General features: G+C 71.7%; 57 protein-coding genes (2 of these 57 only partly in view). 31 read left to right on the forward strand and 26 right to left on the reverse strand.

Going from position 1 to position 55,934, the window contains the following annotated elements; translation table 11 throughout:
* From F4559_RS05035 to F4559_RS05060, 7 genes are all read right to left on the reverse strand, one after another.
* On the reverse strand, positions 1 to 128 hold the 5' portion of the coding sequence (locus F4559_RS05035; protein WP_184666408.1) for a hypothetical protein. Its footprint begins 79 nt before the window's first position; the window shows 128 of its 207 coding nt (coding positions 1-128); the start codon lies at positions 126 to 128; its stop codon lies beyond the left edge, outside the window.
* Positions 86 to 1,000: an ATP-binding protein gene (locus F4559_RS05040; protein WP_221447144.1), complete on the reverse strand. Its 915-nt coding sequence runs from the start codon at positions 998 to 1,000 to the stop codon at positions 86 to 88. Before F4559_RS05040 ends, F4559_RS05035 begins: the two co-directional genes overlap by 43 nt.
* Positions 973 to 1,317 (reverse strand): AlbA family DNA-binding domain-containing protein, encoded by a 345-nt coding sequence (locus tag F4559_RS34295; protein ID WP_221447145.1) that lies wholly within the window; start codon positions 1,315 to 1,317, stop codon positions 973 to 975. Before F4559_RS34295 ends, F4559_RS05040 begins: the two co-directional genes overlap by 28 nt.
* A gap of 42 nt (positions 1,318 to 1,359) precedes the next feature.
* On the reverse strand, positions 1,360 to 3,552 hold the full coding sequence (glgB, locus tag F4559_RS05045) for a 1,4-alpha-glucan branching protein GlgB (RefSeq protein ID WP_184666409.1): 2,193 nt from the start codon (positions 3,550 to 3,552) through the stop codon (positions 1,360 to 1,362).
* Position 3,553: 1 nt separating this feature from the next.
* Positions 3,554 to 4,888: a maltokinase N-terminal cap-like domain-containing protein gene (locus F4559_RS05050; RefSeq protein WP_184666410.1), complete on the reverse strand. Its 1,335-nt coding sequence runs from the start codon at positions 4,886 to 4,888 to the stop codon at positions 3,554 to 3,556.
* Between the two features lie 5 nt (positions 4,889 to 4,893).
* Positions 4,894 to 6,702: a maltose alpha-D-glucosyltransferase gene (gene treS, locus F4559_RS05055; protein ID WP_184666411.1), complete on the reverse strand. Its 1,809-nt coding sequence runs from the start codon at positions 6,700 to 6,702 to the stop codon at positions 4,894 to 4,896.
* An 87-nt stretch (positions 6,703 to 6,789) separates the two neighbouring features.
* A complete protein-coding gene (locus F4559_RS05060; RefSeq protein WP_184666412.1) occupies positions 6,790 to 8,769 on the reverse strand; it encodes an alpha-1,4-glucan--maltose-1-phosphate maltosyltransferase in 1,980 nt (659 codons plus the stop codon).
* Between the two features lie 419 nt (positions 8,770 to 9,188).
* Here F4559_RS05060 and glgP point away from each other — a divergent pair, with 419 nt between their 5' ends.
* Positions 9,189 to 11,693, forward strand: a complete 2,505-nt coding sequence (glgP, locus tag F4559_RS05065) for an alpha-glucan family phosphorylase (protein ID WP_184666413.1) — start codon at positions 9,189 to 9,191, stop codon at positions 11,691 to 11,693.
* Between the two features lie 424 nt (positions 11,694 to 12,117).
* Here glgP and F4559_RS05070 read toward each other — a convergent pair whose 3' ends face one another.
* The 4 genes from F4559_RS05070 to glgX form a co-directional block, all read right to left on the reverse strand.
* Complete coding sequence (locus tag F4559_RS05070) at positions 12,118 to 13,230, reverse strand: tetratricopeptide repeat protein (RefSeq protein WP_184666414.1); 1,113 nt, start codon at positions 13,228 to 13,230, stop codon at positions 12,118 to 12,120.
* A gap of 36 nt (positions 13,231 to 13,266) precedes the next feature.
* A complete protein-coding gene (locus F4559_RS05075; RefSeq protein ID WP_184666415.1) occupies positions 13,267 to 13,653 on the reverse strand; it encodes a rhodanese-like domain-containing protein in 387 nt (128 codons plus the stop codon).
* A complete protein-coding gene (locus F4559_RS05080; protein WP_184666416.1) occupies positions 13,650 to 14,228 on the reverse strand; it encodes a cysteine dioxygenase in 579 nt (192 codons plus the stop codon). Before F4559_RS05080 ends, F4559_RS05075 begins: the two co-directional genes overlap by 4 nt.
* A gap of 329 nt (positions 14,229 to 14,557) precedes the next feature.
* Positions 14,558 to 16,666: a glycogen debranching protein GlgX gene (glgX, locus tag F4559_RS05085; RefSeq protein WP_184666417.1), complete on the reverse strand. Its 2,109-nt coding sequence runs from the start codon at positions 16,664 to 16,666 to the stop codon at positions 14,558 to 14,560.
* A 147-nt stretch (positions 16,667 to 16,813) separates the two neighbouring features.
* On the opposite strand from glgX, the gene F4559_RS05090 reads away from it, so the two are divergent.
* From F4559_RS05090 to F4559_RS05105, 4 genes are read left to right on the forward strand one after another with little or no spacing between them, the layout of a single operon-like run.
* Entirely contained in the window at positions 16,814 to 17,596 is a 783-nt protein-coding gene (locus F4559_RS05090) for an ABC transporter ATP-binding protein (protein ID WP_246445535.1), read from the forward strand.
* A gap of 29 nt (positions 17,597 to 17,625) precedes the next feature.
* The gene (locus tag F4559_RS05095) at positions 17,626 to 18,405 is read left to right on the forward strand and encodes an enoyl-CoA hydratase/isomerase family protein (protein ID WP_184666419.1); all 780 of its coding nucleotides are present in this window, start codon (positions 17,626 to 17,628) and stop codon (positions 18,403 to 18,405) included.
* Positions 18,395 to 19,348, forward strand: a complete 954-nt coding sequence (locus F4559_RS05100; RefSeq protein WP_184666420.1) for a class I SAM-dependent methyltransferase — start codon at positions 18,395 to 18,397, stop codon at positions 19,346 to 19,348. The genes F4559_RS05095 and F4559_RS05100 overlap by 11 nt, the downstream gene beginning before the upstream one ends.
* Positions 19,349 to 20,500, forward strand: coding sequence for a THUMP-like domain-containing protein (locus tag F4559_RS05105; RefSeq protein ID WP_184666421.1), 1,152 nt, complete (start codon positions 19,349 to 19,351; stop codon positions 20,498 to 20,500).
* 61 nt (positions 20,501 to 20,561) lie between these two features.
* Here the strand turns inward: F4559_RS05105 and F4559_RS05110 are convergent, their stop codons facing one another.
* The gene (locus tag F4559_RS05110) at positions 20,562 to 21,275 is read right to left on the reverse strand and encodes an acyltransferase (protein ID WP_184666422.1); all 714 of its coding nucleotides are present in this window, start codon (positions 21,273 to 21,275) and stop codon (positions 20,562 to 20,564) included.
* Positions 21,272 to 21,718, reverse strand: a complete 447-nt coding sequence (locus F4559_RS34805; RefSeq protein WP_246445088.1) for a GNAT family N-acetyltransferase — start codon at positions 21,716 to 21,718, stop codon at positions 21,272 to 21,274. The genes F4559_RS05110 and F4559_RS34805 overlap by 4 nt, the downstream gene beginning before the upstream one ends.
* 63 nt (positions 21,719 to 21,781) lie before the next feature.
* Here F4559_RS34805 and F4559_RS05120 point away from each other — a divergent pair, with 63 nt between their 5' ends.
* Genes F4559_RS05120 through F4559_RS05130 form a run of 3 tightly spaced genes read left to right on the forward strand, consistent with a single transcriptional unit; the run spans position 21,782 to position 23,382 of the window.
* Positions 21,782 to 22,702: a nucleoside hydrolase gene (locus tag F4559_RS05120; protein ID WP_184666423.1), complete on the forward strand. Its 921-nt coding sequence runs from the start codon at positions 21,782 to 21,784 to the stop codon at positions 22,700 to 22,702.
* A 45-nt stretch (positions 22,703 to 22,747) separates the two neighbouring features.
* Positions 22,748 to 23,239 carry an RNA polymerase sigma factor gene (locus F4559_RS05125; protein ID WP_184666424.1) on the forward strand — a complete coding sequence of 164 codons (492 nt, stop codon included), beginning with the start codon at positions 22,748 to 22,750 and terminating at the stop codon, positions 23,237 to 23,239.
* A complete protein-coding gene (locus F4559_RS05130; protein ID WP_184666425.1) occupies positions 23,218 to 23,382 on the forward strand; it encodes a hypothetical protein in 165 nt (54 codons plus the stop codon). The genes F4559_RS05125 and F4559_RS05130 overlap by 22 nt, the downstream gene beginning before the upstream one ends.
* 48 nt (positions 23,383 to 23,430) lie before the next feature.
* On the opposite strand, the gene F4559_RS05135 is transcribed toward F4559_RS05130, so the two are convergent.
* Genes F4559_RS05135 through F4559_RS05150 form a run of 4 tightly spaced genes read right to left on the reverse strand, consistent with a single transcriptional unit; the run spans position 23,431 to position 27,506 of the window.
* A complete protein-coding gene (locus F4559_RS05135; RefSeq protein WP_184666426.1) occupies positions 23,431 to 24,000 on the reverse strand; it encodes a hypothetical protein in 570 nt (189 codons plus the stop codon).
* A gap of 40 nt (positions 24,001 to 24,040) precedes the next feature.
* A complete protein-coding gene (locus F4559_RS05140; protein ID WP_184666427.1) occupies positions 24,041 to 25,282 on the reverse strand; it encodes a glycosyltransferase family 4 protein in 1,242 nt (413 codons plus the stop codon).
* Positions 25,270 to 26,778, reverse strand: coding sequence for a 1,4-alpha-glucan branching protein domain-containing protein (locus tag F4559_RS05145; RefSeq protein WP_184666428.1), 1,509 nt, complete (start codon positions 26,776 to 26,778; stop codon positions 25,270 to 25,272). The genes F4559_RS05140 and F4559_RS05145 overlap by 13 nt, the downstream gene beginning before the upstream one ends.
* The gene (locus F4559_RS05150; RefSeq protein ID WP_184666429.1) at positions 26,775 to 27,506 is read right to left on the reverse strand and encodes a class I SAM-dependent methyltransferase; all 732 of its coding nucleotides are present in this window, start codon (positions 27,504 to 27,506) and stop codon (positions 26,775 to 26,777) included. Before F4559_RS05150 ends, F4559_RS05145 begins: the two co-directional genes overlap by 4 nt.
* A gap of 353 nt (positions 27,507 to 27,859) precedes the next feature.
* Here F4559_RS05150 and F4559_RS05155 point away from each other — a divergent pair, with 353 nt between their 5' ends.
* The gene (locus tag F4559_RS05155) at positions 27,860 to 28,165 is read left to right on the forward strand and encodes a hypothetical protein (RefSeq protein ID WP_184666430.1); all 306 of its coding nucleotides are present in this window, start codon (positions 27,860 to 27,862) and stop codon (positions 28,163 to 28,165) included.
* Between the two features lie 51 nt (positions 28,166 to 28,216).
* On the opposite strand, the gene F4559_RS05160 is transcribed toward F4559_RS05155, so the two are convergent.
* Together F4559_RS05160 and F4559_RS05165 are read right to left on the reverse strand one after the other, a co-directional pair.
* Positions 28,217 to 28,360 (reverse strand): hypothetical protein, encoded by a 144-nt coding sequence (locus F4559_RS05160; protein ID WP_184666431.1) that lies wholly within the window; start codon positions 28,358 to 28,360, stop codon positions 28,217 to 28,219.
* Between the two features lie 51 nt (positions 28,361 to 28,411).
* Complete coding sequence (locus F4559_RS05165; RefSeq protein ID WP_184666432.1) at positions 28,412 to 29,254, reverse strand: DegV family protein; 843 nt, start codon at positions 29,252 to 29,254, stop codon at positions 28,412 to 28,414.
* Positions 29,255 to 29,510: 256 nt separating this feature from the next.
* On the opposite strand from F4559_RS05165, the gene F4559_RS05170 reads away from it, so the two are divergent.
* The 8 genes from F4559_RS05170 to F4559_RS05205 all read left to right on the forward strand — a co-directional run bounded on the left by F4559_RS05170 (position 29,511) and on the right by F4559_RS05205 (position 37,034).
* Positions 29,511 to 30,296, forward strand: coding sequence for an electron transfer flavoprotein subunit beta/FixA family protein (locus F4559_RS05170; RefSeq protein WP_184666433.1), 786 nt, complete (start codon positions 29,511 to 29,513; stop codon positions 30,294 to 30,296).
* Positions 30,297 to 30,313: 17 nt separating this feature from the next.
* The gene (locus F4559_RS05175; protein WP_184666434.1) at positions 30,314 to 31,273 is read left to right on the forward strand and encodes an electron transfer flavoprotein subunit alpha/FixB family protein; all 960 of its coding nucleotides are present in this window, start codon (positions 30,314 to 30,316) and stop codon (positions 31,271 to 31,273) included.
* A gap of 143 nt (positions 31,274 to 31,416) precedes the next feature.
* Entirely contained in the window at positions 31,417 to 32,187 is a 771-nt protein-coding gene (locus F4559_RS05180) for a GNAT family N-acetyltransferase (RefSeq protein ID WP_184666435.1), read from the forward strand.
* Complete coding sequence (locus F4559_RS05185; protein WP_312865477.1) at positions 32,184 to 33,047, forward strand: lysophospholipid acyltransferase family protein; 864 nt, start codon at positions 32,184 to 32,186, stop codon at positions 33,045 to 33,047. The genes F4559_RS05180 and F4559_RS05185 overlap by 4 nt, the downstream gene beginning before the upstream one ends.
* 11 nt (positions 33,048 to 33,058) lie before the next feature.
* Positions 33,059 to 34,420, forward strand: a complete 1,362-nt coding sequence (locus F4559_RS05190) for an MFS transporter (protein WP_184666436.1) — start codon at positions 33,059 to 33,061, stop codon at positions 34,418 to 34,420.
* Positions 34,420 to 35,595 carry a cysteine desulfurase family protein gene (locus F4559_RS05195; protein ID WP_184666437.1) on the forward strand — a complete coding sequence of 392 codons (1,176 nt, stop codon included), beginning with the start codon at positions 34,420 to 34,422 and terminating at the stop codon, positions 35,593 to 35,595. Before F4559_RS05190 ends, F4559_RS05195 begins: the two co-directional genes overlap by 1 nt.
* Complete coding sequence (gene mnmA / locus F4559_RS05200) at positions 35,595 to 36,677, forward strand: tRNA 2-thiouridine(34) synthase MnmA (protein ID WP_184666438.1); 1,083 nt, start codon at positions 35,595 to 35,597, stop codon at positions 36,675 to 36,677. Before F4559_RS05195 ends, mnmA begins: the two co-directional genes overlap by 1 nt.
* 33 nt (positions 36,678 to 36,710) lie before the next feature.
* The gene (locus F4559_RS05205; protein WP_184666439.1) at positions 36,711 to 37,034 is read left to right on the forward strand and encodes a hypothetical protein; all 324 of its coding nucleotides are present in this window, start codon (positions 36,711 to 36,713) and stop codon (positions 37,032 to 37,034) included.
* A 193-nt stretch (positions 37,035 to 37,227) separates the two neighbouring features.
* Here the strand turns inward: F4559_RS05205 and F4559_RS05210 are convergent, their stop codons facing one another.
* Positions 37,228 to 38,094 (reverse strand): serine/threonine dehydratase, encoded by an 867-nt coding sequence (locus tag F4559_RS05210; protein WP_184666440.1) that lies wholly within the window; start codon positions 38,092 to 38,094, stop codon positions 37,228 to 37,230.
* Positions 38,095 to 38,104: 10 nt separating this feature from the next.
* Complete coding sequence (locus tag F4559_RS05215; RefSeq protein ID WP_184666441.1) at positions 38,105 to 38,608, reverse strand: DUF6584 family protein; 504 nt, start codon at positions 38,606 to 38,608, stop codon at positions 38,105 to 38,107.
* Between the two features lie 503 nt (positions 38,609 to 39,111).
* Here F4559_RS05215 and F4559_RS05220 point away from each other — a divergent pair.
* Entirely contained in the window at positions 39,112 to 39,765 is a 654-nt protein-coding gene (locus F4559_RS05220; protein ID WP_184666442.1) for a phosphotransferase family protein, read from the forward strand.
* A gap of 72 nt (positions 39,766 to 39,837) precedes the next feature.
* Here F4559_RS05220 and F4559_RS05225 read toward each other — a convergent pair whose 3' ends face one another.
* Positions 39,838 to 41,223, reverse strand: a complete 1,386-nt coding sequence (locus F4559_RS05225; protein ID WP_184666443.1) for a cellulose binding domain-containing protein — start codon at positions 41,221 to 41,223, stop codon at positions 39,838 to 39,840.
* 199 nt (positions 41,224 to 41,422) lie between these two features.
* On the opposite strand from F4559_RS05225, the gene F4559_RS05230 reads away from it, so the two are divergent.
* Entirely contained in the window at positions 41,423 to 42,469 is a 1,047-nt protein-coding gene (locus F4559_RS05230; protein WP_184666444.1) for a methionine synthase, read from the forward strand.
* 40 nt (positions 42,470 to 42,509) lie between these two features.
* On the opposite strand, the gene F4559_RS05235 is transcribed toward F4559_RS05230, so the two are convergent.
* Both F4559_RS05235 and F4559_RS05240 read right to left on the reverse strand, forming a co-directional pair.
* Positions 42,510 to 43,001, reverse strand: coding sequence for a GNAT family N-acetyltransferase (locus tag F4559_RS05235; RefSeq protein WP_184666445.1), 492 nt, complete (start codon positions 42,999 to 43,001; stop codon positions 42,510 to 42,512).
* Positions 42,998 to 43,909, reverse strand: a complete 912-nt coding sequence (locus F4559_RS05240) for a LysR family transcriptional regulator (RefSeq protein ID WP_184666446.1) — start codon at positions 43,907 to 43,909, stop codon at positions 42,998 to 43,000. The genes F4559_RS05235 and F4559_RS05240 overlap by 4 nt, the downstream gene beginning before the upstream one ends.
* Positions 43,910 to 43,981: 72 nt before the next feature.
* Here F4559_RS05240 and F4559_RS05245 point away from each other — a divergent pair, with 72 nt between their 5' ends.
* The 5 genes from F4559_RS05245 (at position 43,982) to F4559_RS05265 (ending at position 48,681) form a co-directional block, all read left to right on the forward strand.
* Positions 43,982 to 44,599, forward strand: coding sequence for a succinate dehydrogenase cytochrome b subunit (locus tag F4559_RS05245; protein ID WP_312865478.1), 618 nt, complete (start codon positions 43,982 to 43,984; stop codon positions 44,597 to 44,599).
* Positions 44,600 to 44,601: 2 nt separating this feature from the next.
* On the forward strand, positions 44,602 to 46,488 hold the full coding sequence (locus F4559_RS05250) for a fumarate reductase/succinate dehydrogenase flavoprotein subunit (protein ID WP_184666447.1): 1,887 nt from the start codon (positions 44,602 to 44,604) through the stop codon (positions 46,486 to 46,488).
* A complete protein-coding gene (locus F4559_RS05255) occupies positions 46,485 to 47,243 on the forward strand; it encodes a succinate dehydrogenase/fumarate reductase iron-sulfur subunit (protein WP_184666448.1) in 759 nt (252 codons plus the stop codon). The genes F4559_RS05250 and F4559_RS05255 overlap by 4 nt, the downstream gene beginning before the upstream one ends.
* 9 nt (positions 47,244 to 47,252) lie before the next feature.
* The gene (locus tag F4559_RS05260; protein WP_184666449.1) at positions 47,253 to 47,945 is read left to right on the forward strand and encodes an NUDIX hydrolase; all 693 of its coding nucleotides are present in this window, start codon (positions 47,253 to 47,255) and stop codon (positions 47,943 to 47,945) included.
* A 103-nt stretch (positions 47,946 to 48,048) separates the two neighbouring features.
* The gene (locus F4559_RS05265) at positions 48,049 to 48,681 is read left to right on the forward strand and encodes a hypothetical protein (protein ID WP_184666450.1); all 633 of its coding nucleotides are present in this window, start codon (positions 48,049 to 48,051) and stop codon (positions 48,679 to 48,681) included.
* 59 nt (positions 48,682 to 48,740) lie between these two features.
* On the opposite strand, the gene F4559_RS05270 is transcribed toward F4559_RS05265, so the two are convergent.
* Positions 48,741 to 49,148, reverse strand: a complete 408-nt coding sequence (locus tag F4559_RS05270) for a protein-tyrosine phosphatase family protein (protein ID WP_184666451.1) — start codon at positions 49,146 to 49,148, stop codon at positions 48,741 to 48,743.
* 33 nt (positions 49,149 to 49,181) lie between these two features.
* Here F4559_RS05270 and F4559_RS05275 point away from each other — a divergent pair, with 33 nt between their 5' ends.
* Genes F4559_RS05275 through F4559_RS05285 form a run of 3 tightly spaced genes read left to right on the forward strand, consistent with a single transcriptional unit; the run spans position 49,182 to position 51,753 of the window.
* The gene (locus F4559_RS05275) at positions 49,182 to 49,676 is read left to right on the forward strand and encodes a GNAT family N-acetyltransferase (protein ID WP_184666452.1); all 495 of its coding nucleotides are present in this window, start codon (positions 49,182 to 49,184) and stop codon (positions 49,674 to 49,676) included.
* A 48-nt stretch (positions 49,677 to 49,724) separates the two neighbouring features.
* Positions 49,725 to 51,011: a hypothetical protein gene (locus tag F4559_RS05280; RefSeq protein WP_184666453.1), complete on the forward strand. Its 1,287-nt coding sequence runs from the start codon at positions 49,725 to 49,727 to the stop codon at positions 51,009 to 51,011.
* 31 nt (positions 51,012 to 51,042) lie between these two features.
* Positions 51,043 to 51,753 carry a 3-keto-5-aminohexanoate cleavage protein gene (locus tag F4559_RS05285; protein WP_184666454.1) on the forward strand — a complete coding sequence of 237 codons (711 nt, stop codon included), beginning with the start codon at positions 51,043 to 51,045 and terminating at the stop codon, positions 51,751 to 51,753.
* Between the two features lie 7 nt (positions 51,754 to 51,760).
* Here the strand turns inward: F4559_RS05285 and F4559_RS05290 are convergent, their stop codons facing one another.
* Complete coding sequence (locus F4559_RS05290; RefSeq protein ID WP_184675479.1) at positions 51,761 to 52,414, reverse strand: ACT domain-containing protein; 654 nt, start codon at positions 52,412 to 52,414, stop codon at positions 51,761 to 51,763.
* Between the two features lie 177 nt (positions 52,415 to 52,591).
* On the opposite strand from F4559_RS05290, the gene gatC reads away from it, so the two are divergent.
* The 4 genes in view from gatC to gatB are tightly spaced (each overlapping or abutting the next) and all read left to right on the forward strand, a layout consistent with a single transcriptional unit that may run on beyond the window.
* A complete protein-coding gene (gene gatC, locus F4559_RS05295) occupies positions 52,592 to 52,891 on the forward strand; it encodes an Asp-tRNA(Asn)/Glu-tRNA(Gln) amidotransferase subunit GatC (RefSeq protein ID WP_184666455.1) in 300 nt (99 codons plus the stop codon).
* Positions 52,888 to 54,381: an Asp-tRNA(Asn)/Glu-tRNA(Gln) amidotransferase subunit GatA gene (gene gatA / locus F4559_RS05300; protein WP_184666456.1), complete on the forward strand. Its 1,494-nt coding sequence runs from the start codon at positions 52,888 to 52,890 to the stop codon at positions 54,379 to 54,381. The genes gatC and gatA overlap by 4 nt, the downstream gene beginning before the upstream one ends.
* Entirely contained in the window at positions 54,381 to 54,578 is a 198-nt protein-coding gene (locus tag F4559_RS05305; protein ID WP_184666457.1) for a hypothetical protein, read from the forward strand. The genes gatA and F4559_RS05305 overlap by 1 nt, the downstream gene beginning before the upstream one ends.
* Positions 54,575 to 55,934, forward strand: the 5' portion of a protein-coding gene (gatB, locus tag F4559_RS05310) for an Asp-tRNA(Asn)/Glu-tRNA(Gln) amidotransferase subunit GatB (RefSeq protein ID WP_184666458.1). 137 nt of this gene lie beyond the right edge of the window; only the first 1,360 of its 1,497 coding nucleotides appear in the window; it begins with the start codon at positions 54,575 to 54,577; its stop codon lies off the right edge, out of view. The genes F4559_RS05305 and gatB overlap by 4 nt, the downstream gene beginning before the upstream one ends.

The following is a 55,934-nucleotide window of genomic DNA, read 5'->3' on the forward strand; positions in this document are numbered from 1 at the left end:
CCGCCGAAGGCACCGTCGGCCGTGGTCAGCGAGAAGATCGGCTTGTGCGCTTCCTGGGCCAGCGGCATCAGGCTGTGGTAGTGCTTCAGCGTGCCCAGGCAGTCGGGGTCGTCGGACAGCGCGGGCACGGCCCCGTCCGCGCCCAGGACCGACGTGCGGAACTCGGCGGGGAGTCGAACTCGACCGGCGGGTTCCCGTTCTCCGACAGGCTTCGGTGGGTGACCGGAATGCCCGCGCCGAACCGTTGCACGTAGCCCAGCCCACGCATGATCTCGGCGAGCGTCGGGTTGCGGTAGTCGGTCAGCCCGCTGCCGAAGTTCCCGGTCGACACCATGCCGAACGGACCACCTGGGTTGACCACCTCGATCCGGTCCGCGTACCAGGTGATCCGGATCGGTGCGTTCGTGTGTTCGTAGCCGCGGTGCAGCACCGCGTTGCGGACGACCTGCTGGAGCGCGGTGATCGGGTAGTCGGGTACCCGCGCCTCGGTCGGGCCGGACGTGAAGTCGACCGTCGAGCTGATGTTGAGCGCGAGCAGCTCGTCGAGTTGGCGGAGCGTGTCCGGCAACGGACCGGAAAGTCGCTTCTCGTCGTTCAGCGGGTCCGCGAGCGTGGTGCCGTCGACGCGGAGGAACTGGACGTAGGCACCCGGCAACCACGCGGTCGGGTCGTTGCCGATCGCGAGAACGCCCGCCGCTGTCGGGATTTGGTCGGGAGAGACGAGGCGCAACGCGGCCAGCCGCTGACCGGTGGTCCGGCCGTTGGCGGCCGGCACGTCGGGCGGCACCAGGGAGGGGATCACGAGCCGTTCGAAGAGCGTGAGGTCGAGGTCGTCGAGTGTCGTGCCCGGCGTCGGCCGGCTGTCGAACGGCAGGTCGAGCGAGCGGCGGCGCTCGTTGAGCTGACGCTCGTCCTCGGCGTTGGCCACTCCCCGACGGGGGCCGACGCGAATCCACGCCTGGCCCTTGTACTTCACCGGCGGGGTGTTGCTCGGCAGCACGACGACCGCCGCGACAGGCTTGCCCGCAGCTCCGTCTTGCGCACCGAGATCGACGGAGGCGGAAGGATGTTGCCCTGATCACGGAACGAGGCCAGGTTCTGGAGCAGCTGATCGGTGAGGTCGAGACCGGACGGTGTCCCGTCGTCGCGCACCCCGACGAACAGCACGCCGGGCAGCCGGTGCCCGGGAAGGTCGTTGGCGAACGCGCAGATCGCCTGCGCGATCTTGTCGGTGTTCCCGGCCGACTCCTTGCGTTCGATCCTGTCCGACTCCAGATCGCCGAGCAGTACATCGAGGTCATCGTCCGACAAAGCCACGCGTCGGATACCAGTGGGAGCCGTCCGGCCGCACCCTTTCCCTTACGACAGGTCGTCGGGCGGACCGTCCGCCGGTTGCGGGTCCGGGGTCAGCCACAGGACGCCGGACGGCGGCAGGTTCAGGACCAGCGACGCCGGGCGGCCGTGCCACGGGTCGGGGTCGGCTTCGACCGTGCCCAGGTTGCCCACGCCCGAACCCGCGTACACCGTCGAGTCCGTGTTCACGATCTCGCGCCACACGCCCGCGTTCGGCACGCCCACGCGGTACCCGTGGTGGGGGTTGCCGGCGAAGTTGGCCACGCACACGAGCCGCGAGCCGTCCTCGCCCAGGCGCAGGAAGCTCAGCACGTTGCCGCCCGAGTCGTTCGCGTCGATCCACTGGAACCCGTCCGGGCTGGAATCGGCGCTGTACAGCGCGGGCAGCGCGCGGTACGCGTGGTTCAGGTCGCGGACCAGCGACTGGACGCCCCGGTGGTAGTCGGACTCCAGCAGGTCCCAGTCCAGGGACCGCGCCTCCGACCACTCGCCGCGCTGGCCGAACTCGCCGCCCATGAACAGCAGCTGCTTGCCCGGGTGCGCCCACATGAACGCCAGCAGCGACCGCAGCCCCGCCGCCTTGTTCCAGTCGTCGCCGGGCATCCGCTGCCACAGCGAGCCCTTGCCGTGGACGACCTCGTCGTGCGACAGCGGCAGCACGAAGTGCTCGCTCCACGCGTACACCAGCGAGAACGTGATCTCGTTGTGGTGGTACGACCGGTGCACGGGCTCACGCGACAGGTAGTGCAGCGTGTCGTGCATCCAGCCCATGTTCCACTTGAACCCGAATCCCAGCCCGCCCAGGTGCGTCGGCCTGGTCACGCCCGGCCACGCGGTCGACTCCTCGGCCACCATCACCACGCCGGGGTGTCGCTTGTAGACGGTCGCGTTCAGCTCCTGGAGGAACCGGACCGCGTCGAGGTTCTCCCGGCCGCCGAACTGGTTGGGCGCCCACTGCCCCTCGTCCCGGGAGTAGTCGAGGTAGAGCATCGACGCGACCGCGTCCACGCGCAGCCCGTCGACGTGGAACTCCTCGATCCAGTACAGGGCGTTGGCGACGAGGAAGTTGCGCACCTCGTTGCGGCCGAAGTCGAACACCAGCGTGCCCCAGTCCGGGTGCTCGCCCCGGCGCGGGTCGCCGTGCTCGTACAGCGGCGTGCCGTCGAACCGCGCCAACGCCCACGAGTCGCGCGGGAAGTGCGCGGGCACCCAGTCGACCAGCACGCCCACGCCCCGGCGGTGCAGGGTGTCGACGAAGTACCGGAAGTCGTCGGGCGTGCCGAACCGCGACGTCGGCGCGTAGTACGACGTCACCTGGTACCCCCACGACCCGCCGAACGGGTGCTCGGCCACGGGCATCAGCTCGACGTGCGTGAACCCCTGCGCCACCACGTAGTCGGCCAGCTCGTCGGCCAGTTCGCGGTAGTCCAGGCCCTGCCGCCACGACCCCAGGTGCACCTCGTACACCGACATCGGCGCGTTCTCCCACCGGGTCGCGTCGCGGCGGGCCTCCCACTCGGCGTCGCCCCACACGTGCTCGGACCGGGTCACGATCGACGCGGTGTGCGGCGGCGTCTCGGTGGCGAACGCCAGCGGGTCGGCCTTCTCGTGCCACGTGCCGTCCTGGCCGAGCACGCGGAACTTGTAGCGGGTGCCGACCGGCGCGTCCGGGATGAACAGCTCCCACACGCCCGACGAGCCCAGCGAGCGCAGCGGGTTCGCCCGGCCGTCCCAGCCGTCGAAGTCGCCGGTCACCCGCACGCCCCGGGCGTTGGGCGCCCACACCGCGAACGACACGCCCGTCACCTCGCCGTCGGCCGTGTCGAACCGCCGCACGTGCGCGCCGAGCACGTCCCACAGCCGCTCGTGCCGACCCTCGCCGATCAGGTGCAGGTCGAGTTCGCCGATCGTGGGCAGCCACCGGTACGGGTCGTCGACCTCGACCGTGCGGGTGCCGTACTCGACCTCCAGGCGGTAGTCGCCGGGGTGCTCGGGCAGCGCGCCCGCGAAAAACCCGTCGGCGACGCGGTCCAGCGGGAACCTCTTGTCGCCCGCGACGACCGAGACGGCCGACGCACCCGGGCGCAGTGCCCGTGCGACGACGCTTTCCGCCCCGTGGTGCACGCCGAGCACGGAGTGCGGGTCGTGGTGCGAACCGGCCAGCAGCCGGTCGACGTCCTCGGGCGGGATGGCGTACACGTCAAGCTCCTTCCCCGGTGATCCGGGCGATCGAGGACAACGGCACGGTCAGCCACTCGGGCCGGTTCGCGTGCTCGTATGCCACCTCGTAGACGGCCTTGTCCAGTTCGAAGGCGCGCAGCAGCCGGCCGCGTTCGCGCGGGTCGCCGACCGACGACGACGCGGCCTCGGCGTAGCCCTCGGTGAACGCGGCCCGGTTGCGCCGCGCCCACTCCAGCGCGCGCACGGTCAACTGGTGGTCCTCGGCCGCGCCGACCAGCAGTTGGTGCGCCGCGTAGTCGAACGAGCGCAGCACGCCCGCGACGTCGCGCAACGGCGACCGCAGCGACCGGCGTTCGTCCACCGGCGTGCCGGGCTCGCCCTCGAAGTCGATCAACAACCAGCCCTGCACGGTCCGCAGCACCTGGCCCAGGTGCAGGTCGCCGTGGATGTGCTGGATCGAGATCGCGCCCGCGGTGTCCGCCGCGGCGTCGAACGCCGAGCGCAGCGCGGGCACGTACGGCAGCAGGTCGGGCACGTCCTCGACCACCGCGTCCAGCCGGTCCCGCATGGCCTGGACGGTCTGCCCGATGTCGTCGTCGGCCGCCGGTTCGCTGCCCAGCGCGCGCTCCAGGTCGGCGTGCACGCGCGCGACCGCGTGCCCGAGCCGTTGCGCCTCGCCCGCGAAGTCGCCGCCGACCTCGTCGGGGTGCAGGTCGCCCTCGGCCATCAGGTCGCGCACGCTGGTCGTGGCCATCGCCCACCCGTCCACGGCGTCGGGCAGGAACTGGGCCAGCATGCCGATCGTCGTCGGCCGGCCGTCGCCCAGCGTGCCCGTGATCGACCCGAGCGGGCGGGCGATGTGCTCGCAGCCGACGGCCGTGAGCGCGCGGTGCAGCACCAGGTCCGGGTTGTCGCCCGGGGTGAGCTTGCGGAACAGCTTGAGGATGTACTGGCTGCCGTACACCAGCGAGGTGTTCGACTGCTCGGACGTGATCGGCCGGCCGCGCAGCCCGCGGTGCAGCTCCGCGTCCGGCTCGGCCGCGAACGCCAGGTGGTCCACGCGGGCGCCGTCGGCGATCAGGTCGAGCAGCAGGCCCGCGGACTCGGCGTCGTGGGTGGCGTCGTGGTCGTCGGTCCGGTCGCCGACCAGGAGCTGGTAGGGCTCGCGCCGGTCGCCCTGCGCGACCTCCACGACCACGTGCACGAGCACCGGGTCGGCCGCGTTGAGCACCGTGGTCCGCAGTGGACGGACACCGGTCACCGGCCGGTCCTTGCCACCGAACCAGCGCTGCGCGGGCAACTGGTCGGGCAGTTCCGCGAGGACCTTGTCCACCAGTTCGTTCGGTCCGGTCATGACGCTCACCTCGGCTCGCCGTCGTCGCCCGCTGCCACGAGCTGGAACCAGTAGAAACCGTGACCGGGCAGCGTGAGCAGGTACGACAGTTCGCCGATCGCCGGGAACCGCACACCGCCGGTCAACTCGTAGGGCCGGCACTCGCGGTGCTCGGACAGGTCCAGTTCGACCGGCTGCGGGAAGCGCGACAGGTTGTTCACGCACAGCACGACGTCCTCGTGCCCGTCCGGTCGCCGCCACCGCCGCCGGTAGGCCAGCACGCTCGGGTTGGAGCCGCCCAGGTCGGTGAAGTCGCCCTCCGCGAACGCGTGGTGCTGCTTGCGCACCTCGATCATCCGGCGCGTCCACTGGAGCAGCGACGACTGGTTGTTGAGCTGCGCCTCCACGTTGAGCCCCTGGTAGCCGTACACCGGGTCCATGATCACCGGCAGGTAGATGCGGCCCGGGTCGCACGCGGAGAACCCGGCGTTGCGGTCCGGCGTCCACTGCATCGGGGTGCGCACCGCGTCCCGGTCGCCCAGCCAGATGTTGTCGCCCATGCCGATCTCGTCGCCGTAGTACAGGACGGGCGAACCGGGCAGCGACAGCAGCATCGCGGTGAACAGTTCCTGCTGGTTGCGGTCGTTCTCCAGCAGCGGCGCCAGTCGGCGGCGGATGCCGATGTTGGCTTTCATCCGCGGGTCCTTGGCGTACTCCGCGTACATGTAGTCGCGCTCTTCGTCGGTGACCATCTCCAGCGTCAACTCGTCGTGGTTGCGCAGGAAGATGCCCCACTGGGTGTCCGCCGGGATCTCCGGCGTCTGCGCCAGGATCTCCGAGATCGGGAATCGCGACTCGCGCCGCACGGCCATGAAGATGCGCGGCATCAGCGGGAAGTGGAACGCCATGTGGCACTCGTCGCCGCCCACCGCCGGGTCGCCGAAGTACTCCACCACGTCCGACGGCCACTGGTTGGCCTCGGCCAGCAGGATGCGGCCCGGGTACTCGTCGTCCACGACCTTGCGGCAGCGCTTGAGGAAGTCGTGCGTGCGCGGCAGGTTCTCGCAGTTCGTGCCCTCCTGCTCGAACAGGTACGGCACGGCGTCGAGCCGGAACCCGTCGATGCCCAGGTCCAGCCAGAACCGCAGCACGTCGAGCATCGCCTCCTGCACGTCGGCGCTCTCGTAGTTCAGGTCCGGCTGGTGGGAGAAGAACCGGTGCCAGTAGAACTGGCCGCGCACCGGGTCGTAGGTCCAGTTCGACGTCTCGGTGTCCACGAAGATGATCCGCGCGTCCGCGTAGCGCTGGTCGTCGTCGCTCCACACGTAGTAGTCGCCGTAGGGCCCGGTCGGGTCCTGCCGCGACGCCTGGAACCACGGGTGCGCGTCGGACGTGTGGTTGAGCACCAGGTCGGTGATCACCCGGATGCCCCGGCGGTGTGCCTCGTCCAACAGGTACACGAAGTCCTCGACCGTGCCGAACTCCGGCAGCACGGCCCGGAAGTCGGAGATGTCGTACCCGCCGTCGCGCAGCGGGGACGCGTAGAACGGCGGCAGCCACAGGCAGTCCACGCCGAGCCATTCCAGGTAGTCCAGCCGGGACGCCAGGCCGCGCAGGTCACCCGTGCCGTCGCCGTTGGAATCGCTGAAGGCGCGCACCAGCACCTCGTAGAACACCGCGCCCTTGAACCAGTCCTTGTCGGCCGGTGCCGACGTCGCCGAGCGGAAATCCTCGGCCTGCGGCTCCACGAGCAGTCCGTCCGCACCCACGGCTTCGCCGGTGTGCGGTACGCCTGCCAGTCCCAGTGCGGCATCGGGGCGTGGGTCCTCGTGCATGTGCTCCACCTTCGTCCCACCCGGTCGGGGGTGCGCTCGGCAGTCCCTCGCGCGTCGGCGCGGGGACTGGCTGGTGCGAAGTCTCGGTCAGCCGGCGAACCTGCGCTGGACGGCGACGACGTGCGCCGCGGACCGCCACGGTTCCAACCGGACGTAGTTGGCGGCGCCCCAGTCCCAGGTCTGGCCGGACACCTCGTCGTGCGCGATCAACCGATCGTGCCAGTCGACGCCGAGCACGGGCAGGTCCAGGTCGAGGATGCCCTCCTGGGCCTGCTGGGGATCGAGGTTGACCACCACCACGACCGTGTCGCCGGTGGCCGGGTCCCGCTTCGAGTACGCGATGAGCGCGTCGTTGCCGACGTGGTGGAACCGCAACGTCCGCATCTGCCGCAACGCGGGGTGCGCCCGCCGGATCCGGTTGAGCCGGCGCAGCCACGGCTCCAGTGACCGGTCCTGGGCCAGCGCGGCGGCGTAGTCACGCGGGCGCAACTGGTACTTCTCCGAGTTCAGGTATTCCTCGCTGCCCGGGCGCACGGCCTCGTGCTCGAACAGCTCGTAGCCCGAGTACACGCCCCAGGTCGGCGACAGCGTCGCGGCCAGCGCCGCGCGCAGGGCGAACATGCCCGGACCGCCGTGCTGCAACGACTCGTGCAGGATGTCCGGCGTGTTGACGAACAGGTTCGGGCGGGCCTCGTCCCAGTGCTCCACCAGTTCGGTGCCGAACCGCGTCAGCTCCTCCTTCGAGGTCCGCCACGTGAAGTAGGTGTAGCTCTGGGTGAAACCGAGCTTGGCCAGGCCGTAGAGCCGGGCCGGGCGGGTGAACGCCTCGGACAGGAACAGCACGTCGGGATGGGTCTTCTTGACCGTGTCGATCAGCCACGCCCAGAAGTCCGGCGGCTTGGTGTGCGGGTTGTCGACCCGGAAGATCCGCACCCCGTGCTCCACCCAGTGGAGTACGACGCGCAGCACCTCGTTATAGACGCCCTGCGGGTCGTTGTCGAAGTTGACCGGGTAGATGTCCTGGTACTTCTTGGGCGGGTTCTCCGCGTACGCGATCGTCCCGTCCGGACGCGTGGTGAAGAACTCCGGGTTCTTGAGCACCCACGGGTGGTCCGGCGCGGCCTGCAACGCCAGGTCCAGCGCCACCTCGATGCCCAACTCGTGCGCACGGGCGACGAAGGCGCGGAAATCCTCCAACGTACCCAGTTCCGGGTGGATCGCGTCGTGGCCGCCCTCGTCCGCGCCGATCGCCCACGGCGAGCCCGGGTCGTCCTCGGTGGCGACGAGCGAGTTGTTCGGACCCTTGCGGTTGACCCGGCCGATCGGGTGGATCGGCGGCAGGTAGGCGACGTCGAACTCCATCGCGGCGATGCGGTCGAGTTCCCGGGTCGCGGTGGCGAACGTGCCGTGCACCGGCACCCCGGCCTCGTCGAGGCCACCCGTCGAACGCGGGAAGAACTCGTACCAGGAGCCGAACGCGGCCCGCTCCCGGTCGACCCACAGCCGGAGCTGCCGGCCCTTCGTGACCAGCTCGCGCACCGGGTGCTCGTACATCACGCGACGGACCTCGGTGCCGAGCGCGGACGCCACCCGTTCGACCAGCGGCAGTTCCTCGTCGCGCAACGCCTGCGCGGCCCGGACCAGGGTCGGCTTCTCCCGGCGCCGGTCCGGGCGGCGGGCCACGCGGTCGAGCAGCAGCGCGCCGGTCTCCAGGTCGTTGGCCAGCTCGCCCTCGCCCTGACCGGCGGCGATCTTCACCTCGACGGTGTGCAGCCAGGTCGCCCACGGGTCCGACCAGGCGTCGACGCGGAACGTCCACGCGCCCTGGGCGTCCGGCACGATCGTGGCCGCCCAGCGGTCCAGGCCGATGCCCTCGGGGACCATGCGCGTCTGCCGGGCGACCCGGTCCCCCGGTCCTCGCCACGTGACGGTGGCCGCCACGGCGTCGTGGCCCTCCCGCCACACCGTGGCCCGCACCGGGACGTGTTCGCCCGCCACGGCCTTGGCCGGATACCGGCCACCGCTCACGGTGGGGCTCACGTCGTCGATCCCGAGTCGTCCGCTCATCGGCCGCGCCCTTCTCGCCGTCAGGTGACGTTCATGCGGTTGGATCACCGCGGTCGGGGTCCGCCTACCCTCGTGTTCCTACCCCGTCCCGTGGGAAAGCACACCCGATGCCGGTGCGAATTTGCGTGCGGGGGCGTGCATTCGACGTGGCGTCACACAGACGGGCGAGTGAACAGAGTCGATCGGCCTCTGTGGACGGTCGGCGCCGGCCGGCGTCCGCGTCACCCTGCCGGACGAAAAACGACTACGCCTAGTGGATCATGGTTGTGCATCCGATCGGGCTAACGGGTAACGCGCCGGCCCGGCTGCGGCGAAAGTCATCCAGGGAGCGGTCTTGCCTGTTCGGGCTGGATCGGTCCCTGCATCGGTTCGGCTCAGCGGTGTCCGACACCGCTGGATGGGGGATAAGGTCCGACGCCATGCGAGCACTTCGCCGGTTCACCGTCCGAGCCAGTCTGCCCGAGCCGCTCCAGGCGCTGGGCACCCTCGCCACGAACCTGCGCTGGACGTGGCACCCGCCCACACAGGACCTGTTCGCCTCCGTCGACCCGGAGATCTGGGCGCGCTCCGCCGACCCGCTGCGCCTGCTGTCCGACGTCGCGCCCGAGCGGCTGGAAGCCCTCGCCGCCGACGGACGGTTCCTCGCCGACCTGCGCGCGATCGCCACCGACCTGGACGAGTACACCACCGGCCCGCGCTGGTTCCAGCACCGCGGCGCCGACGAGCGGCTGCCCGCGGCCATCGGCTACTTCTCGATGGAGTTCGGCGTCACCGAGGCGCTGCCCAACTACTCCGGCGGGCTGGGCGTGCTCGCCGGCGACCACCTCAAGGCGGCGTCCGACCTGGGCGTACCGCTGATCGCCGTCGGCCTGCTCTACCGGTCCGGCTACTTCCGGCAGGCGCTGTCGCTGGACGGCTGGCAGGTCGAGCACTACCCGGTGCTCGACCCGCGCGGACTGCCGCTGGAACTGCTCACCGACGACGCCGGGGGGCCGCTGCTGGTCGACGTGGCCATGCCCGGCGAGCGCGTCCTGCGGGCCAAGGTGTGGAAGGCGCGGGTCGGCCGCATCCCGTTGCTGCTGCTCGACTCCGACGTCGAGGAGAACGACGAGGACCTGCGCGGCGTCACCGACCGGCTCTACGGCGGCGACCAGGACCACCGCATCCGGCAGGAGATCCTGGCCGGCATCGGCGGCGTGCGGGCGGTGCGCGCGTACTGCGACCTCACCGGCCACCCCGCGCCCGAGGTGTTCCACACCAACGAGGGGCACGCGGGCTTCCTGGGCCTGGAACGCGTCCGCGAGCTGGTCACCGGCGAGGGACTGGATTTCGACCAGGCGCTCGCCGCCGTGCGCGCCGGGACCGTGTTCACCACCCACACGCCCGTGCCCGCGGGCATCGACCGGTTCCCGGTCGACCTGGTCCAGCACTACTTCGGCGACGGCACGCTGCTGCCGGGCGTGAACACGCAGCGGGTCTTGGCGTTGGGCGCCGAGGAGAACCCCGGGCTGTTCAACATGGCGCACATGGGGTTGCGGCTCGCGCAGCGGGCCAACGGCGTGTCGCGGCTGCACGGCGAGGTCAGCCGGGACATGTTCCGCGGGCTGTGGCCGGGGTTCGACGTGACCGAGGTGCCGATCCGGTCGGTGACCAACGGCGTGCACGGGCCCACCTGGGCGGCGACCGAGATGAGCGCGTTGCCGGCGGACCTGGGCGAGGTGACCGACGCCCGGCTGTGGGAGCTGCGCAGCACGTTGCGCGGACGGCTCGTGGACGAGGTGCGCAAGCGGACCCGGGCGTCCTGGTTGCAGCGCGGGGCCTCCGCGTTGGAGCTGGGCTGGACGTCGTCGGTGTTCGACCCGTCGGTGCTGACCGTGGGGTTCGCGCGGCGCGTGCCCACCTACAAGCGGTTGACCCTGATGCTGCGCGACGTCGAGCGGCTGCGGGCGTTGCTGCTGCACCCGGAGCGGCCCGTGCAGCTCGTCGTCGCCGGCAAGTCCCACCCGGCCGACGACGGCGGCAAGGCGCTGATCCAGCAGATCGTCCGGTTCGCCGACGACGCGGGCGTGCGGCACCGGATCGTGTTCCTGCCCGACTACGACATGTCGATGGCGCGGTACCTGTACTGGGGGTGCGACGTCTGGCTGAACAACCCGATGCGGCCGTTGGAGGCGTGCGGCACGTCCGGGATGAAGTCGGCGTTGAACGGCGGGCTGAACCTGTCCATCCGCGACGGGTGGTGGGACGAGCTGTACGACGGCAGCAACGGGTGGGCCATCCCGACCGCGGACGGCATCACCGACCCGACCCGGCGGGACGACCTGGAGGCGGCGGCCCTGTACGACCTGCTGGGCAACCAGGTGGCGCCGCTGTTCTACGACCGGGACGCGGACGGGGTGCCCACGCGGTGGTTGTCGATGGTGCGGCACACGCTGTCCACGCTGGGGCCGGCCGTCCAGGCTTCGCGGATGGTGGTCGAGTACGTGGAGACCTTGTACGCGCCCGCGGCTTCCTCGGCGTCCTCGGTGGTGGGGGAGGGGTTCCGGGGGGCCAAGGAGTTGGCGGCCTACCGGCAGCGGTTGCGGTCGGCGTGGACGCGGGTCCGGGTGTTGGACTCCGAGTTGTCCGTGGACGGGTCGGCTGTGCCTTTGCTGGGCACGTCGGTCGACGTGCGGGCGCACGTGGAGCTGGCCGGGCTCGAACCGTCCGAAGTGGACGTGCAGGTGGTGTTGGGCAAGGTCGGGGATTCGGACGAGCTGTACGACGTGGTCACCCATCCGATGTCCTACGGCGCCGACGGCTCCTACCGGGCGTCGGTATCCCTGCCACATGCCGGCGCCGTGGGCTACACCGTGCGTGTACTTCCCCGGCATGACCTGTTGGCCACCTCCGCCGAACTGGGCCGCGTGGTCCTGGCCGGCTGATCTCCTTCTCGGACCGGACCGGACCGGACCGCCGGTCCGGTCCGGTCCGGTCCGGTCCGCGAGTCCTCCACCCGGACACCCCGAAACACGCACTCAGGCACCTCCTTTCGGGTGACCCCACCCCTCAATCGCGCGAGTTGTACATTCAGACACCGCGAGTTGTGCGTTCGGACACCGCGAGTTGTGCGTTGGGGCGCCGAAAGGTGGGCGTCGTGCGTTCGGGGCTTGGGTCCCCGGGTGGTGGCTTGGTCCGGGGTCGGGTGCCGGTATGTGGTGGGTTTCGTTGCCCTGGGGCCCTTGACGACCCGTGCGGCCGCGCCCAGGCCATACGGGGAGGGGCACTCAGGGGGATCGACCCCCGGCTGCTGCCAGTGTGTCCGTGGGATTGGTCAGGGTGGGTTGTGTGTTGCTTTGACCCTTGTTCTTAGGTGATGTGCAGGCGGGCGCTGGTTTCCGCTACGCGGGGTGCCCACGGGGCCAGGGTTTCCGCTTCTGTCAGTGTTTCGCGGGCTGCCGCGTTGTTTCCCGCGGCCATGTGTGCGCGGGCTATCGTGGCCAGGGCGTCCGCTCTGCCCAGGGAGCTTTGGCTTGTGTGTTTTGCCTGTACGCCCAGGTCCAGGGCTTTTGCGTGGTCGCCGGTCAGCAGTGCCAGTTGGGCCAGTGTTCCGCACGCCCGGTAGCGGGGGTAGCCGAGTTCGATCGCGCCTTCGATCGCTCGGTGGGCGGCACCCATTCCGATTTCGGCGGGCAATTGGCCTGCCTCCATGGCGTTGGCGGTCGAGCTTGCCATTTCCGCCATCACGAAAGCCATGTCGCGCGGTGTGAGGTCGGTTCGGCCTACGAGGCTGCTGACCAGGTGCAAAGCTTCCGCGTAACGGCCTCGCATGGTGAGTACGCTGATCCGTGAGCCGATCGCCACCAGGAGTGTCGGGTGTTCTGCCAGTAGTTCTCCGGCCAGTTTCTCCGCCTCGTCGAGGTGGCCTTCGTGTACCGCGTCGGAGATCCGGGTGACCAACGGGGTGGCGTCCAGTTCCGCTGCCGGGCGGCCGGTCAGGCGGGGGAGTGCGAACAGGAACCAGCCCGGTGACGTGACGCCCGCGCCTCGGCGCGGTACCAGGGCGTTGACCAGTACTGCTGTACCGCCGATCGCGACGCCTCTCGGGAACGGCTCGGTCAGCGCGAACCAGGGGACGGCGACCGCTGCCGCTGTGATCAGCACGGACAGCAGCGAGCACAGCCACAGCCTCGGGCGCACCGGTGTGCGGATCGACGTCACGCCCACCGAGACCAGCAGCGGCACGGTGCGCAGGACGACCCGTCGTTCCGGTCGCGTCCAGGTGCGGACCTCGCTCCCGACGCCGATCACGACCAGGGACACCCGGACCCGGAACAGCAGTGCGCCGATCAGCAGCGTCAGTTGCAGCAGGGCGAGCGTTGCCCATACGCCACAGGCCGCGCCGCCGAGCGACGACAGCGCCGCACGCGGCTCCCAGATCACCAGAACCGCTATGACGGCCGCCGTGAGCACCTTCCACACAAACCTGGAGACGCTACCGGTCGGGTGGTGGTTCCCTCACGTGATCGCGGGGGTCGCACCTTCTCTGACCGGTAGGCCGGCCGCCGCGTACGCGCGGAAGCCGCCGACCAGGTCGGTGGCGTTGGGCAGTCCCACGCGTCGCAGGTCACGGGCCGCCAGTGAGGACGCGTAGCCCTCGTTGCACAGGACGACCACGGTGCTGTCGGCGGTGAACCCGGGAATGCGGTGGTCGCCGTGCGGGTCCAGCCGCCACTCCAGCACGATCCGCTCCACCGGCACCGAACCGGGGATCTCGCCCTCGGCGAGTCGGTTGTGGACGGGACGGATGTCGACCACGAAGGCGTCGGTCAACCCCACGAGTTCTTCCGGGGTGACGCGGCGCAGCTCGCGCCTGGCCTCGTCGAGGAAACTCTCGGCGCTCACGGCCCCTCCTGGTCGGCTCGTTCGCGCAGCACGTCCAGCGGCAGGCGTTGCGCGGGCAGCGGTGGGATGTCGCCGGGGATGTCCCACAGCGACTCGTACTCACGGGTGGGCACCAGCGGCGGCGAGTAGGCGTGTACGGAAGACGCGCCGATCGTGCCCTTGTTGGTCACGACGTGCGCCCGCCCGGAGCCGAACCCGAGTGCCGCGCCCACCGGACGTCCGGCGGTGCGGATCGGGCCGCCGGGGTAGCGGTAGTCCTCGGTCAGCTCGCCGGTGAGGACGGTGAACGAGCCGGCCGCCCCGCCGTGGTCGTGGGGTTCGGTGCCCTGGCCGGGCAGCCACGAGAGCAGCCACAGTTCGACGCCCTCGGTCAGGCCCAGGCGCAGCCACCACCGGTGGTCGCTGTCGAATCGGAGGACGTCGAGCAACGGCGTGGTGAGTTCACTGGCGACGGTGGACGTGAGGTCGCGCAGTTCGCGCGGGGTCCACAGGTCGCGTTCGGGGTGGATGATGTCGCGCAGCAGCGGCAGGTCGAGTTTCGGGTGCAGATCGGCGCGCGGGACGACGGTGGTCACGGTTCGCTCCTGTGGGCTGGCGTGGAATGCGGCACACGAGGACGCGACGTGGTCTACAACGCGCTAGCGGAGTCCACGTCGCGTGCCGCTACACCGGCCGGACGCGACCAGTACCAGGTCGATCGTCCGGTCGCGCCAGGTGAGGAGCGATGCGGTCACGAGCGCGATGCTGCCACGCCCGACGCGTTCCGCACACCCGCTCCCAGCCCGCAGGATTGGTTCGCACACCGATATACAGGGGTGCCGTAATGGCATTGTGCGAGGTCCGGCGTTCGCCGGTGCCGGAACGTATAACTCGCGGTGTCCGAACGTATAACTCGCGATGTGGGTCAGGCCGGGACGCGGAGGAGGAGTAGGGCGCGGGACGGGAGGGTGAAGGTGGCGCCCGACGGGAGCGGGGTCGGCGACGGCGGGGTGCCGTCGTGGGTCGTGGTGTCCAGGACCGGCTCGTAGGTGGTGCCGTACTCGGCCGGGGGCAGGGTGGTGGGGATGCCGTCCGGCGAGGCGTTGAGCAGCAGCAGCCACGAGTCGTCGGAGACGACGCCGCCCTCGCGGTCGTGCGACAACGCCGTCGAGCCGTCGATCCACATGCCCAGGAAACGCCGGTGTTCGTCGAACCAGTCGGTCTCGGCCATTTCCTCGCCGTCGTGGCGGAACCAGACCAGGTCGGGTTTTCCGCTCGGCGTGGTCCGGCCGTCGAAGAATTCCGGTTGGCGCAAAGCCGGTGATTCGGCGCGGAGTGCGATCACGCGGCGGGCGAATGCCAGCATCGATTCGGCGGTCGGGTCCGGTTTCCAGGACACCCACGACGTTTCGTCGTCCAGGCAATAGGCGTTGTTGTTGCCCGACTGGGTGCGCCACTGCTCGTCGCCGGCGGTGATCATGGGGGTGCCGGTGGACAGCAGCAGCGTGGCGAACAGGTTGCGGGCCTGGCGGGCGCGCAGTTCCAGCACGTCGGGGTCGGTCGTCTCGCCTTCCACACCGCAGTTCCACGAGCGGTTGTCGTCGGTGCCGTCGCGGTTGTCCTCGCCGTTGGCCTCGTTGTGCTTGTGGTCGTACGAGACCAGGTCGCGCAACGTGAAGCCGTCGTGCGCGGTCACGAAGTTCACCGACTGCCACGGCCGCCGCAGGTCGTCGGCGTAGAGATCCGACGACCCGGACAACCGGTACGCCAGGTCGCGCACGCCGGTGTGCCCGCGCCAGAAGTCGCGCACGGTGTCGCGGTAGCGGCCGTTCCACTCCGCCCACTGCACGCCGAAGTCGCCCACGCGGTAGCCCTCGCCGGTGGCGTCCCACGGCTCGGCGATGAGCTTGCACCGGGACAGCAGGGGATCGGTGGTGATCGCGGTCAGCAGTGCCGAGTCGCGGTCGAAGCCGCCGCCGCCGGGCCGGCCCAGGGTCGAGGCCAGGTCGAACCGGAACCCGTCCACGCCCAGCTCGCCCGCCCAGTACCGCAGCGAGTCGGTCACCAGGCGGATGACCGACGGCGTGCCGGACTCCACCGTGTTGCCGCAACCGGTGATGTCGAACGTCCCGCCGCCCACCACGTGCATGTAGTAGCCGGGCGCGTCGAACCCCCGCAGCGACAGCGTCGGACCGTCCGGCCCGCCCTCGCACGTGTGGTTGAACACGACGTCGAGCAGCACCTCGATGCCCACCGCGTGCAGGGCCGCCACCATCGTGCGGAACTCCTCGACCTCGCGGCCGGGTTCGGACGCGTACGCGGGGTGCGGCGCGAAGTACGACAGCGGCGAGTAGCCCCAGTAGTTCTCCCGCCCGTTCTTGATCAACGCGGGCTCGGTCTGGAACGCGTGCACGGGCAGCAGCTCGACCGTGGTCACGCCCAGTCTCACCAGGTGTTCCACCACGGCCGGGTGAGCCAGTCCCAGGTAGGTGCCGCGCTGGTGCGCGGGCACGTCCGGGTGCAGCCGGGTGAAGCCGCGCACGTGCAACTCGTAGACCACGACCTCCTCGTACGGCACGTCCGGCTTCACGCCCGTGTCCGGCCCGCCCGGCGCGGTGACCACGGCCAGCGGCACCGACCCCAGCGAGTCGACGGCCGACGGCGGCCCGTGCATGGGGTCGTCGACGTACCCCAGGGCGTCGTCCAACGACGTCAGCGATCCGCTCACGCGGCGTGCGTACGGGTCGAGCAGCACCTTGGCCGGGTTGGACCGCAGACCCCGGCTCGGGTCGTACGGACCGTGCACGCGGTAGCCGTAGCGCCGGCCGGGCGTCACGCCGGGGATCAGGCCGTGCCACACGCCGAACGTGCGCTCGATCAGCTCCACGCGCTCCTCGCCGCCGTCGTCGTCGAGCAGGCAGACCTCGACGGCTTCGGCGGGCGGTGCGCACACCGCGAACCTGACCCCGCCCGCCTCCGGGTGCGCACCCAGTGGGAACGGTCGGCCGGCCAGTGGGAGCGTGTCGGCTGCCATGCCCCGATCTTCCCAGCACTCGGCGTCATCGTGGGCATGAGCGGGGCAACCCCCACGTCGCGGACGGCCGGGCGACGGGAAGAATGGGCGACGACAAGCTTCGACGGGGCGAGGACAGGCGTGGAAAACGAAGATCTGGTCATCCACATGCAGGGTGTGTCGGTTCGACGGGGCAGGACCACGCTGGTCGGGGACGTCGACTGGAGCGTGGAGCTGGACGAGCGGTGGGTGATCCTGGGACCCAACGGCGCCGGCAAGACCACGCTGCTGCGGCTGGCGGGTGCCGAACTGCATCCCACCAAGGGCCGGTTGCACCTGCTCAACGAGCGCGTCGGCCGTACCGACCTGATGGAGTTGCGCCCGCGCATCGGCTTCTCGTCCGCGGCGCTGGCCAACCGGGTGCCGGCCGAGGAGAAGGTGTCGGACCTGGTCGTCAGCGCCGGGTACGCGGTGCTGGGCCGCTGGCGCGAGGAGTACGACAAGCTCGACACCGGACGGGCGGTCGAGCTGCTCGACGCGTTGGGCATCGCCCACCTCGCCGACCGCACGTACGGCACGTTGTCCGAGGGCGAGCGCAAGCGCACCCTGATCGCCCGCGCGCTCATGACCGACCCCGAGCTGCTGCTGCTCGACGAGCCGGCCGCCGGTCTGGACCTGGGCGGACGCGAGGACCTCGTCGCCCGGCTCTCGGACCTGGCGCTCGACCCGGACGCGCCCGCGCTGGTGCTGGTCACGCACCACGTCGAGGAGATCCCGCCGGGCTTCACGCACGCGTTGCTGCTCCGCGAGGGCGGTGTCGTCGCGCAGGGCCTGCTCGACGACGTGCTCACCGAGGAGAACCTGTCGAAGACCTTCGACCAGCCCCTGGAACTCCAGCGGTCGGGCGACCGCTGGTTCGCCCGCAGGAAGGCCGCGCCTACCGGCAGGTAACCTGCGTCACCGAGTCGAGGAGGACCCCTGTGGCCGAGTTCGTGAGGCTGGACGTCGAGGACGGCATCGGCACCATCCGGCTGGAGCGCCCGCCGATGAACGCCCTCAACCGGCAGCTCCAGGAGGAGATCCGGGCCGCCGCGCTGGAGGCCGCCGCACGGGCCGACGTGTGGTCGGTGATCGTCTACGGCGGTCCGAAGGTGTTCGCGGCCGGCGCCGACATCAAGGAGATGGCCGACCTCACCTACGCGGAGATGGCCGAACGGGCGGGCGCGTTCTCGTCGGCGTTGCGCGCCGTGGCGGAGATCCCGAAGCCGACCGTCGCCGCGATCACCGGGTACGCGCTGGGCGGCGGCTTCGAGCTGGCCCTGTGCGCCGACCGGCGGATCGCGGGCGACAACGCCAAGGTCGGCCAGCCGGAGATCCTGCTCGGCGTGATCCCCGGCATGGGCGGCACGCAGCGCCTGCCGCGCCTGATCGGCGTGTCCCGGGCGAAGGACCTGATCTACACCGGCCGGTTCGTCGGCGCCGAGGAGGCGCTGCGGATCGGCATGGTCGACGAGGTCGTCGCGCCCGACGAGGTGTACGCGGCGGCCAAGCGGTGGGCCGGGCAGTTCGTCGACGGTCCGGTGCGCGCCTACGCCGCGGCCAAGGCCGCGATCGACGGCGGCCTCGACACGGACCTGGGCAACGGCCTCAAGCTGGAGAGCCAGCTCTTCGCCGCCATGTTCGCCACCGAGGACCAGAAGGCCGGCATGGCGTCGTTCATCGAGAACGGTCCGGGCAAGGCGAAGTTCAGTGGCCGCTGACCCCCGGCCGCACCCGCACGCCACGGCCGAGGAGGTCGAGGCGGCCTACGCCGACCCCAAGCTCGCGAACGTGCTCTACCACGACTGGGAAGCCGACACGTACGACGAGAAGTGGTCGATCTCGTACGACGAGCGCTGCATCACCTACGCCACCGACCGGTTCCGGGCGGCGGCGGGCGACGCCGGTCCGTACGGGCACGCGTTGGAGCTGGGCTGCGGGACCGGGTTCTTCCTGCTCAACCTCATGCAGGGCGGCGTGGTCGACCGGGGTTCGGTCACCGACCTCTCGCCGGGCATGGTCGAGGTGGCGACGCGCAACGCGGCGTCGCTGGGCCTGCCCGTGGACGGCCGGGTCGCCGACGCCGAGCGCATCCCGTACGACGACGACACGTTCGACCTGGTCGTGGGGCACGCCGTGCTGCACCACATCCCGGACGTGCCCGCCGCGCTGCGCGAGGTGCTGCGGGTGCTCAAGCCGGGCGGCCGGTTCGTGTTCGCGGGCGACCCGACGAACATCGGGAACTTCTACGCGCGCCGGCTCGGGCGCCTGACGTGGTGGCTGACCACGAACGTCACCAAGCTCGGGCCGTTGTCGTCGTGGCGGCGTCCGCAGGCCGAGTTGGACGAGTCGTCGCGTGCGGCGGCGTTGGAGGCCGTGGTCGACCTGCACACGTTCGACCCGGGCGAGTTGGAGCGGTACGCGCGGCGTGCCGGCGCGGTGGACGTGCGCGCGGTGACCGACGAGCTGTCGGCCGCGTTGTTCGGGTGGCCGGTGCGCACGTTCGAGGCCGCCGTGCCGCGCGACAAGCTGGGCTTCGGCTGGGCGATGTTCGCGTACCGGACCTGGCAGCGGCTGTCCTGGGTGGACGAGCACGTGCTGTCCCGGGTGCTGCCGAAGGAGATCTTCTACAACGTGTCCGTCACGGGCCGCAAGCCGGTCTAGGTGGGGTACGCGTTCAGCCTCGACGACGTGGCGTACCTGCGGTCCGACGCCGGGTGCGCCGCGTTGTCGGCGGTCGCCGACCTGCCGTTGACGCCGGAGTCGCGGCTCGCGGACGTGGCCGCGGCCCGGCGGGTGGCGCCGGAGAAGTTCGCGGCCGTGCTGGAGACCGCGTTGCTGCGTCGGCGCGCGGTCGGGCGCGTCGACCTGGTCGACGGGCTGTACACGGCAGACGCGCTCCAGCAGGCGACGGCGTCCGCGGTGGCCCGGCACCGGGCGTCGAGGTTCGCCGGACGGGTCGTGCACGACGTCACGTGCTCGGTCGGCGCCGACCTCTCCGCGCTGCCGGTCGGGTCGATCGGCTCCGACCTGGACCCGGTGCGGTTGGCGATGGCGGCGCACAACAACCCCGGCCGGGTGTTGCTGCGGGCGGACGCGTTGCGGCCGGTCAGCCGGGGCACGGCCGTGCTCGCCGATCCGGCCCGACGGGATTCGGGCGGGCGGCGGACGTGGCGACCGGCGGACTTCCTGCCCCCGCTGGACGAGTTGGCCGCCGCCTACCGGGACCGGGACCTGGCCGTGAAGTGCGCGCCGGGCGTGGACTTCGCCGTGGCGCCGTGGGCGGACGAGGTGGAACTCGTGTCGTTGGACGGATCGGTGCGCGAGGCGTGCCTGTGGACGCGGGGGTTGGCGACGCCGGGCGTGACGCGGCGGGCGACCGTGCTGCGGTCGGAAGGTCCACAGTGGACCGTTACGGACGCGGACCCCGACGACTGCCCGGTGACCGACCCCGACGAGTGGCTGATCGACCCCGACGGCGCGGTGGTGCGGGCGGGTCTCGTCCGGCACTACGCGGCCCGGTTCGGGTTGGCGCAGGTGGACGAGCGCATCGCCTACCTGACGGGTCCGACGCCGCCGCCGGGGATCCGGGCGTTCCGCGTGGTCGAGCACGGCCACTACACGGAGAAGGCGTTGCGCGCGGTGCTCAAGGCACACGACGTCGGCCGCCTGGAGATCCTGGTGCGCGGTCTCGACATCGACCCGAACACCCTGCGTCGCCGCCTCAAGCCCACCGGCACGGCCGAGTACTCCGTCGTCCTGACCCGGATCGGCCGCCGCCCCACCTACCTCCTGGCCCACGCCACCCGCACCTGACCCCGCGAGTTATACGTTCAGACACCGCGAGTTGTGCGTTCAGACACCGCGAAATGTGCACTCAGACCTCGCGCGCGGCCCGCTCCACGGCCTCGCGCGCCTTACGTGCCATGTCCTCGACGGCAGCACGCCGCACGGCATCGGCCTCGTACGCCGCACGACGGTCCTTCACCACCCGCGCCGGCACCCCGACCGCCACCGCGAAGTCCGGCACGTCCCCCCGGACGACCGCGTGCGCACCCACCACGCACCCCCGGCCGATCCGCGTCCCCCGCGTCACGGTGACCTTCGTGCCCAGCCAGCAGTCCGGACCGATGCGCACCGGCGACTTCACGATCCCCTGGTCCTTGATCGGCCGCGTGATGTCGGACGTCACGTGGTCGAAGTCGCACACGTACGCCCCGTCGGCGACGAGCGTGGCCGCGCCGACCTCCACGTCCAGGTAGCAGTTGACCGTGTTGCCCTTGCCGAACACGGCCTTGTCCCCGATCCGCAACGACCCCTCGTGGCACCGGATCGCGTTGTCGTCGCCGATGTGCACCCAGCGCCCGATCTCCAGCCGGCCGTAACCCCGGCGGCAGTGCAGCTCGACGCCGCGGCCGAGGAACACCATGCCGCGCAGCACCACGTGCGGGTGGGCCAGGCGCAGCCGCAGCAGTCGCCAGTACCGGACCAGGTACCACGGTGTGTACGCACGGTGCTTGATCACCCAGCGCAGTGACGCCCACGTGAGGAACTTCGCCTGCTGCGGGTCACGGCCGCGCCACGGGATCACGCGGGCACTTTAACCAGCACCCCCGGCGCCACCTCGACGAACCCGTTGCGCAGGTAGAGCGCCCGCGCGTGCGTGTTGGACTCGGCGAGCTGCAACGAGACCGGCCGCCGTCCCGCGTACTCGACCACCGTGCGCACCAGCGCGTCACCGACGCCCTGACCCCGCACCTCGGGCGCGACCCACAGCGACAGCAGCTCGACGCGCTCCTCGATCGGCGAGCCGGTCACCATGCCGACCTCCTCGCCGTCGAGCGTGGCCACGGCGTTGAGCGACGGCTTGGCCAACCGCTTGCGCCACCGCTCCTCGTCGGCCTGGGCCCAGTACTCGTAGGACGCCTCGAACGCGTCCGGCGAGTCGATCAGCGCCGCGAGCCGCAGGGTGCGCCACACGGGCCACTCGTCGATGTCCAGCGCACGCACGTCCAGCTCCATGCCGTCCAGCATGGCGGTTCACCCGTCCGAGAGCACCGTGTCGAAAACAACTGTGGGGTGCGTAGTGTCCGGTTCGTGACGACCCCTCTCATCGTCGACACGGACCCGGGCATCGACGACGCGTTCGCGCTGGCGTTGGCCGCCCACAGCCCCGAGGTCGACCTGATCGGCGTGACCACGGTGTTCGGCAACGTGTCGCTGGAGCACACCACGCGCAACGCCCTGGGCCTGCTGGCCGCCCTCGGCCGCCCGGACGTGCCGGTCGCGGCCGGTGCGGCGCGTCCGCTCGTGCACCCGCAGCCGCACGTGTCCCGCGCGCACGGCGACGACGGCCTGTCCGGTCTGGCCCACACCCTGCCGGTCGGGACGGCCGACCCGCGCGACGCCGTGACGCTGCTGCGCGACCTGCTGCTCGCCGCCGAACGGCCGGTGACGATCGTGCCCATCGGACCGTTGACGAACATCGCGCTGCTGCTGGCCGCCCACCCCGGTCTGAAGGAGAAGATCGACCGCCTGGTGGTCATGGGCGGCGGGCTCGCGGGCGGCAACATCACGGCGGCGGCCGAGTTCAACCTGTGGAGCGATCCGGAGGCCGCCCGGCGTGTGCTCGTGGACGAGGACGTGCCGGTCACGCTCGTGCCCATGGACCTGACGCAGCGGTGTGCCGTGACCGCGCAGTGGCTGGACCTGCTGTCGGCGTCGTCGCCGACGGGCGCGCTGCTGACGTCGTTCACGCCCGCGTACCTGGCCACCTACCGGCGTTTCCTGGGCTGGGACGGCATGGTGCTGCACGACGCCGTCGCGGTCGCCGAGGCGATCCGGCCGGGCCTGCTCACGACCGCGCGCCACCCGGTCGAGGTGGACTGCGCGCACGGCCCCGGGCGGGGCGCGCTGATCGCCGACCGGAGGCTGGAGGCGCAAGGCGGGATCGACGTCGCCGTGGACACCGACCTGGACGGGCTGCGGGCGTTCCTGCTGGAGCGGTTGGGCCATTAGAGGGACCCTTTGCACGGCCGTGGCCGCTCGACGTACTTATGGGGCATGGAGACGGAAAGCCGCCAGGTGGCGGCGGGGGACGCCTTCGACGAGTTCTTCCGGGCCGATTTCGCCCGGCTCATCGCCTACCTGGGCAAGCTCGGCTTCCGGCGGGAGGACGCGGAGGACGCCGCCGAGGAAGCCATGACCATCCTGTACACGCGGTGGTCGCAGGTCGAACACCCCGGCGCGTGGGTGCGGTCGGCGGCACGCCGGTGCGCGTCCCGGTTCGCGCGCCGGGAGCAGGAACGCGGTGCCCGTGAGGCACTCGGCGGCACGCTCGGTCACGACGGCGCACATCACGTGGAGGAAGTCCTGTGGCTGACCGACGAACTCGCCCGCCTGCCCACCCGCGAGCGCGATGTGGTCGCGTTGCGCGTGGAGGGTTTCAGCGCCGCGGAGATCGCGACGATCCTTGCGGTACGGCCGGCCACGGTCCGGTCCCACCTGCGCAACGCCCGCAAGCGGTTGCTGACGTGCACTGGCGCGATGCGCTGACGAAGGCGGACGAGACCCTGGTGGCGCTGACCGCCGCGACGGTCGACGTGGAGGCCGCGTTGCGGCGCGTGAAGCACGGGCCGGTGTTCGGGTTCGACCGGTGGCTGGGTGTGGTCGTGATCGACTGCCGCAGCGGTGCCTGAACGCACATTTCGTGGTGTCTGAACGCACAACTCGCGGTGTCTGAACGGCTAGCTCAGGGCGAGGCGGTGGAGGTGGGGGAGCTGGGGGAAGCGCTGGGCGCCGTGCACGAAGTACGACAGGAGCACGGTCAGCCACGGCGCGGTGGGGCCGGTCAGCATCAGGGGTTCGCTGTCCCCGAACGTCATCGCGCACCAGCCCGCCGCCGGGTCCCCGGTGAACTCCACCACGCCGCCGTGCCAGAAGCTCAACCACTGCCCCTGGATCTGGCACATCGTGCGCTGGTTCGTCACGACCGTGCGCGCCACGCAGTGCTCACGCCACTGCGGCGCGGACTGCGCGGCGGCCCGGTTGCGCGCGTTGGCGTTGCCGATCGCGTTCGCGGCCAGCCCCGCCGCGACGAACAGGGGCGAGCCGAAGAAGAAGCCGCTCGACTGCTGGTACTCCACGGTCATCGAGTAGTAGCGCGCGTACCCGATGGCCAGGTCGGCGTACGCGACCTCGTCCTGCCCGAGCACCAGCGGGCACGCCACCGGCTCGGGCACGCCGCCCGCGGCCAGGTGGCGGTACAGGTACACCGCCGCGGTCCACGAGTTCTGCCACTCCGCATCGACCGTCACGCGTCGACACCCCCTCGCTCCGTAGACGACAAGCCTACGGTCACAGGAACGCGTTCCCGGACGCGATCTTCGGGCGACCCAGGGGACCGTGGTCACGGACGACCGCGCGCCGGTAGACCCCGACCGTGCCCGCGGCGATCTCCGACCAGTCGAAGTCGGTGGTCAGCCTGGCTTTCGCGGCCCTGGCCCGGCGCACGGCGGCCGGCCGGTCGTCGAGCACGGACCGCACGGCGGCGGCCAGGCCCGCCACGTCGCCGGGTGTGAACGACACGCCCGTCTCCCCGTCCACCACGACCTCGCCCAGGCCGCCGGCCGTCGACGCGACCAGCGGCGTGCCCGCCGCGGCGGCCTCCAGGGCGACGATCCCGAACGGCTCGTACCGGCTGGGCAGCACGACCGCGTCCGCCGCCGCGAGCAACGCCGCGAGGTCGCGGTCGGGCAGGTGCCCGACGAAATCCACCGCACGCCGGACCCGGTGCGCACGGGCCTGGTCCACGAGCCACGACCCGTGCGTGCCCTCGCCGGCCACGACCACCCGCGCGCCCTTGTGCGTCCGCCTGATGCGCGGCAACGCCGCGATCAGGTCGTGCACGCCCTTCTCCCATTCCAGGCGCCCGAAGAACAGCAGCAGAGGCGTGCCGTCCGGGTTGTACGCCTTGCGCGCGGCCGTGGAGCGCACCCGCCAGCGGCGCGGCTCGATCCCGTTGTGCAGCACGGTGATCGTGGCCGGGTCGACGCCGAACAGGTGCGCCACCTCGGTCCGCATCGCCGCGGAGCACGTGATCACGGTGTCGGCCCGGTTCGCCAGCCACCACTCGACGGAGTGCACCTGCTGGTTGAGGGTCTTGGACAGCCACCCGCTGTGCCGGCCGGCCTCGGTGGCGTGGACCGTGGCCACGAGCGGCACACCGGCCGCCTCGGCCAGCGCCACGGCCGGGTGCGTCACGAGCCAGTCGTGGGCGTGCACCACGTCCGGCCGCCAGCCGCGCAGCAGCGCGAGCCCGGCGCGGGTCATCGCGTGGCCCATCGCCAGCGTCCACGCCACGAGGTCGCGTTCGAACACCAGGTGCGCCGGGTCCTCGGCGACCCGGACGAGCCGGACCCCGGCCACGACCTCGTCGGCGGTCGGGTGGGTGACCGCGTCCGTGCCCGAGGGGTGGCGGCAGAGCACGACGACGTCGTGGCCCTGTGTGGCGAGTCGGGTGGCGAGCGCGTGCACGTGCCGCCCGAGCCCGCCGACGACCACCGGCGGGTACTCCCACGACAACATCAGGACGCGCATCGGCGCTCCTCGTCTTCGGCGGCGGAATCCCGGCGGGTCAGGTCACGGGCGTCGAGGTGGCCGAACGGCCCGTCGACCCGGCGCAGGTCCGCGGCCCGCGCCCGACCCCGGCCGTGGCGTGCCGCGGCGACCAGTTCGGCGAACCGGTCCCCGTGGATCTCGGCCCGGTGGCGGGCGTAGTCGGCGGCGGAGTCCTTGGTGACCATGAACGCCCAGTCGCTGGCCAACGCGAGCAGCCCCTCCCGCACCGCCTGGTCGGCGACCGGGTCGCGGTCGGCCGAGGCGGGCAGGGCGAGCAGGGCGCGCTGGACGGCCTCGTTGCCCGCCACGATGTCGGCGACCCGCGGCCCGTGCCACACCCGCCAGTCCTTGCCCGAGCCCCACGACGACGCGGGCAGGTGCACGGCCGGCCCGACGTGCCCGGCCTCGACCGCGCCGCGCAGCGTGGTCACCCGGACCCCGGCCTCGGGCAGGGCGCGCAACACCGCCTCCAGCCACAGCGGACCTTCGTGCCACCAGTGCCCGTACAGCTCGGTGTCGTAGGCGGCGACGACCAGGGACGGCCTGCCGTGTCGTGCTTTCAGCTCACGCAACCTGGTGACGACCGTGTCCACGAAATCGAGCGCGTGCTTTCGTACGGCCAAGAGCGCGCGCTCGGGCTCGTAGGGCTTCTTGTCGTGCGGGGCGATGTGCGTGCCCGTGACCCGTGAAGGCTTGAGTCCGCTCGCGTGGTCGTAGGTGTGGAAGTCCCGGTACGCCGGATCACCCGGATACCCGGCCTTGGGCGACCACACCCGGTAGGAGACTTCGAGATCACGCCCGAACGCCAGCACGTCGGTGTCCCCGACCGGCCGGGCCAGGGCGGTGTCCCCGCGCAACGCCGGTCCGTCCACGAGGAAGCGTTCCACGCCCGCCGCCGCGTACCCCTCCTCCATACCCGGCGCGTAGGCGCACTCGGGAGCCCAGATGCCCTTGGGTCGCGTGCCGATCCGCAAAGCCGTGTCCCGCAACCCGGTCTCCAACGCGAACGCCCGCAGGCGCGGGTCGAGCAGCGGCTGGAAGGTGTGCGTCGCCGGTCCGCCGAGCGGTTCGACCACGCCCGCGTCGACCAACCGGCGCAGCACCGGCGAGAACCCGTGCCGCCACCGGGTTTCGAACGTCTCCAACGCCCACCGCGCGGCGCGGTGCTCCCGTGCGGCAAGGTCCGGCAACCGGGACGCGGCACCGTGCGCGCGGAGCTGCCAGTCGCCGAGCCAGTCGTGGACGCCGCGCAGGCAGTGGGGATCGTCGAGCTGGGCGGCGAGCACGGGCGTGACCCCGAGCGTGAGGAGGTCCGCGAAACCCTCGGCGGCCAGGCGTTCCACCAGGTCCACGACCGGCAGGTAGGAGTGCGCCCACGCCTGGTAGAGCCACTCCTCGCCGACCGGCCACGCGCCGTGGTGCGCGAGCCAGGGCAGGTGGCTGTGCAGGACGAGGCAGAACGAGCCCTCGCTCACGGGCGCACCGCCACCGCGACGAGGTCGAGGCTCGTGCCCACGTCGTCCGGGTCGATCACGAAGTCGGCCGCCGTCACCGACCCGACCGCGGCGAGCAGGTCCGCCGGCCACCGGTCGTCGACGACCGCGAGCTGCGCGTCGACCAGCGACCCGCCGAACCGGTGGTCGAGGTCGCGCAGGCGCGGTCCGTGCCGCAGTCCCGCCCGGGCGACGACCCGGAACCCGGCCCGGGACAGCAGGTCGCCGAGTTCCCGCGCGTCGAGCTCACGGGTGTGGAACGGGTTGAGCGGGGTGTCGCGGCCGGGCGAGAACGTGATCCGGTTGGGCGTGGTGAGCAGCAGCTTGCCGCCCGGCCGCAGGACGCGTCGGCACTCGTCGAGGAACCCGCCCTGGTCCCAGAGGTGTTCGACCACCTGGAGCGAGGCGACGACGTCGACGGCGCCGGCGCGCAACGGCAGCGCGGCCAGGTTCCCGCGTACCGCCCGCAGCGCGGGGTAAGTGCGTCGGACGTGCGCGATGGTGTGGGCGTCGTAGTCGAGCGCCACGACCTCGGCCGCCTCCCGGGCGATCGTCGCCGCGCCGTAGCCCTCGCCGCACCCGGCTTCGAGCACGACCGCGCCCGCGCAGTGGCCGGCCAGGTTCAGGTAGGCGGCCTCGTGCCGGCGGAACCAGTAGTTCTCGGCGACGATCCCGGGCACGGTGCGTTCGCCGGTCAGGAGCAGGCTCACCGCGTCAGCCTAGAGGTTCGTTACTCGCAAGTAGCGCGTGGCTCCTGGAGTGGGTGTCACTGTTTCGGGCTAATAGAGGGTGTCCCATTACCCGCTGATGTGGTCACGGGGCCTTCTTGTCGGGTTGGTCCCTATGCGGAAATTGACACAATCGAGTGAGGTCGCAGCGACCCGTGTTGATCTTGACGTGTGGCGTTCACGCAGGAAAACACTGTTCCGATCCGGTCGTGCGACCGCCGGAACGCGTTCCGGCACCACTGGTTGGCCATAACCGGCGTGGGTAGTCTCGCCGAATCTTCAGCCGGGCGGGGCGGCATTCGGTCGCCGCTGCCCAGCGGGTAGGAGCGAGGCAGATGGCTGGCGCCGGCGCGGTGGCGTTCGTGTTCGGTCTGTGCGCGTTGTCGTTCGCCGGTGGCTGTGTGCTGACGGCGTTCATGCTGCGTCGACCGGAACCGGTTCCCGATTCGGAACCGGGGTCCGACGACGACCGCGAGTCGAGACCGGGGCACGCCGGACCGGCACACCGCAGTCCCGTCCTGCACGTGCCCGAGTCGGCGCGCGGCCGATCGCCCGAGGGCACGGTGCCCGTCCAGGAACCACCCGAGGGGTCCAGCGCCGCGCGACCTTACGGGCGCGTGGCCCGCCGTGACGGGAGTTGACCGCCGGGGCCGGGGCGAACGCCATCCCCGTGCGCTCGCCCCGGTGGTCGCTCAGCGCTTGCGGAAGCGACGCAGGATGTCCTGCGCCTTCGCGCGGGTGCGCGGGTCCCGGGCGGCGTGCTTGATCCGGTCGACCGCCTGACGCCCCTGCGGACTGCGGGCGAACGCGGCGAGCTTGCTGAACAAGGAGGCCATGGTGTTTCTCCTTCCCGCAGGGCTCAACGCGCAAACGTCCGCGCGGGTTCCCTAAACCGGCGAAACGGTCACGGCGACCGCGCCCGGTCCGACGTGCGCGCCGATCGCCGAACTCACCGACGTGGTCAGGAACCGCCGCACGTGGGGGACCCTGGTGCGCAACAGGCCCAACACGGTCCGGGCCCGTTCCGTCGCGTCGAAGTGCTCCACGGCGATGTCCACCTGCTCGCGTCCGGCGTGCCGGACCGCGTGGTCGACCAGCTTGCGTAACGCCCGGTCGGTGCCCAACGCCCGGTCCAGCGGCGCGATCCGGCCGTCGGTCATGGTGAGCAACGGCTTGAGCGACAACGCGTTGCCCACGAACGCCGCCGTCGCGCCGATCCGCCCGCCGCGGCGCAGGTACTCCAACGTGTCCACGTACATCAGCTCGGCGCTGCGGTGGTAACTGTGTTGTGCCGCTTGGAGAACGCGCTGCACCGGACCGCCCGCCGCGGCCACGGTCGCCGCCGCCACGACCGCGTACCCGAGGCTCATCCCGACCGTCCTGGTGTCCACGACGTGCACCGGCACCTTCACCTGCGCGGCGGCGATGCGCGCCGCGTCGGCGGTCTGCGACAAGCCCGTGGACACGTGCAGCGACACCACGGCGTCCACGCCCGAAGCCGCCGCGTCCGCGTACGCCCAGAAGAACGCGCCGGGGTCCGGCGGCGTGGTGGCGACCTCGACCTGGTCGCGCAGCGCGTCGACGAGGCGGGGCACAGGGACGCGGACCTCGTCGTCGACCCAGTCGCCGATGCGGAGCTGGATCTGGGCGACGGTGACGCCGAGCTTCTCGACGAGCTGCGGCGGGAGGGATGCGGTCGAATCGGTGACTATCGCTACTCGCCGATGCATACCGCGAACCTAGCGTCACTTCGTGATGAGAACGCAACCTTCGGAAGTCTTGAGGGGTCGCCCGTCGACGTGCTTGATCGTCAGGGGTTTGCGCGGGTGCTACTGGCGGGTAACATAGGGGTGTCCGACACCACCATGCCAACGTCGCGACAGCATGGCAGGGTCACGGGACACACCGCACGCCACGGCGACCCGGGTCGATGCCACCGCGTCGCCCGGACGTCGCCGCCCGTCCGCAGGAGGTCGAAGGGGACCCATGAACATCGTCGTCCTGGTCAAGCAGGTGCCCGACACCTGGTCCGAGCGCAAGCTCGTCGACAGCGACCACACCCTCGACCGCGACGCCGCCGACGCGGTGCTCGACGAGATCAACGAGCGCGCCGTCGAGGAGGCGCTCGTCCTGCGCGAGACGCACGACGGCAAGGTGACCGTACTGGCCCTGGGCCCCGACCGCGCGACGGACGCCATCCGCAAGGCCCTGTCCATGGGCGCGGACGAGGCGGTGCACGTGAGCGACGAGGCGCTGCGCGGTTCCGACGCGCTGACGACCGCCCGTGTGCTGGCCAAGGCGCTCGGCACCGTCGACGGCGGTTTCGACCTGGTCGTCGCCGGCAACGAGGCCACCGACGGCCGCGCGGGCGCCGTGCCCGCCATCCTGGCCGAACTCCTGGGCCTGCCCCAGCTCACCCAGGTCCGCAAGGTCGTCGTCGAAGGCACGACCGTCCGGGCCGAGCGCGAGACCGACGAGGGCATCGCGTTCCTGGAGGCCACGCTGCCCGCCGTGGTCAGCGTGACCGAGAAGATCAACGAGCCGCGTTACCCGTCCTTCAAGGGCATCATGGCCGCTAAGAAGAAGAAGGTCACCACGCTGACCGTCGCGGACCTGGGCATCGACGCCGGGCAGGTGGGTCTGGGCGCCGCCGGGTCGCGCGTGCTCGAAGCCGCGCCCAAGCCGCCGCGGTCGGCCGGTCAGCGCGTCGAGGACGAGGGCGAGGGCGGTCGCAGGATCGCCGAGTACCTCGTCGGCCAGAAGCTCATCTGAAGGAGGGGAGGGAACCCATGTCCGAAATCCTGGTCCTGGTCGACCACGTCGACGGTGACGTCAAGAAGGTCACCCATGAACTGCTATCCGCCGCGCGCCGTCTCGGCGACCCGGCCGCGGTGGTCGTCGGTGCGCCCGGCGTCACGGCGAAGCTGAAGGAGTCGCTGGCGGTCCACGGCGCCACGAAGGTGTACGTGGCCGAGTCCGACGCCGCGACCGAGTACGTCGTCACGCCCAAGGTCGACGCGCTCGCCGCGGCCGTCGCCGCGGCCTCGCCCGGCGCCGTGCTCGTCCCGGCGACCGCGGAGGGCAAGGAGGTCGCGGGCCGACTGGCCGCGCGCCTGGGCTCCGGCCTGCTCTACGACGTCGTGGACCTCGACGGCGAGGGCGTCGCCACGCAGTCGATCTTCGGCGGCTCGTACGCGGTCAAGTCCCGGGTCACGACCGGCGTGCCGGTGCTCGCGCTGCGCCCCGGCGCCGTCGAGCCCGTCGAGGCGCCGGCCGAGGCGACCGAGGTCGTCGTGGACGTGCCCGCCGTGGACCCGGCGAAGAACGCGCGCGTCGTCGGCCGCGAGCCCCTGGTCGGCGGCGGCCGGCCGGACCTGTCCGAGGCCTCCGTCGTCGTCTCCGGCGGTCGCGGCGTCGGCAGCGCGGAGAAGTTCGACGTCGTGGAGAAGCTCGCGGACAGCCTCGGCGGTGCCGTCGGCGCCTCGCGCGCGGCCGTCGACTCCGGCTACTACCCGCACCAGTTCCAGGTCGGCCAGACCGGCAAGACGGTGTCCCCGCAGCTCTACATCGCGTTGGGCATCTCCGGTGCGATCCAGCACCGGGCCGGCATGCAGACCTCGAAGACGATCGTCGCGGTCAACAAGGACTCCGAGGCCCCGATCTTCGAGATCGCGGACTTCGGTGTCGTCGGCGACCTGTTCTCCGTCGCGCCGCAGTTGACCGAAGAGGTCGACAAGCGCAAGGGCTGAGCCGAAAGCGCGAACCGGGCCGTCCCCTCGAACGAGGGGACGGCCCGTCCGGTTCCGGGTGCACCGCCCCTTAACCGATCTGCCATTGACGTGTCACCGGAACGACCTGCTGTAAGTCGTCCAACGCCGGTCAACCTGAAGGCATGACGCAGCCGCAACTGCTTGTCAGCACCGGGGACGCCACCACCGGCACGCCGAGGTACTCCCTCCTGGTCGCCCGCGACGGTGCCGAGGTCGTCGCCGCGCAAAGACTGCGGCACCGCGTCTTCGCCGAGGAGATGGGCGCGACCCTGCACACCACCGCGCCCGGCCTCGACGTCGACGCGTTCGACGAGCACTGCGACCACCTCGTGGTCCGCGAGGACGACACCGGCGAGATCGTCGGCACCTACCGGATGCTGCCGCCCGACCGCGCCGCCGCGGCCGGCCGCCTGTACTCCGACACCGAGTTCGACCTGACCAACCTCGCCGACCTGCGGCCGAGCATCGTCGAGACCGGGCGGTCCTGCGTGGACGCCGCGCACCGCAACGGCGCCGTCGTCGGGCTGGTGTGGGCGGGCATCGCCCGGTACATGCTGCTGTCCGGCCACTCCTGGCTGGTCGGCTGCGCGTCCGTGCCGCTGCACGACGGCGGCTCGTACGCGGCCGGCGTGTGGGACCAGGTGCACGCCAAGCACTACGCCCCCGAGCGCTACCGCGTCAGCCCGCTCGTGCCGTGGGACGTCGACAGCGTCGAGCGCCCGGCGCGGACCGTGCTGCCCCCGCTGCTCAAGGGCTACCTGCGGTTGGGCGCGTGGGTGTGCGGCCGACCCGCCCACGACCCGGACTTCGGCGTCGCGGACCTGTTCGTGCTGCTGGGCATGGAGCACGTGGACCAGCGCTACCTCAAGTACTTCCTCGGGGAGACATCGTGAGCGCGCACCCGTGGATGCCGACATCGCCGTGCGGTGACGGCTGCGTCGACCACACCACGGCGACCGTGGGCGGTGTCCGGGCGGGCCTGCGCGCCCTGGCCGGCGTCCTGGTGCTGCTGTGCGGAATCCCGCTGCTGCCGGTGCTGCTGCTGACCCGCGGCCGAGTCCGGCGCACGGTGCTGCGGAGCTGGTTCCGCACGCTGCTGCGCGGGTTCGGCGTGCGGTTGGAGGTCGTCGGCCCCGCGCTGTTCCAGGCCACGCCCGGACGTGGCGTGCTGGTAGTGGCCAACCACGTGTCGTGGTTGGACGAACTCGCCCTCGACGCCGTCCAGCCGATCCGGATCGTGGCCAAGCGCGACATCCGCTCGTGGCCGGTGCTCGGCCCGCTGATCACCGCGTGCGGCACGGTCTACCTCGACCGCGAACGGCTCTCGCTGCTGCCCGGCACGGTCGCCGAACTGGCCGCGACCCTGCGCGACGGCGCGGCCGTCGGCATCCACGCCGAGGGCACGACGTGGTGCGGCCACGCGTCCGGCCGCTACCGGCCCGCGCTGTTCCAGAGCGCGCTCGACGCCGGTGTGCCCGTGCGGCCGGTCGTGCTGCGCTACCGGCAGGACGGCGCGACATCCACGCGACCGGCGTTCATCGGCTCGGACACCCTGGTCGACTCGATGCGCCGGGTGTTGCGGGCGCGCGGACTGGTCGTCGAGGTGCACGTCCTGGACGAGATCGCGCCGGGTCGTGCGGCCGACCGGCGCGGCCTGGCCGCGCTCGTGCAGCAGGAGTCCGAACGGGCCGTGGCCGGCGTGCTCCCGCTGCCCGTCCACCCGAGGCTTGACTTCGAGCGCACCGGAGGTTGAACCATTAGTTCGTGAAAACAACTTCGACACCGAGCCGGCTGTGGTCCCCCGAACGGCGGGGGCCCACGGCCGGCATCGTCCTGCTGGTCACCCTCCTGGCGTTCGAGAACATGGGTGTCAACACGGCCATGCCGCGCATGGTCGCGAGCCTCGACGGCAACGACCTGTACGCCTGGCCGTTCCTGGCGTTCCTGGCCGCCAGCGTGGTGGCCACCGTGCTCTCCGGCCGGCTGTCCGACGTGCGCGGCCCCCGGCCGTCGCTGATCCTCGGCCCGGCCGTCTTCCTCGTCGGCCTGCTCGTCGCGGGCACCGCGCAGGACATGGGGATGCTGCTGCTGGGCCGCGTGCTCCAGGGCCTGGGCGGCGGTGCGCAGGTCGTGGCCGCCTACGTCCTGATCGGCCTGGTCTACCCGGAGAGCGACCGGCCGGCGGTGTTCGGCGTGCTGTCCTCGGCGTGGGTCGTGCCGTCGCTGGTCGGCCCGGCGTTGTCGGGCTGGCTCACCGAGACCGTCGGCTGGCGGTGGGTGTTCCTGGGGCTGGCGCCGTTCGTGCTGGTCGCCGTGCTGCTGATCACGCCGGTGCTGCGGGGGCTGCCCGCGCACACGCCCGATCAAGGCACCCGGCGCGGCCTGCCGCTCGCGGCGCTCGCGGCCGGTGTCGGCGTCTCGGCGTTGAGCTGGGCCGCGCAGCACCCGAACGGCCTGAACCTGGTGGCGGGCCTGGCCGGGCTGGCGATCCTCGTGCCCGCGCTGCGCGTGCTGCTGCCCAAGGGCACGCTGTCCGCCCGGCGCGGCCTGCCGTTCACCATCCTGGCCCGCGGTCTGCTCGCGGGCTCGTTCTTCGGCGCGGAGGCGTTCCTGCCGTTGACGTTGACGTCGGTGCACGGCTATTCGGCGGTCGCGGCCGGACTGCCGCTCACGATCAGCGCGCTGGGGTGGTCGGGCGCGTCCCTGTGGCAGGCCAGGAGACCGGACATCCCGCGCGAGAAGCTCGTGCGGGCGGGCTTCGTGCTCAACGCGGTCGGCATCGCGGGCGTGACGCTCGTCGCACCGTCGTGGGGACCCGCCTGGGCGACGCCGGTGCTGTGGCTGGTCGCGGGCGCCGGCATGGGCATGGCCATGTCCAGCCTGAGCGTGCTCACGCTCGGCGCGTCCACCGACGCCGACCGGGGGTTCAACTCGTCGGCGTTGCAGATGAGCGACATGCTCACGGCCGCGCTGTTGGTCGGCCTGGGCGGCGTCATGATCGACCTGATCGCGTCGGCCGAGCACCCCACGGCCGCGGTCGTCCCGTTCGACCTGGCGATGGTGGCCGTCTCACTGGTCGGTGCCGTGCTCGCCGGCCGTCTGCGGCGGGCTACCCTGGACGATTGATGGCCTACTTCGACCATGCCGCCACGACCCCCATGCTCCCCGAGGCGATCGCGGCGATGACCCAGGCGATGTCCGGTACGGGCAACGCCTCGTCGCTGCACACGTCGGGACGACGGGCGCGGCGCGCGGTCGAGGAGGCCCGCGAGGACCTGGCCGACGCGCTGGGCGCCCGTCCCTCCGAGGTGATCTTCACCAGCGGCGGGACGGAGAGCGACAACCTGGCCGTGAAGGGCGTCTACTGGGCGCGGCGGGCCGCCGGGCCGCGGCGGATCGTCGCCTCCTCGGTCGAGCACCACGCCGTGCTGGACACCGTGGGCTGGCTGGTCGAGCACGAGGGCGCCGAGGTGACCTGGCTCGAGCCCGACCGGCACGGGCGGATCACCGCCGACGCGCTGCGCGCCGTGCTGTCCGACGACGTCGCCCTGGTGACCGCGATGTGGGCGAACAACGAGGTCGGCACCGTCAACCCGGTCGCCGACCTCGCCGCCGTCGCGGCCGGGCAGGGCGTGCCGTTCCACACCGACGCCGTCCAGGCCGTCGGCGCGGTGCCGGTCGACTTCGCCGCGTCCGGCGCGAACGCGTTGACGCTGACCGGGCACAAGGTCGGCGGGCCGTACGGCGTGGGCGTGCTGCTGCTGGGCCGGGACGTGGCGCCGACGCCGCTGTTGCACGGCGGCGGGCAGGAGCGGGACGTGCGGTCGGGCACGGTCGACGTGCCGGCGATCGTGGGGCTGGCGACGGCCGTGCGGCACGCCGTGGACACGCGGGCGGATACCGCGGCCCGGCTGTCGGCGTTGCGCGACGAGCTGGTGGCGGCGGTGCGCCGCGCGGTGCCGGACGTGATCGTCAACGGCGACCCGGTGCACCGGCTGGCGGGCAACGCGCACCTGACCTTCCCGGGCTGCGAGGGCGACAGCCTGCTGATGCTGCTCGACGCCAAGGGCATCGAGTGCTCGACCGGTTCGGCGTGCACGGCGGGCGTGGCCCAGCCCAGCCACGTGCTGCTGGCCATGGGGGTGGACCCGGTGCTCGCGCGCGGGTCGTTGCGGTTCTCGCTCGGGCATACGTCGTCGTCGGCCGAGGTCGAGGAGTTGGCGGCGGTGATCGGGCCGGTGGTGGAACGGGCCCGCGCGGCGGGCATCGCGGGGTTGAAGCGGCAGAAGGCAGGGGTGTGATGCGGGTCCTGGCGGCGATGAGCGGCGGTGTCGACTCGGCGGTCGCGGCGGCGCGTGCGGTGGCGGCGGGTCACGACGTGACCGGCGTGCACCTGGCGTTGTCGGCCAAGCCGGGCACACTGCGGACCGGCGCGCGGGGCTGCTGCACGATCGAGGACGCCCGCGACGCGCGGCGCGCGGCGGACGTGCTCGGCATCCCGTTCTACGTGTGGGACTTCGCGGAGCGGTTCACCGAGGACGTCGTGGACGACTTCGTGGCCGAGTACGCGGCCGGCCGCACGCCCAACCCGTGCCTGCGGTGCAACGAGCGGATCAAGTTCGAGGCGTTGCTGGACAAGGCGATCGGCCTGGGCTTCGACGCGGTGTGCACCGGGCACTACGCGCGTCTGTCCACTGTGGACGGTCGGATCGAGTTGCGGCGCAGCGCCGACGACGACAAGGACCAGTCGTACGTGCTGGCGTCGTTGACCCGCGAGCAGCTCGCGCACGCGATGTTCCCGTTGGGGGACTCGACGAAGGCGGCGGTGCGGGCCGAGGCGGCGGAACGCGGCCTCCAGGTCGCGGAGAAGCCGGACAGCCACGACATCTGCTTCATCCCCGACGGCGACACGCGGGGGTTCCTGACGCGCAAGCTGGGCGAGCAGCCGGGGTTGCTGGTCGACGACGAGACCGGTGCCGTGCTCGGGCGGCACGTGGGCGTGCACGAGTTCACCGTGGGGCAGCGCAAGGGCCTGGGCATCGACGCCCCCGCACCCGACGGCCGACCCCGGTACGTGTTGTCGCTGGAGCCGGTGACCGGGACCGTGCGGGTGGGCGCGGCCGAGAAGCTCGCGGTGACCGGGATCGTGGCGACGTCACCCGTGACGCGGGTGGACCTGGACGGTCCGGTGGAGTGCGTCGCGCAGGTGCGTGCGCACGGCGGCACGGCACCCGCCGTGGCCCGACTGGTGGAGGGCGAACTGCGCGTCGAACTCCGGGCGCCCCTGCGCGGCGTGGCACCGGGACAGGCCGTGGCCATCTACCGCCCCGACCCGGCGGGCGACCTGGTGCTGGCCAGCGCGACGATCAGTACCACCCACTGAAACGGTCCGGACCACCGCGACGATGAGGGCTGTGTGACCGATCACCACGCGGGGCGCGGCGCCGCCCACCGGGCCGAGATCGACCGCCGGGTGACGATCATGGCGGCGAAACTGGAACACCCGTCGACCCAGTTCCTGGACGAAGAGCGCTACCAACGCCTCAGAGCGGAGGTGCGAACCCTCTACTGGGTGACAAAGGAACGAGAACACCGCCCCGAGTGGCAGGACGTGATCACCGCCGTCCTGAACCTCCTGGCCGCACTCGAACGCCTGGACCCCTCCCTGCGCAGAGAGGTGGAGGTCGCCCTCCCCGCGCCACGGACCACGCCCCACCCCACACCCTGCCCACCGTCGTAACCGGGCCAGGGCCCACCTCCGGACACCGGGAGCCACACACCCAGCTTTCGGCGCCCCAACGCACACCCCACGGTCCCGACCGCACAACTCGCGGTGTCTGAACGCACAACTCGCGGTGTCTGAACGCATAACTCGCGCGTTCACGGGCGCAATCGACACCCGGTCGGGGGTGCCTGAGTGGAGGACTCGCGACTCAAGGCGTCCAGTCGGTGTTGGCACCGCACAAGACGACACAAGGCAGATGCCCCGGCACCCGCCCGTCCAACCACGCCGCGAACGGCACCGCGGCAGCCGGTTCCACCGCCAACCGGAACTCCTCCCACAACCGGTCCCGAGCCGCCGACAACTCCGCATCGCTCACCAGGACCGAAGTGACGGGATACCGGCTCAACACCTCGAACGGCAACATCCCCACCCGCGTCGCCCCCAACGCCGAAGCCGCCACCGACTCGACCGGCGAGTCCACCGGCCCACCCGCGTGCAACGCCCGGTTGAGCGCACAACACATCTCGGGCTCCACGGCCACGGTCAACCGCTTGGACCCCAAAGCCGTCCCCGCCGCCAACCCGCCCCCGCCGACCGCCACCGCGATGGAGTCGACCTCGGGCATGTCCGCCACGATCTCCAACGCCACCGTGCCCTGCCCCGCGACCACCGCCGGGTCGTCGTAGGCCTCCACGTACCGCCCAGGAGCCTCACGCGCCGCTGCGGCGGCCTCCGCATAGGTGTTCCCATGCCGCACGAGAGTCGCGCCCGCGGCCTTGATCCGCCGGGCCTTCCCCTCGGGCACGGTCTCCGGCACGTACACGGTCGCCGGCACGCCCAGTACGGACGCCGCGAGCGCCACGCCCAACCCGTGGTTGCCGCCGGACGCCGTCACCACCCGTTCGGGCGGTGGGCCGTCCGTCAACGCGCTCACCGCGCCGCGGAACTTGAACGACCCGCCGACCTGGAGGTGCTCCAGCTTGAGCACGACATCACGTCCGTCGACGGTCACCCGCCACGAAGGCGTCCAGCGCACGTACGGTCGGATGCGCCCGACCACGTCTTCAGGTGTCACCCCTCCATCATCACGTCAGCCAGTGGTAGGCCCACAACACGAGAGTGACCGCGCCCACCACGAAGCACAGCAGCGCGAGCACGAGTCCGAGCAGGACCAGCACGTTCACCGTCCACGACGAGTCGCGGTCGTCGGCGACCGCGATCTCCCGCCGCAGCTGCGCGGACACCTCGGACTGGAGCGCGGCCAGCCGGACCCGGGCGGTCTCGGACGGGATGCCGTTCGCGCCGGTCGCCCAGTTCAACGCGGCCAGGCGTGCCTTGGGCGTGCGGTAGGCCCGTTCGAACGCGGCGACCTCCGCGTCGTACCGGTCCTCGCCCAGGTAGCTCCACCGACCCGCCTGGACCGGGTCGCCGAGTAATCGGTAGACACCGGCCAGCCGGGCGCGCAGATCGAGGCGGTCGGGGTAGGTGGTGACCAGTCCGACCAGGCGTTGCCGTGCCCGCAGCACGCTCGCCAGGTCGCCGCGGTCGACCTCCTCGGCGGCCTTGCGCAGCGTGTGCTCGACAGGCATGAGCCACATCGTCCCAGTCGACGCAACCACTACCGGGTGGTCCACGCCGGGTCGGAACCCCCGCTCACCCGAAAGGCGGCTTCGCGGCGTCCCGTCCGACCACCCCAGGAACGGGTGGTCGGGCGGAAAGAGTCGGGCCGACCGCAATTCTCCGGACGAGGTACCGGGGCGCGCGCCACGGAACAGCCGACGAATGGCGGTACTCCCGCGTGCGGTTCTTGGACTATGCCGTCGGCAAATCGGCGCGATGATCGCACCTGTTCACATATTCGCAGGTCAGATACCTGTCGGTGGGCCAACCGAGACGCACGCACAACGCCGCTCGCCCGGTGTCTCCGACACGCCGTGAGTCCGCAATTCTAGTGTCGATCGATCCGGAAGTGTTCGACGTCCGCGTTCGACCCATTCGCGCACTTGTGGGTGTGGTAATTCTGGGTAATTTCATCCGGGTGCCGGGCACTCGTCGTGTCCGCACCGGGTGAGCCGAGAAAGGAACGCGAGACGTGAACGCGCTGACCCACGGGTACACCAATCTGACCGAGCAGCGCGGGTCGGTGGTGCGCAAGTCGTACCTGGGCCCCGACGCCGAGGCACGCCGGCGCACGGAGCGGTCGGTGCTGGTGGAGTTGCGGGACCGGTTCCCGGTGCCGCCCCTGTCGCCGGGGACGGAACGCGACCTGCGCACGGCCTACGTGCGCGGCGTGCCGGGCCGTGTCGCCGTGGACGCGGGGCTGGCCGAGCGGGTGCTCGCGCTGTGCGGGCGGTTGCGCCGGGAGTTGGACGCCCTGGACGTGCCCGGCCTGCCCGGCACGGGCGCGGTGGTGCACGGTGACTTCGGCCCGCAGAACCTGATCGTGACACCGACCGCCGACGCCGCGGTGGCGGTGGTCGACTGGGAGTGGTGCCGCCGGGGCGATCCCGTCGACGACCTGGCGTGGGCGGAGTGGACCGTCCGCCTCCACCACCCCGACGCGATCGCCGCCGTGGACGCCCTGTACGCGGCCTACGGCCGGCGGGCCAAGTGGTCCGTCCGCCACGAGGCGATGATGGCCACCTGTCACCGCAACCGGGATTTCTGCGCCCGGGGCGGCGATTGCGCGGGCGTGGCCGTGTGGGACGACCGGATCGCCCGGACCGCGGGCTTCCGGGACCGCTGAGACGGAGCAGGGGCGGTCCCCGAGGAGACCGCCCCTGCTCCGTGCTGCCTTCTACCGGGAAGCTTCTACCGGTCAGCCGGTGAAGCCCTTGAAGATGTTCGTGAATTCGTACTGGGACTGCGAGATGCTGCTGCACGTCGGCGAGATGCCGCCGCCCGGGCAGCCGCCGTTGTCCCGGCCGGTCGACCAGAAGCCGAGCAGGCCGATGTGGTTGGTGTTCGCCCACGCCACCAGCTTCTGCGCGTGCGCCTGGTTGAAGATCTTGCCGTTGTAGTTCCGGCCGATCATCGGGGTGACGCCCAGCAGCTTCTTCAGCTCCGCGTCGGACTTCGCGGGCCAGATCTGCTTCATCTGGCCGAGCGTGGCCTGTGCGGCGGCGATCACCGCGTCGCCCCAGTCGGACCGCGACGTGCCGAACTCCATGGTCATCGGGTTGACCAGGACGGTCAGGCCCTTCGACGCGGCGTTCTGGAGCACCTGCACCGAGTACGGGTCCATGCCGTAGTCGTCGCCCTGGATGCGCATCGTGTAGCTGATGTGCGTGCCGCGCTCGGCCTGGAGCTTCTTGAGCGCCGTGTTCACCAGGTCGTGCGGGATGGTGGCCTCGACGTCGACGTCCAGGTGGTTGCCGCCGACCGCGTCCAGGATCTTCTTGTACGCGTTGTACAGCGCGTCGGCCGTGGAGCAGGTGTACTCCAGGTACGGCCCGGCCGCGCCGCCGGTCGCCACGATGACGTCGCCGCCCAGCGCCTTGAGGGCCTTGACGTCGTTGATGATCCGGCTGTCGTTCAACGGGATCGTGCCGCCCCACGCCGGGTTGCAGCCGGAGCTGTCGGCGAGCGCGAACGCGAGCGTGAAGACCTTCTGGCCGGTGGTCTTGGCGATCGACTCCAGCGACGGCGTGGGCATCGTGATGTCCACGTACGGCGCGGACTTGATGCTGCCCGGCTGCTGCGGCGTCGTGGTCGTCGGGTCGGTGGTGACCGGCGGCGTGGTCGGGTCGGTCGTCACCGGGGGGCTGGTGTCGGAGACGATCGTGGTGGTCGTGGTCGTCGACGACCCCTCGCACGGCTGACCGTTGATCTTGCAGCCGGTCGGCACGCCGGTGCCGTTGACCAGGAACCCGAACGACGCGGACGCGCCGGCTGCCAGGGTGCCGTTGTAGTTGCGGCTGCTGAACGTGTGGTGCGTGCCGCTGGTGGCCAGCGTGGCGTCCCAGTACGCACCGGGCTTGGTGTCGGCGGGCAGGTCGAACTCGACCTTCCAGCCGTTCACAGCCGACGAGCCCGCGGTGATCGTGTAGCGGGCCTGGTAGCCGGAGCCCCAGGACGAGTCCTTCGCGAACTTCGCGGACGGGGTGGCGGCGGCGCCGGCAGGGGCGGCGACGAGCATCCCCGTGATCGCGGTCGCGGCTACGCCGGCCGCGAGCAGCATCAAAGACTTGCGCTTCGAGAACATCGTGCTCCCACGGATGCAGGGTTGGGTGGGAGTGGTGCGGGGACGTGGGGCGCGGCACGCCCCCACACCACGATCGCAGCGGTGCCCGCAACTGTGAGCACCGACCAGGTGACCGTATGTGGCCTAGACCACCGCGTCAATGGGTCTAGACCTTTTCGCCGCCGATCGGCCGTTCGGACGTGGTGGGAGACTGTGTGCCGTGGACGTCTCCCCCTGGCCCGAGGGCACCGCGACCGGTATCGGTTCGCTGCCCGGCGCCGACCCGCTCGAAGCCGCACGTGTCGTCCTCGGCGAGCTGCCGCAGCTCCCCCACCTGCCCGAACTCCCCGGACGCGGGGTCGGTGCCGATCTCGTCGGCCGCACCGCCGGCCTGCTGGTCGACCTGCCCGTCGAGGTCGTGCCGTCCGGTTACCGGACCGCCGCGCACCCCGGTCGGGACCACCGCCGCGCGGTGGACCTCCTGCGGCGCGACCTCGACGCGTTCGAGGAGGCGCTGGAGACCTCGGGCGCCCGGCCGGAGGTGGTCAAGGTCCAGGCGGCCGGGCCCTGGACGCTCACCGCGAGCATCGAGCTGAACCGCGGCCACCGCGTGCTGACCGACCGCGGCGCGTTGCGCGAGTACGCCGAGTCCCTGGCTGAGGGGCTGCGCCGGCACGTCGCCGAGGTCGCCAAGCGCATCGGCGCCCGCGTGGTCGTGCAGCTCGACGAGCCGGGTCTGCCCGCCGTGCTGCGCGGGCTGCTGCCCACGCCGTCCAAGCTCGGCACCGTGCCCGCCGTCCACGAGCCCGAGGCGCTCGCGGTGCTCCGGCCCGTGATCGAGGCGTTGGGGCCGGACGTGGTCGTGCACTGCTGCGCGCCCAAGCCGCCGATCGGGCTGTTGCGCCGGGCCGGTGTCCGGGCCGTGGCGTTGGACGTGGGCCTGCTGGACGAGTCGTCGTGGGACGAGGTCGGCGAAGCCTGGGAGGAGCGCACGACCCTGTTCCTGGGTCTGGTGCCGAGCACGGACCCGGCCGCGCCGGTGGACCTGGCGGGCGTGGCCAAGCCCGCGCTGGACCTGGTCGACCGGCTCGGGTTCCCCCGCGAGACCCTGGCGAGGTACGCCGTGCCCACGCCGACGTGCGGGCTGGCCGGTGCGAGTGCCAAGTGGACGCGCCGGGCGTTGTCGTTGAGCCGGGACCTGGGGCGCGCGTTCGTCGAACCGCCGGAGAACTGGCGGCGGGCGGAAGAGGGCCGCGAGGGTGCCTGAACGCACATTTCGCGGTGTCTGAACGTATAACTCGCGGGATTCAGGGGGTGGAGAAGGGGGCCGCGTAGGTGAAAGGGCCCGCCAGGGACGGCGTCCAAGCCGACAGGGTGCGGACCTGGAAGTGGGGTGCCCACTCGGCGACCGGCGGGGTGATGCCGTGGTCGGCGGCGAGGACGAACCCGAAGCGGGCGTAGTACGCGGGGTTGCCCAAGAGGACCACGGCGGGCTCGTCCAGGGCGTCGGCGGCGCCGAGGACGGCGTGCAGGAGCGCCGAGCCCACGCCCGCGCGCTGGTGGTCGGGACGCACGCTGACCGGTCCCAGGCCCACACCGATCGAGGCGCGGGTGGCGACCGCGTGCCCGACGACCTCGCCCGCCACCTCGGCGACCAGCGACAGCGCCGGAATCCAGCCCGGGTCCGCGCGCAACGCGTCGACCAGGCCGGCCTCGCCGCCGGGTCGTGCGGCGAACGCGGCCGACGTCACCTCGCGGATCACGTCGACGTCGGCGGGGGTCTCGCGGCGGATCATCATGCGCGCGAGCCTAGGGCGTGCACGCCCGACGGCAGCGCCACACCGCGCAGGTACCGGTTGAGGACGTCCAGGAACGCCCGCGCGGCCGACGTCGGCGCCACGTCCGCCCGGTGCGCCACGGCGACGACCCGGTCGATCCCCGGCTCCAGCGGCACGCCGTGCAGCGACCGCGTGGCCAGCACCGTGCTCGGCACGATCGCCCACCCCAGTCCCACCTCCACGAACCGCAGCACGGCGTCCATCTCGCCGCCCTCCACCGCGAACCTCGGCTCGAACCCGGCCTCGCGGCACGCGGCCGAGGTGGTCTCGCGCAGGTCGTAGCCGGTCCGGAACATCACCAGCGGCCGGTCCCGCAGCGCGGCGACGGGCAGCCGGGCCGAGTCGAACGGCGTGGGGGAGGCGACCACGAGTTCCTCGCGCAGCACCGGGATCACCGTGAGCGCCCGGTCCGCGTCCACCGGGGAGGCGATCACCAGCGCGAGGTCCAGGTCGCCCGCTTCCAGCGCGCGCACGAGGTCGCGCGACCCGCCCTCCTCGACGAGCACGCGGATGCCGGGGAACGCGTCGTGATACGCCTTCAGGACGTCCGCGAACAGGCTGCCGCACAGGCTGGGCGTGGCACCCACCCGCAGTCGTCCGCGGCGCAGCCCGACGAGTTCGGCCACCTCCAGCCGGGCGGTGTCCACATCGGACACGATCCGGCTCGCCACGGGCAGCAGCGCCTCGCCCGCCGGGGTCAGCGCGACGTTCCCGCGTGCCCGGCTGAACAGTTCCGCGCCGAGTTCGCGCTCCAACGCGTGGATCTGCTTGGACAGTGAGGGCTGCGCCACACGCACCTGCTCGGCGGCCCGGGTGAAATTCCGCGTCCGGGCCACTGCCAGGAAGTACGCGAGCTGGTGGAGCGTCATAGCCTCAGGCTATCGTCGTCCAGTCAATGATGTATTGGACGACTTGTCGAGGCCGTTCCTAGCGTCGAAGACGTGCTTCACCTCTACCGCCGCACGATCGGCAAGAAGGCCGTCATGGCGGTCACCGGATCGCTGCTGCTCCTCTACGTGGTCGCACACATGGTCGGCAACCTGTCGATCTTCGTGGGCGGCATCGACGACTACGGCCGGTGGCTGCGCTCGATCGGCGCGGTCTGGCCCGTGCGGCTGGGCCTGCTCGGGTGCGTGGTGCTGCACTTCGTGGCCGCGTGGCAGCTCACGAGACGCGCCGCGAAGGCACGCGGCCGGTACGAGCACCGACGTGTCGTCAACGGCTCCTACGCCGCCCGCACGATGCGTTGGGGCGGCGTGATCCTGGCCCTGTTCGTCGTCTACCACCTGCTCGACCTCACCGCCGGGGTGCTCAACCCGCACGGCGTCGAGGGCGAGATCCACGCCAACGTCGTGGCCGACTTCCGGCACTGGTACGTGGTCCTGGCCTACACCGTCGCCGTGCTGGCCCTGGGTTTCCACCTGCGGCACGGGGTGTGGAGCGCGACCCGCACGCTCGGCGTCGCCACGTCCCGCGCACTCGCCCTCGGCGTCGCCGTCGTGGTGTGCGCCGGGTTCCTGTCCGTCCCGTTCGCCGTCGTCACCGGAGTGGTGAGCTGATCATGTACACCGAAGGCGATCCGATCGCCGACCACCGCGCGCCCACGGGTCCCATCGAGACCCGCTGGGACCGCCGCCGGTTCACCGCGCGCCTGGTCAACCCGGCCAACCGGCGCGGTCGGACGGTGATCGTCGTGGGTACGGGCCTGGCCGGCGGTTCGGCCGCCGCGACCCTGGCCGAACTCGGCTACCGGGTGCTCTCGTTCTGCCACCAGGATTCCCCGCGCCGGGCGCACTCGGTCGCGGCCCAGGGCGGGATCAACGCGGCGAAGAACTACCGCAACGACGGCGACAGCGTGTGGCGGCTGTTCCACGACACCGTGAAGGGCGGCGACTTCCGCGCCCGCGAGTCGAACGTGTACCGGTTGGCCCAGCTCAGCACGGCGATCATCGACCAGTGCGTGGCGCAGGGCGTGCCGTTCGCGCGCGAGTACGGCGGGCTGCTGGACACGCGGTCGTTCGGCGGCGCGCAGGTCTCGCGCACGTTCTACGCGCGCGGCCAGACCGGGCAGCAACTCCTGCTCGGCGCCTACCAGGCGCTGGCCCGGCAGATCGACGCCGGACGCGTCGAGTCGCACCCGCGCACCGAGATGCTCGACCTGGTCGTGGCCGACGGGCGGGCCCGCGGCGTGGTCGTGCGCGACCTGGTGACCGGTGCGGTGTCCACGCACCTCGCCGACGCCGTCGTGCTCGCGACCGGCGGCTACGGCAACGTGTTCCACCTGTCCACCAACGCCAAGGGCTGCAACGCCACCGCGATCTGGCGGGCGCACCGGCGCGGCGCCCTGTTCGCCAACCCGTGCTTCACGCAGATCCACCCGACATGCATCCCGCCGGCGGGGGAGCACCAGTCCAAGCTGACGTTGATGTCCGAGTCGTTGCGCAACGACGGCCGCGTGTGGGTGCCGCGCGATCCCGCCGATCGGCGGACACCGGGCGCGATCCCCGAGTCCGGACGGGACTACTTCCTCGAACGGCTCTACCCGGCGTTCGGCAACCTCGTGCCGCGCGACATCGCCTCACGTGCGGCCAAGAACGCCTCCGACCCCGAACGCGGCGTGTACCTGGACTTCGCCGACGCCATCGCCCGGCTCGGCGCGGACGTCGTGAAAGCCCGCTACGGCAACCTGTTCGAGATGTACCAGCGCATCACCGGCGACGACCCGTACACGACGCCGATGCGCATCTGGCCCGCCGTCCACTACACGATGGGCGGGCTGTGGGTCGACTACGACCTGCGGTCCACCATCCCCGGCCTGTTCGTGATCGGGGAGGCCAACTTCTCCGACCACGGCGCGAACCGGCTCGGCGCCAGCGCGTTGATGCAGGGGCTCGCGGACGGGTACTTCGTGCTGCCCAACGTGATCGGCGACTACCTCGCGGACGCGCCGTTCGGGGACGTGGACCCGGGCGGGGTCGAGGACGAGGTGCGCGACCGCGTGGCCCGACTCCTGGCGGTGGACGGGGATCGCACGGTCGAGTCGTTCCACCGCGAACTCGGCCGGATCATGTGGGAGGAGTGCGGCATGGAACGCACGGACGCCGGGCTGCGCACGGCGTTGCGGCGCATCCCCGAACTGCGGGCCGAGTTCTGGTCGCGGGTGAAGGTGCCCGGCCGGGGCGAGTCGTTCAACCAGGAGTTGGAGAAGGCCGGTCGGGTCGCGGACTTCCTCGAACTGGCCGAGCTGATGTGCGTGGACGCGCTGCACCGCGAGGAGTCGTGCGGCGGGCACTTCCGCGCCGAGAGCACGGCCGGCGGCGAGGCGTTGCGCGACGACCACCGCTTCTCGTACGTGGCCGCGTGGGAGTTCACGGGCGGTCCACCCGTGCTGCACCGCGAGGACCTCGTCTTCGACCACGTCCGACCGAGCATTCGGAGCTACGCGTGAACCTGACGATGCGGATCTGGCGGCAGAACGGCGCGACCGGCCGCCTGGTGACCTACGACGTGCCCGACCTGTCGCCGGACATGTCCTTCCTGGAGGCGTTGGACGTCCTCAACGAACGACTCGTGCTCGCGGGGGAGGAGCCCGTGGCGTTCGACCACGACTGCCGCGAGGGCATCTGCGGCATGTGCGGGCTGATGATCGATGGTGTGGCACATGGTCCGGAACGCGCCACCACGGCGTGCCAACTGCACCTGAGGCACTTCTCCGACGGCGACACGGTGACCGTGGAACCGTGGCGTGCCACGCCGTTCCCGGTGATCCGCGACCTGGTCGTGGACCGGTCGGCGTTCGACCGGATCGTCGAGGCCGGCGGGTACGTGAGCGTGTCGACGGGCAGCGCGCCCGACGCGCACGCCCTGCCCGTGCCCAAACCCGATGCGGACGCGGCCTTCGAGGCGGCGGCGTGCATCGGGTGCGGTGCGTGCGTGGCCGCGTGCCCCAACGGCTCGGCGATGCTGTTCACGGCCGCGAAGGTCACGCACCTGGGCCTGTTGCCGCAGGGCCGGCCGGAACGCGGGACGCGGGCGTCGGACATGCTGGCCGCGCACGACGACCTCGGGTTCGGCGGGTGCACGAACACCGGCGAGTGCACGGCCGTGTGTCCCAAGGGGATTCCGCTGTCCACGATCACGCGGTTCAACGCCGACGTCCTGCGCGCCGCACGCAGTTTTAGTCAGGGTGACAAAAGGAGGTAGGGTCGCGGAATGGCACCCCGCGACCACGAGATCGTCCGGCTCACCGCGGACCTGGTGATCCTCACCGTCCGATCCGGGCGGCTGTGCGTGCTGCTGGTGGAGCGGGCGAACGAGCCGTTCCGCGGCCGGCCCGCGCTGCCCGGCGGGTTCCTGCGCGCCGGCGAGACGATCGAGGAGACGGCGGCGCGCGAGTTGGCCGAGGAGACCTCGCTGGACGGGCTGCCCGTCGAGCAGATCGGCGTGTACTCGGCGCCCGACCGCGATCCGCGCGATCCGCGCGTGGTGACGTGCGCGTTCCTGGCCATCGCGCCCGACCTGCCGGTGCCCGTGGCGGGCACGGACGCGCGGGAGGCGAGGTGGCTGCCGTTGGACGAGGTCGGCGGGTTGGCGTTCGACCACGGTCGGATCCTGGCCGACGCCGTGGAACGGGCGCGGACCAAGCTCCAGTACACGACCGTGGCCACGGCGTTCTGCCCGCCGGAGTTCACGATCAGCGAGCTGCGCGAGGTGTACGAGGTGGTGTGGGACGTGGAGGTCGACCGCCCGAACTTCCACCGCAAGGTCACCGACGCGGAGGGGTTCGTGGAGCCGACGGGTGCCAAGAGCACCAAGGGCGGCGGCCGGCCGGCGGTGCTGTACCGGGCGGGCGGTGCACGGGTGCTGCACCCGCCGATGGTCCGGCCGCGCGCCAAGTCCTCCTAGTGGGTCTGCATCCTTCCCCCTTATTGTCGTCTAGACCCGAACGTAGTCCGACGGCCTGGTTCGTGTCAATACGACAAGAAGGGGGTGCGGTTCAATGGACGCCATGCGCTGGTTCCGACGCCCGCCGCGGGTCGCCGCGGCGCACGTGCCCAACCCCGCGGAGGCCGCCGAGGCGTTCTGGCGGGGCTGGTTCGAGCTGCTGCCGGCCGTGAGCGCGGCGCTGGGCGACCGCGAGCCGCAGCGCTTCGAGAACGACCTGTGCGAACTGGTCGCGGCCGTGCACCCGGACCTGCACTTCACCGTGGAGCGCGGACAGCGGGCGATCTACGCGCTGGTGCTCAGCGGCCAGGAGGACCCCCGGTTGCGGCCCTACACCGACGCGTGGCGGGCCGCCGCGCCGCCCGAGGACATGATCTGGGAGTACCACGACTCCGTGCCGCCGGTGCCCGATCCGACGGCCGTGACGGTGAACCTGGGCGCGCACCGGGTGGGCCTGGCCGACGTGCGGGTGGCGGCCCGGATCGTGGCCGGCGTCGTCGACGTGGCCGTGTACCACCCCGGATTCGCCGCGTTGGACGACGAGGCCCGCCGGACCATGACCTACCTGCCGCTGGACGTGACCCTGGGCGAACGCCTCGCGGCCGAACGCCTGGGCCGCGTGGAGACCGCCCTCACCGACCCCGCCGACTCCATCGACCTCCTGGCCCTGCGCACCCTCGTCACCTCCCTCCCCTGACCGCGCGAGTCCTCCACTCGGACACCCCGAAATACGCGCTCAGGCACCCCCGATCGTGGTCAGGCAGCGGGGAAGCGACGTACCCACCGTCGCTGCCACGGCGTTTCCACGGCCTTCGGGTGGTAGTGCGCACGGGTCCACGCCACGGCTTCCTCGGCGGGCACGCCGCTCAACACCGCGACGCACGCCATGACCGTGCCCGTCCGGCCCACGCCACCCAGGCACGCCACCTCCACGGCCTCGCCCGCCAAGGCCCGGCGGTGCAGGTCCTTGATCAACTCGATGGCCCGCGCACGATCGCGCGGCAACCGGAAGTCCGGCCAGTCCAGCCACTCGGAATGCCACGGCACCTCGGGCCGTTTCGCCAGGTACAACCCGTACTCCGGCGACGGCCCGGCAGGCAGGTCACGACCACGCCCGCGCACCACCGCACCGTCCGGAAAACGCACCGCCCCCGTCAATTCCATCCTCCGATTGAACACCCGCCGGAAAGGCCCGCGATGACCGATCTCCACGTGCGCCCCGCCCGTACCGAAGAACTGTCGGACATCGGCGCGCTCACGGTCGCCGCCTACACCGCCGACGGCCTCGACCCCGCGAGCGGCTACGTCACCGTCCTCGCCGACGCTGCCACCCGCGCCCGCGACGCCGTGCTCCTCGTCGCCGTCGACCCCGAGGGCACGTGCCTGGGTACGGTCACCGTCGCCCGCCACGGAACGCCTTACGCCGAACGCTGCCGACAAGGCGAGGTCGAGTTCCGCATGCTCGCCGTCGCCCCGGCCGCCCGTCGACGCGGAGTCGCCGAAGCGCTGGTCCGGACCGTCCTGCGCACCGCGCGCGACGAAGGCGCCCACACCGTCGTCATGAGCAGCAAACCGAGCATGACCACGGCCCACCGCCTCTACCACCGACTGGGTTTCACGCGCACGCCCGACCGCGACTGGGAAGTGTTCCCCGGCCTCACCCTCGTCACGTTCGCACTCGGACTCGGGTAACGGTTTCCCGGAGGCGCCCGATTCCCGGGCGTGGCCGAGGGAAACCGATTGGAAGCCAAAGGATTCCGGGGCGCGCGTTACATCGCGGTCGTCCTGCTCGTCATCAGCGTCGCCGCCCTGGTGTTGTTCGGCGCGGTCCAGGCGAAACCCGTGCAGGCCGTCGCACTCGGCCTGATCATCGCACTGGGCTCGACGATCACCGGTGCCCTGCTCGGCTTCGTGTTCGGGATCCCTCGACGCGTCCAGGGCGAGTCCGGGACGACCGGGTACGCCGTCAACACGAACTTCGAGCAGATCTCCGACTGGCTCACGAAGATCATCATCGGGCTGGGCCTGGTCGAACTCGGCTCGATCGTCGGGCACTTCGGCCGGCTCAGCACCACGCTCGGCGCGGCGTTGGGTCCGGGCACCGCGACCACGGTCGCGGCCGGTGCGACCATCGTGTTCTTCGTGCCGCTCGGCTTCCTTGTCGGCTACCTGCTCACGCGCACGTTCCTCACCGACGCGTTCCGGTCGTTCGACGACCTGCCCGCGAACGCGGTCACCGACGCGGTCGACCGCGTCGGCACGCTCGCCCAACGCCGATACCGCTCCATCCACGCGGACTACGAGAACCAGTCGCACCTGCCCGCCGACAACCGCAACCGCGAGACCGTCGAGCGCGCCGCCGAGGCGACGAGCCCGGTGTCCGACGTGGTCACGCTGTGCGGCGAGATCGAGAACCTGCTCGCCGAACTGCTCGCGCCGTACCCCAGCCAGGACCTGGCGTCCGACGAGCTGGTCGACCTGCTCGCGGCCCGGGGCGTCGTCGACGCCGAACTCGCCGACGCCCTCAAAGGACTGTTCGAGTTCGCCCGCAAGGTCGCGCTGGGCCGTCCACTCGCGCCGGTCGACGCGGTCGCCGTGCGCAACCAGGGCACGGCCGTGCTCGCCGAGGTCGGCCGGTTGCGCCGGATCGCCGGGGTGGCGTTCGAGAAGCACGTCGTGGACACGTTGCTCGACGCCGCGGGCGGGCGTGGGTGGCGGGTCGTGACCGACGCCCTGGTCTCCGAGGTGCCGCGCGTGCACGTGGACGCGTTGGTGGTGAACGGTGCGGGTTCGGTGATGGTGGAGGCGCGGTCGTTGCGCGACCCGGTCGCGGTCGCCGACCTCCAGGGCTGGCTCGACCACGTGCCCGAGCAGCCGTTGGTGCTGGTCGTGCCCGGTGACCAGCGGCAGCGGGCCCGCGTCGAGGGGCTCGGGCGCCGCGGTGACGTCCGGGTCGTGATGTGGGATCTGGAGCCCGGCGCGCTGGTCCCGCTGGTGGAGGAACTGCTCGGCCGGCGGCCGGGATGACACCCCGCGACCGCTGTGGTGAGCTTGGCGGGTGCTCCAGGCCTGTCTGAACGGCGCCCGGGAGGCGCACTGCCACCCGGCCCTGCCGATCACGCCGGACGACCTCGCGCGCGACGCCGCCGCGGTCGCCGAACTCGGCGTGACCCACCTGCACCTGCACCCGCGCGACGTGCTCGGCCGCGAGGTCCTCGCCGGACCGGAGATCGCGCCGACCGTGGCCCGGGTGCGCTCGGCCGTGCCGCACGTCGAGATCGGCGTGACGACCGGTGCGTGGATCGAACCCGACCCGGACGTGCGGGTGGAACTCGTGCGCGGGTGGGCGGCACTGGCGGCCGGGCGGCCGGACGTGGCGTCGGTGAACGTGCACGAGGACGGCTGGCTCGCGGTGGCGGAGGCGTTGCACGCGGCCGGGATCGGGCTCGAACTGGGCGTGCGCGACGACGCCGCGGCCCGCGTGCTGCTCGCCGCCGGCCCGCCGCCGGGCACCCGGCGGGTGCTGGTCGAGATCCCGGCCGACCACCGGGTGGCGCACGCCGAGCGGCTGCTGGACCTGCTCGCGGTGGTGGACGTGCCGATCCTGGTGCACGGCGCGGACGACAGCGCGTGGCCGGTGCTGAACTACGCCGTGCGCCGTGACCACGCCACGCGGATCGGTTTGGAGGACACCCTGTCCGACCCCGACGGCACGCCCACCGAGGGCAACGCCGCTTTGATCGGCCACGCCTCCCTGGGCCCTTCCTGACGGCGGATCAGTCGGGCAGGACCACGGACACGATCCCGGCCAGGTGGGCCAGGCGGGCCACCTCGGCGGCGCGGAACATCGGGCCGCCCGGCCGTCCCACCAACAACACCCGATCGGGCTTGCCCAACGGGGTGGCGGCGAGTTCCGTGCCGAGTTCGCGCCACGTGTCCGGCACCCACGTGTCCTCGCCGTCCAGCACGGTCGCGCGTGCCAGCGGGAACCACGGCGGGTTCTCGATCCGGGTCTCGGGGGCGGCCGACGACGCGGTCAGCCGGTGCACGCCCGTGCCGTCGGCCGCGAACACCACGGCCCACCCGGCGCGGATGATCCTGGGGACGCCCTCCGTGAACACGGCGAGGCCGCGTGCCGGTTCCTCGGCCACGTCCTCGACCAACTCCAGCTCGCGGTGCGTGTTCAGCACGCCCGCGTACGGCCGGACGGCGTCCACCTCCACGCCCTCGACCGACTCGGCCGCGGTGATCAGCACGTCCGGCAGCCGACCCGACGGCAGCTCCACCACCAGGTCGTCGATCGCCAGGCCGGGCCCGCGCTCCACCACGTCCACGCTGAGGATGTCGGCTCCGATCTCGCCCAGCGCCGTGGCGACCGCGCCCAGCGTGCCGGGGCGGTCCGGGAGTTGGACCCGGATCAGGAAGGACACGGTCACGCCTCCAGGCTCTGGTGAAAGTTGCCGGCCGATGATTCTCGCAGACCCGGGTCACCTTTCCGAGCCACCGGGCACGCCTGATCGCGGAGCCTGGCCTGACCTGGCGATTGAGCCGGCAATAGACTCGTCGGGTCCACAATCCGAAACACTCGACCCACGGGGGTTGACGAGGTGCCCAGCATCTCCCGCGACGAGGTCGCGCACCTGGCGAGGCTGGCCAGGCTGGCCGTCACCGACGACGAGCTTGACCTGTTCGCCGGCCAGCTGGACGTGATCCTCCAGTCGGTGGCCACGGTCGGCGACATCGCCACCGCGGACATCCCGCCCACTTCGCACGCCGTTCCGCTGACCAACGTGTTCCGCGAGGACGTCGTGCGTCCCAGCCTCGGTCAGCGGCAGGCGCTCGCGGGCGCCCCCGCAGCCGAGGAAGGCCGCTTCCGCGTGCCCCGAATCCTGGGTGAGGAAGCATGAGCGACCTGATCCGCGAGAACGCGTCCGACCTGGCCGCGAAGATCGCGAGCCGCGAGACCAGCGCCGTCGAGGTCGCGCAGGCGCACCTCGACCGCATCGACCAGGTCGACGGTGCCGTCCACGCCTTCCTGCACGTCGACCGCGAAGGCGCCCTCGCCGCCGCGCGCGCGGTCGACCAGGACATCGCCGACGGCCGCCCGGTCGGCCCGCTGGCCGGCGTCCCCCTGGCGCTCAAGGACGTCCTGACCGCCGAGGGCATCCCGACCACGGCCGGTTCCAAGATGCTCGAAGGCTGGCGTCCGCCTTACGACGCCACGGTCACCCGCCGCCTCAAGGAGGCCGGCGTCGTGATCCTGGGCAAGACCAACATGGACGAGTTCGCCATGGGCTCCTCCACGGAGAACTCGGCGTACGGCCCGACGCGCAACCCGTGGGACCTCGACCGCATCCCCGGCGGTTCGGGCGGCGGCTCATCGGCCGCGCTCGCCGCGTTCGAGGCGCCGCTGGCCATCGGCACGGACACCGGCGGCTCGATCCGCCAGCCGGGCGCGGTCACCGGCACGGTCGGCGTGAAGCCCACCTACGGCGGCGTCTCGCGCTACGGCCTCATCGCGTTCTCCTCGTCGCTGGACCAGGCCGGTCCGTGCGCGCGTTCGGTGCTCGACGCCGCGCTGCTGCACGAGGTCATCGGCGGCCACGACCCGCTGGACTCCACGTCGGTCGACGTGCCGGTGCCGCCGGTCGTCGCGGCGGCCCGCGAGGGCGCGAACGGCGACCTGACGGGCGTGCGCGTCGGCGTGGTCACGCAGTTCAGCGGCGACGGCTACCAGCCGGGCGTGCTGCGCTCGTTCGAGGCCGCGGTGGCGCAGCTCAAGCAGCTCGGCGCGGAGGTCGTCGAGGTCTCGTGCCCGAGCTTCGACTTCGCGCTCCCGGCGTACTACCTGATCGCGCCGAGCGAGGCGTCGTCCAACCTGGCCCGCTTCGACTCGATGCGGTACGGGCTGCGGGTCGGCGACGACGGCACGCGCAGCGCCGAGGAGGTCATGTCGCTGACCCGTGAGGCCGGTTTCGGCCCGGAGGTCAAGCGCCGGATCATGATCGGCACGTACGCGCTCTCGTCGGGCTACTACGACGCGTACTACGGCTCGGCGCAGAAGGTGCGCACGCTCATCACCCGCGACTTCGCGTCCGCGTTCGAGCGGGTGGACGTGCTGGTCTCGCCGACGACGCCGACCACGGCGTTCCGCATCGGCGAACGCGTGGACGACCCGTTGGCCATGTACAAGGCGGACCTGTGCACGATCCCCGCCAACCTGGCCGGCACGCCCGCGCTGAGCATCCCGAGTGGACTGTCCGACGAGGACGGTCTGCCGGTGGGTCTGCAGATCATGGCTCCCGCGTTGCAGGACCACCGGATGTACCGGGTGGCCGCGGCGTACGAGGTGGCGCGCGGCCCGATCGGGTCGGCGCCGGAACCGGTCGGTGCGTGATGGACGTCAAGAAGGCACGGGGCCTGATCGGCCTCGCCGGTTCGATCTTCGGTGCGGTCAACGCGTTCTCCTCGCTGCGCGCCGCCCGCGGTGACAAGGACAAGCTCGCCCTGGCCAACGCGGTCGCGGGCATCGTCGTGGCGATCACCGGCGCGGCACTGGCCGTCCGGGGTCTGCGGAAGGGCGGCAAGGCATGACGGCCACGCTCATGGACTACGCCGAGGTCGTCGAGCGCTTCGACCCGGTGCTGGGCCTGGAAGTCCACGTCGAGCTGCACACGGCGACGAAGATGTTCTGCGGCTGCGCGAACCTGTTCGGCGGCGAGCCGAACACGCACACGTGCCCGGTCTGCCTGGGCCTGCCGGGCGCGCTGCCGGCCGTGAACGGCCAGGCCGTCGAGTCCGCGATCCGCATCGGGCTCGCGCTCAACTGCTCGATCGCCGACTGGTGCCGGTTCGCCCGGAAGAACTACTTCTACCCGGACATGCCGAAGAACTTCCAGACCTCGCAGTACGACGAGCCCATCGCGTTCGGCGGCTGGCTCGACGTGACGCTGGACGACGGCGAGGTCGTGCGCGTGGAGATCGAGCGCGCGCACATGGAGGAGGACACCGGCAAGTCGCTGCACGTCGGCGGCGCGACCGGGCGCATCCACGGCGCCGAGCACTCGCTGTTGGACTACAACCGCGCGGGCGTGCCGCTGATCGAGATCGTGACCAAGCCGATCACGGGCACGGGCGAGCGGGCGCCCGAGGTGGCGCGCGCGTACGTGAGCGCGTTGCGGGACCTGCTCAAGGCGCTGGACGTGTCCGACGTGCGCATGGACCAGGGTTCGCTGCGGTGCGACGCCAACGTCTCGCTGATGGCCAAGGGCGCGGACGTCTTCGGCACGCGCACCGAGACCAAGAACGTCAACTCGCTGCGCAGCGTCGAGCGCGCCGTCCGGTTCGAGATGACGCGCCAGGCCGCCGTGCTCGCCGAGGGCGGCGAGATCACGCAGGAGACCCGGCACTTCGACGAGTCGACCGGCAGCACGTCGTCGGGCCGCAAGAAGGAGACGGCCGAGGACTACCGGTACTTCCCGGAGCCCGACCTGGTCCCGATCGCGCCCGCGCGCGAGTGGGTCGAGGAGCTGCGCGGCACGCTGCCGGAACTGCCGTGGGAGCGCCGCAAGCGCATCCAGGCCGAGTGGGACCTGACCGACGCCGAGCTGCGCGACCTGGTCAACTCGGGCGCGATCGACCTGGTCGCCGCGACCGTCCAGGCCGGGACGACCCCGGCCGAGGCCCGGTCGTGGTGGGTGGCCTACCTGACCAAGGAGGCCAACGCGCGCGGCGTGGAGCTGGACGGGCTGCCGGTCACGCCGGCACAGATCGCGCGGGTCGTGGCGCTGGTCAACGCGGGCGAGCTGACCAACAAGCTGGCGCGCGAGGTCGTGACGGGTGTCCTCGCGGGCGAGGGCGAGCCCGAGGCGGTCGTCGAGGCGCGCGGCCTGAAGGTCGTGTCGGACGACTCCGCGTTGGAGAAGGCGATCGACGAGGCCCTGGCGGCGC

Source organism: Saccharothrix violaceirubra (genome assembly GCF_014203755.1).
GTDB lineage: Bacteria > Actinomycetota > Actinomycetes > Mycobacteriales > Pseudonocardiaceae > Actinosynnema > Actinosynnema violaceirubrum.

Excerpts from the sequence above, each read along its gene's own strand:
- F4559_RS05050 (WP_184666410.1), bottom strand. The coding sequence starts at position 4,888 with ATGACCGGACCGAACGAACTGGTGGACAAGGTCCTCGCGGAACTGCCC.
- treS (WP_184666411.1), bottom strand. The coding sequence starts at position 6,702 with ATGCACGAGGACCCACGCCCCGATGCCGCACTGGGACTGGCAGGCGTA.
- F4559_RS05060 (WP_184666412.1), bottom strand. The coding sequence starts at position 8,769 with ATGAGCGGACGACTCGGGATCGACGACGTGAGCCCCACCGTGAGCGGT.
- glgP (WP_184666413.1), top strand. The coding sequence starts at position 9,189 with ATGCGAGCACTTCGCCGGTTCACCGTCCGAGCCAGTCTGCCCGAGCCG.
- glgX (WP_184666417.1), bottom strand. The coding sequence starts at position 16,666 with ATGGCAGCCGACACGCTCCCACTGGCCGGCCGACCGTTCCCACTGGGT.
- F4559_RS05090 (WP_246445535.1), top strand. The coding sequence starts at position 16,814 with ATGCAGGGTGTGTCGGTTCGACGGGGCAGGACCACGCTGGTCGGGGAC.
- F4559_RS34805 (WP_246445088.1), bottom strand. The coding sequence starts at position 21,718 with ATGCTGGACGGCATGGAGCTGGACGTGCGTGCGCTGGACATCGACGAG.
- F4559_RS05125 (WP_184666424.1), top strand. The coding sequence starts at position 22,748 with ATGGAGACGGAAAGCCGCCAGGTGGCGGCGGGGGACGCCTTCGACGAG.
- F4559_RS05140 (WP_184666427.1), bottom strand. The coding sequence starts at position 25,282 with ATGCGCGTCCTGATGTTGTCGTGGGAGTACCCGCCGGTGGTCGTCGGC.
- F4559_RS05155 (WP_184666430.1), top strand. The coding sequence starts at position 27,860 with ATGGCTGGCGCCGGCGCGGTGGCGTTCGTGTTCGGTCTGTGCGCGTTG.
- F4559_RS05160 (WP_184666431.1), bottom strand. The coding sequence starts at position 28,360 with ATGGCCTCCTTGTTCAGCAAGCTCGCCGCGTTCGCCCGCAGTCCGCAG.
- F4559_RS05165 (WP_184666432.1), bottom strand. The coding sequence starts at position 29,254 with ATGCATCGGCGAGTAGCGATAGTCACCGATTCGACCGCATCCCTCCCG.
- F4559_RS05170 (WP_184666433.1), top strand. The coding sequence starts at position 29,511 with ATGAACATCGTCGTCCTGGTCAAGCAGGTGCCCGACACCTGGTCCGAG.
- F4559_RS05175 (WP_184666434.1), top strand. The coding sequence starts at position 30,314 with ATGTCCGAAATCCTGGTCCTGGTCGACCACGTCGACGGTGACGTCAAG.
- F4559_RS05180 (WP_184666435.1), top strand. The coding sequence starts at position 31,417 with ATGACGCAGCCGCAACTGCTTGTCAGCACCGGGGACGCCACCACCGGC.
- F4559_RS05195 (WP_184666437.1), top strand. The coding sequence starts at position 34,420 with ATGGCCTACTTCGACCATGCCGCCACGACCCCCATGCTCCCCGAGGCG.
- mnmA (WP_184666438.1), top strand. The coding sequence starts at position 35,595 with ATGCGGGTCCTGGCGGCGATGAGCGGCGGTGTCGACTCGGCGGTCGCG.
- F4559_RS05215 (WP_184666441.1), bottom strand. The coding sequence starts at position 38,608 with ATGCCTGTCGAGCACACGCTGCGCAAGGCCGCCGAGGAGGTCGACCGC.
- F4559_RS05225 (WP_184666443.1), bottom strand. The coding sequence starts at position 41,223 with ATGTTCTCGAAGCGCAAGTCTTTGATGCTGCTCGCGGCCGGCGTAGCC.
- F4559_RS05235 (WP_184666445.1), bottom strand. The coding sequence starts at position 43,001 with ATGATGATCCGCCGCGAGACCCCCGCCGACGTCGACGTGATCCGCGAG.
- F4559_RS05240 (WP_184666446.1), bottom strand. The coding sequence starts at position 43,909 with ATGACGCTCCACCAGCTCGCGTACTTCCTGGCAGTGGCCCGGACGCGG.
- F4559_RS05250 (WP_184666447.1), top strand. The coding sequence starts at position 44,602 with ATGTACACCGAAGGCGATCCGATCGCCGACCACCGCGCGCCCACGGGT.
- F4559_RS05260 (WP_184666449.1), top strand. The coding sequence starts at position 47,253 with ATGGCACCCCGCGACCACGAGATCGTCCGGCTCACCGCGGACCTGGTG.
- F4559_RS05265 (WP_184666450.1), top strand. The coding sequence starts at position 48,049 with ATGCGCTGGTTCCGACGCCCGCCGCGGGTCGCCGCGGCGCACGTGCCC.
- F4559_RS05270 (WP_184666451.1), bottom strand. The coding sequence starts at position 49,148 with ATGGAATTGACGGGGGCGGTGCGTTTTCCGGACGGTGCGGTGGTGCGC.
- F4559_RS05275 (WP_184666452.1), top strand. The coding sequence starts at position 49,182 with ATGACCGATCTCCACGTGCGCCCCGCCCGTACCGAAGAACTGTCGGAC.
- gatA (WP_184666456.1), top strand. The coding sequence starts at position 52,888 with ATGAGCGACCTGATCCGCGAGAACGCGTCCGACCTGGCCGCGAAGATC.
- F4559_RS05305 (WP_184666457.1), top strand. The coding sequence starts at position 54,381 with ATGGACGTCAAGAAGGCACGGGGCCTGATCGGCCTCGCCGGTTCGATC.